This is a genomic window from Isoptericola dokdonensis DS-3, assembly GCF_001636295.1.
Classification (GTDB): Bacteria; Actinomycetota; Actinomycetes; order Actinomycetales; family Cellulomonadaceae; genus Isoptericola; species Isoptericola dokdonensis.
The window spans coordinates 2911844-2968795 of sequence record NZ_CP014209.1; the positions used below are offsets into that span (position 1 = coordinate 2911844).

The following is a 56952-nucleotide window of genomic DNA, read 5'->3' on the forward strand; positions in this document are numbered from 1 at the left end:
CCCCGACGCCGTCCGCACGGCCAAGGACGTCGTCACCGCGGGCATCGAGGCGCGGGTCGCGGCCCGCACCCCCTTCGACACGGTCTGGCAGGGTGCGTACCGCCCCTGACCCCGCCACGGGAGGGTCAGGTGACCGCACACCGGACGCAAACTTCGCCTCAAGCCCGGTTCGGCTTACCCTCGGGTGCGTGACCGACAACAACGGACAGCACAGCCCGAGCACGGGCGCCATCGAGCGTGTGGTCGCCCGTCACGAGATGCCCGACCCGCTGCGCGAGGACATCCGCCTGCTCGGCGGCCTTCTCGGCAGCGTGCTGCGGGAGTCCGGCGGCCAGGAGCTGCTCGACGACGTCGAGCACCTGCGCGAGCTGACGATCCGCGCGTACGGCGTGGTGGACGACGGCGTCGCGCTGGCCGAGGCCGCGGACGTCGTCGCGGGGTTCTCGCAGGAGCGTGCCGAGCAGGTCGCCCGCGCGTTCACCTGCTACTTCCACCTGGCGAACCTCGCCGAGGAGTACCACCGGGTGCGGGTGCTCCGGCAGCGTGAGCTCGAGGCCGGCGCGGCCATCGAGGAGTCCCTGCCGGCGGCGTTCACGCAGCTCGCGGAAGAGGTCGGGCGGGACGAGGCGCTGCGTCGCCTCGGCGAGCTCGAGTTCCGGCCCGTCCTGACGGCCCACCCCACCGAGGCGCGCCGCCGGGCGGTGTCCGGCGCCGTGCGCCGCATCTCCACGCTGCTCGCCGAGCGCGACACCATGCACCTCGGCGGGACGTCCCGCACCGAGAACGAGCGCCGGCTCCTCGCCGAGATCGACACCATGTGGCGCACGTCCCCCATCCGCGCCAGCAAGCCGACCGTCCTCGACGAGGTCAAGACGGCGATGGGCGTGTTCGACGCCACCATGTTCGACACGTTCCCCGAGGTGTACCGCCGCCTGGACGACTGGCTGCTCGACGGCGAGGCCGGGCGCACGCTGCCCCTGGCGAAGCCGTTCGTGTTCCTCGGCACGTGGATCGGCGGGGACCGCGACGGCAACCCCAACGTCACCGCGGAGGTCACCCGCCAGGCCGCGACGCTGGCCGCCGAGCACGCGCTGACCGCCCTGGAGAACGCCACCCGGGCCACCGGCCGCAAGCTCACCCTCGAGGAGGCGAGCACGCCCGCGTCGGCGGGGCTCAAGGCGCTCTGGCAGAAGATGCGCCAGCTGTCCGACGAGCTCGTCGTGCAGGCCGCCGCCGAGTCGCCGAACGAGCCGCACCGCGCCGCCGTCCTCGCGATCGCCGGCCGGATCCGGGCGACCCGCACCCGCGACGCCGACCTCGCCTACGGAGCCCCCGAGGAGCTGGAGGCCGACCTGCAGGTCGTGCAGTCCTCGCTCGTCGAGGCCGGCGCCCACCGCGCCGCGTACGGCGACCTGCAGCGCCTCGTCTGGCAGGTGCAGACCTTCGGGTTCCACCTGGCCGAGATCGAGGTCCGCCAGCACTCGCAGGTGCACGCCGCCGCGCTCGAGGAGATCGCGGAGAAGGGCGTCCACGGCGACCTCTCCGACCGCACCCGCGAGGTGCTCGACACGTACCGTGCGCTCGGCGCCGTGCAGAAGCGGTTCGGCGTGCGCGCCGCCCGCCGCTACATCGTGTCGTTCACGCAGGCGCCCGAGCACCTGGCCGCCGTCTACCAGCTCGCCGAGCTCGCGTTCGAGGGCAGCGACGACGTGCCCGTCATCGACGCGATCCCGCTGTTCGAGACCTTCGCGGACCTCGAGAACTCCGTCGACATCCTCGAAGCCATGCTGGAGATGCCGCAGGTGCAGCGCCGCCTCGCGGAGAACGGCCGCCGCGTCGAGGTCATGCTCGGCTACTCCGACTCCTCCAAGGACGTCGGCCCCGTCGCCGCGACCCTCGCCCTGCACTCCGCCCAGTCGCGGATCGCCCAGTGGGCGGCCCGCCACGGCATCACGCTCACCCAGTTCCACGGCCGTGGTGGCGCCCTCGGTCGCGGGGGCGGCCCCGCCAACCGGGCCGTGCTGGCGCAGCCGCCGCACTCCGTCGACGGTCGGTTCAAGCTCACCGAGCAGGGCGAGGTCATCCTCGCCCGCTACGGCGACCCGACCATCGCGGCCCGGCACATCGAGCAGGTCGCCGCGGCCACCCTGCTCGCGTCCGCGCCGTCCACCGAGGAGCGCAACGCGACGACGGCGGAGCGGTTCGCCCCGGTCGCCACGTCCCTCGACGCGACGTCCCGCGCCCGGTTCCACGAGCTCGTCAAGTCCGAGGGCTTCCCCCAGTGGTTCGCCCAGGTGACGCCGCTGGAGGAGGTCGGCCTGCTGCCGATCGGCTCCCGTCCCGCGAAGCGCGGCCTGTCCGTCAACTCGCTCGACGACCTGCGCGCCATCCCGTGGGTGTTCTCCTGGTCGCAGGCCCGCATCAACCTCGCCGGCTGGTACGGGCTGGGCACCGCCCTGCGGGAGTTCGGCGACCTCGACGTGCTGCGCGCCGCGTACACCGAGTGGCCGCTGTTCGGCACGCTCCTCGACAACATCGAGATGTCGCTCGCCAAGACCGACGAGCGCATCGCCGAGCAGTACCTCGCCCTCGGCGACCGCGACGACCTCGCGCAGATGGTGCTCGACGAGCTGCGCCTCACCCGCGAGTGGGTCCTCAAGATCACCGGCAACGACTGGCCGCTGGCCAGCCGCCGCGTGCTCGGGCGCGCCGTCCAGCTCCGGTCGCCCTACGTGGACGCCCTGTCGCTGCTCCAGGTGCGCGCGCTGCGCGCCCTGCGCACCCAGGGTGCCAGCGAGGGTCTCACGGTGGACGACGGCGAGTGGGTCGACGGCGGGTACAAGGACCGCTGGCAGCACCTGCTGCTCCTCACCGTCAACGGCGTGTCCGCCGGCCTGCAGAACACGGGCTGATGGACCAGGACGTGACGCCCGTCGGTGCCGCGGCACCGACGGGCTCCGCCGTGCCCGGTGACGCCGTCCCTGCCGGCACCGCGCGGCCGGAGGCCTGGCGTACCGGGACGGTGCCCGTGCTCGAGCTCGCCGTGCAGGACGTCGCCGGGGTCGACGTCGCGGCCCGTGTCGGGGCACGACGCGTCGAGCTGTGCGCGGCCCTCGGCGCCACCGGCGGCATGACGCCCGGCCCCGGACTGCTCGCCGCCGCCGTCGAACGCGCTGCCGCGCCCACCGCCGGAGCACCCGTCGAGGTGCACGTGCTCGTGCGCCCCCGCACCGGCGGCTTCGTGCTCGTCGACGGCGAGCTCGACGTCCAGGTCCGCGAGGTGACGGCCGCCGTCGCCGCCGGGGCGCACGGCGTCGTCGTCGGAGCCCTCACCCCGGCCGGCACGGTCGACACGGCGGCCGTCCGCGCCCTCGCCGCCGCCGCGGCCGGGGCCGAGGTCACCTTCCACCGGGCCTTCGACCAGGTCGCCGACCCGATCGCCGCCCTGGACAGCCTCGCCGCCGCCGGCGTGACCCGGGTCCTCACCTCCGGTGGCGCCGCCCGCTGCCTCGACGGCCTCGACCGGCTGCGGACCTGCGCCCACCACGCCCACGGCCGGCTCGGCGGTGCCGTGCAGGTCATGGCCGGCGGCGGCGTCCGCGTCGACGACGTCCCCGCACTGCGCGCCGTCGGCGTCGACGCCGTCCACCTGTCCGCCAAGCGTGTCGTGTCCGACGACGGTGGGCCCGGCGGGGGAGGGGACTCCGGCTACGAGGTCACCGACCCCGACGTCGCCGCGGCCGCCGCCGCGGCGCTGGGGCTGCTCGGCTGAGCTTCGTTCGGGCTGTTCGGGCTGTTCGGGCTGTTCGGGCTGTTCGGGCTGTTCGGGTCGGCCGGGGCGCCGGGGTGGCGCGCCGTCGCGTTCACGGGCCCCCAGGGGGGCCCTCCACTCCGGGTCTGACGACGGCGCGCGACCCCGGCGACCCCGGCCGGGTCAGCGCCGTTCGATGCGAGTCAGCGCAGGTTCCACCGAGTCAGCGTACGGACGGCCGAGTCAGCGCTCGGCGTGGCGAGTCAGCGTACGGATCGCCGAGTCAGCGTACGGACGGCCGAGTCAGCGCTCGGCGTGGCGAGTCAGCGTACGGACGGCCGAGTCAGCGCTCGGCGTGGCGAGTCAGCATCAGGACCGCCGAGTCGGCGCGACCTGCGCTGACTCGCGTCGGACCGCGCTGACTCGCGTCGGACCGCGCTGACTCGCGTCGGCCCGTGCTGACTCGCGCAGGTCAGGCGTCGACCGCGATGAGCTGGAAGCGAGCGCCCGTCGGGTCGGTGACGCCGACCTGTCGGCCGTACGGGGTGTCCACGGGCTCGCCGTCGACGACGGCACCCAGCTCGCGGGCGCGCTGCGCGGCGGCATCGACGTCGGACGCGCCGAGGTACACCAGCCAGCGGCTCGGGCCCTCGTCCTCGGGGGCTCCGTAGATGCCGGCGGTCGCGGACTCCTCCGGGCCGTTGGTGGCGTAGCGCCAGCCGCCGTCGTTCGGCATCTCCTCCGTCGCCCAACCGACGGCGGCACGGTAGAACGCGAGCGTCGCGTCGTAGTCCGTCGTCCACACCTCGAACCAGCAGGGGGCACCGGCCTCCATGACGCGCGTGAAGCCGCGGTGCTGCCCCGGCTCCCAGAACGCGAGCCCGATGCCGGTGGCATCCGTCGTCATCGCCCAGCGACCCTGGCCGGGTACGTCGTCGGGTCCCATCACCACCGTCCCGCCGTTCTCGACGACGGCCGTGACCGCGGCGTCCACGTCCGACGTCGCCAGGTACACGCCCCACTCGCTCGGCTGGTCCGTCACCTGGTGCGGGCCCACGCCGGCGACCGGTTCACCCTCGTGGAGGAACTGCCCGTAGTGGCCGAACTCCTCCCCGAAGTCGACGTGCTCCCAGCCGAACAGTGCCGAGTAGAAGGCGACGGCGGCCGGCAGGTCGCTCGTCCCCAGGTCGATCCAGATCGGTGCGCCGTCCTCCACGTCGCCGCGTGCGGGCATGACTCCTCCTGAGGCTCCGGTGTCCTGGTGGTGCGGACCAGTCCAGCACGGGCCTGCGACGGTCGCTCCTCGAGCGCGGGCCGCATCCCGGGGGAGAGGCGTCAGGGAGGCGACGCTCAGCGGCCTGCCAGCGCCGTCGTCACCCGCTGGACGCTGGAGCCGATCCCCCACCGATCGACGAGACCGGCCAGCGCGTCCGGGTCGCGGGGTGCGCGGGGAAGGGCGTCGTCGACGTCGCCCACCGGGGCGTCGGCCGCCACCTGCACGACGCCCGGCGCGACGGCGAGGTAGTCGGCCGCCGCCGCGATCTTCGTGCGCTGCGACGGCGTCACACCGGGCTCCCCGGCTGCTGCGGCGGCGAGCACCCGGTCCAGAGTGCCGAAGGTGGCGAGCAGCTTCGCCGCCGTCTTCTCCCCGATGCCGGCCACGCCCGGCAGACCGTCCGACGGGTCGCCGCGCAGCACCGCCATCTCCGCGTACGCCGTCCCGGTGGGGACGCCGTACTTCTCGGCCAGCCGCGCCTGGTCGACGACGTCCGGGTCCCGGATGCCCCGCGCCGGGTACAGCACGCCGACGCCCGCGGCGTCGTCGACGAGCTGGAAGAGGTCCCGGTCACCCGTGACGACGGCGACCTGCAGGTGGGCGGCTCCACCGGCGGGCGACGGGGGTGTGCCCGTCGCGGCCCCCGGCAGGGAGCCGCTGCCGGTGCGCGCGGCGAGCTCGCGCGCCACGAGCGTGCCGATGACGTCGTCGGCCTCGTGACCCGGTGCGCCGACCCGGGCGATGCCGAGGGCCGACAGCACCTCCACGACGACCGGTACCTGCGCGCGCAGGTCGTCGGGCATCTCCTCGACGTCGGGGCCGTCGGCACGCTCCTCCAGCACCCGGTGCTGCTTGTAGGAGGGGATGGCCGCGACCCGGAACGCGGGCCGCCAGTCGTCGTCCCAGCACGCGACCAGGCGGTCCGGACGGTGCTCGGTGACGAGGAACGCGATCATGTCGAGCAGGCCCCGGACCGCGTTCACCGGTTCTCCCGCGGGGGAGCGCAACGAGTCCGGCAGGCCGAAGTAGGCGCGGAAGTACAGCGAGGCCGTGTCCAGCAGCATCAGGCGCATGGGGTCAGCCTCCCATCCGGACGGGTTCGGTCGCCTGTCACCGGTTCGGTCGTCACAGCGACCGAACCGGTGACAGGCGACCGAACTGATCCCTGGGGTGCGCGTCAGCCGCCCACGACCGCGCCGGCGAGCAGCAGCCCGACGGTCACGGCGGCGACGGACGCTCCGAGCGTGCCCAGCGCGTGCCGGACGGCGGCGCGGGCGCGGCCACCACGCAGGATGGTCACCGTCTCGACGACCGACGTCGAGAACGTCGTGAAGCCGCCGCAGAACCCGACGACGAGGAACAGGTGCCAGGCCTCGGCCGCGCCGGTCAGGGCGATCCAGCCGGACACGACCCCGATGACCAGGGAGCCGGCCGTGTTGACCACCCAGGTGCCCCAGGGGAAGCCGGACGGCCGGCGCGCCTTCACGGTGTCCGCCACCCAGAACCGTGCGGCCGCACCGAGGCCGCCACCGACGGCGACGACGACGAACGCGAGCAGCCCGCTCACGACGGGTCCTCCGCACGCAGCAGGCGGCCGAACGTGCTCGGCGGTGTCCGCGACCCGAGCAGCACCCCCAGCAGCGCCGCCGTCGCCCCGAGGACGAGGGTCGCGGCGGCATAGGCGACCGCCGTTCCCCAGACCCCGTCCTGCGCGAGACGGGTGAGCTCGAGGCCGAGCGCCGAGTAGGTCGTGAACCCGCCGAGGACGCCGGTCCCCGCGAACAGGCGCACGGCACGCAGCCGCCGCGACTCCGGCCCGCGCCGCGCCAGGGCCTCCAGGAGCCAGCCCAGGAGGAACGCGCCGACGACGTTCACCGTGAAGGTCGGCCAGGGCCACCCGTCGGTCGGGTGGGGGAGCGCGAGCCCGACGGCGTAGCGCAGGCAGGAGCCGACGGCGCCTCCCGCGGCCACGAGGGCGAGGAGCCGCAGGTCGCGGTGCGGGGGGCGGGCTTCGGGCACGGTCACCATCCTGGCGGGTCGCCGCCGACCGGTGCCACCGGAGCCTGCGCTGACTCGCGCCGGCTCGCGCTGACTCGCGCCGCTGTGCGCTGACTCGCGCCGGCTCGCGCTGACTCGCGCCGGCTCGCGGTCAGGCGCGCTGCGCCACAGGGGCGGCGTCGTACGCGTGCTCGGCGGGCAGGTGGTCGGGCAGGCCGAAGCGGGGGAACCAGGTGGCGGTGTCGAGGAACGTGGTGATGCCGGTGACGTGTCCGGCGCCGTCGTCCTCCAGGACGACGAGTCCCCAGGGCCGCCAGCCGCCGTCGGGGGCGCAGCGGTACTGGCCGAAGGCGATCGAGCCGTTGGCGCGCACGGGCAGGCAGCGGGAGCCGCGGCAGCCGGCGCCCGGGCCGAGCATCCAGCGGGCGATCTCCGACGGGCCGGTCACCCACAGCGTGTACGGCGGCATGTTGAGCACGGCGTCCTGGTGCAGGAGCCGCACGAGGGCGTCCATGTCGTACCGCTCGAACGCGTCGAGGTAGCGGCCGAGCAGCTCGTCGTCGACGGTGCCCCAGCGTTCCTCGTCCCGGTCGAGGGCCTTCGCGCCGAGGGTGGCGCGCGCCCGCTGGAGCGCGCTGTTGACGGACGCGACGGTCGTGTCGAGCAGGGTGGCGGTCTCCGCGGCGGACCAGCGCAGGACCTCGCGCAGCACGAGCACCGCCCGCTGGCGGGGTGGCAGGTGCTGCAGGGCCGCGACGAACGCGAGCCGGACCGACTCCCGTCCCACGGCCATGTCCGCGGGGTCGCCCTCGCGCGGCAGCACGGCGTCGTCCGCGACGGGCTCGACCCAGCGCTCCTCGGGCAGGGTCTCGCCGAAGTTCTCGATCTCGGCGGGCTGCGGGCCGCCCAGGCCCATCGGCCGCTCACGCCGCTTCGACGACCCGAGATGGTCGAAGCACACGTTGGTCGCGATGCGGTACAGCCACGACCGCAGCGACGACCGGCCCTCGAACCGGTCGTAGGCGCGCCAGGCGCGCAGCATCGTCTCCTGCACCGCGTCGTCGGCGTCGGCCGCCCCGCCGAGCAGGCGGTAGCAGTACCCGGTGAGCTCGCGGCGATGCCGCTCGAGGAGCGCGCCGACGTCCGGCGCGTCCACCGTCTGTGTCATACACCACACCGTACGACCGGCCACCGACAGACGCGAGGGGCGTCAGGTGCGTCGTCGGCGCGCCTCGTCACGGGTCCACGGCAGCACCCGCTCGACCAGCGGGATCGACGCCGTCGCCGCCGACGACGACCGGCGCGCCACCGGGACCGCGCCCGTCATCGGCGCCGACCCCAGGTCGATCTCGAACCAGACGGTCTTCCCGTCGCCGCCGGACGCGTGCCGGCCCACGGTGCCGTCGCCCTCGTGCTGCTCCACGCCCCACCGGGACGCGAGCCGGTCCAGGAACTGCACGCCCCGACCCGACAGGTCGCGGGGCTCCGGGTCGCGCAGCACCGGCTCCTTCGTGCAGCCGTCCCGCACCCCCACGCGCAGCCGCCGCCCGTCCACCTCGACGGTCGCCGTGATCGGGCCCCGGCCGTGCTCCAGCGCGTTCGTCAGCACCTCGCTGCTGAGCAGCATCGCGGTGCGCCGCACCTCGACGCCCACGTCGCACGACTCCAGGACGTCGTCCACCCACCGCCGCGCCGGCCCGAGGTCGGACAGGTCGTCGGCCACCTTGCGCTCCGCCCGGGCGGGCCCTTCCGCGGACGGCGGCCCCGTCGTCGCCGGGACACGGGCGCGGACCGCCAGCACCGCGACGTCGTCCCGCTGCGCGCGTCCCACGAGCCGCCGCACGAGCGCCCGCGGCAGGCCCGCCGTCGCCTCGCCGTGGAGGTCGGCCAGCACCTGCACGAGGTCCTCGGTGCGTTCGGTGATCGCCACCCCGCGCTGCTCCACCAGGCCGTCGGTGTACAGCACGAGCGTGTCGCCCGGCAGCAGCCGGGCCGTGCGGTCGCGGCGCTCCGCCGCCGGGTCGATGCCCAGCAGCATGTCCGGCCGCGCCGACAGCGTCTCCACGGTGCCGTCGCGCCGCAGCACCAGGGGCAGCGGGTGCCCGGCGTCCGACCACGTGAGGGTGTAGCCCCGCTCCGGGGCGCCGTCCGGCCCGGTGTCGCCCCGCGGGCAGTCGTCGTGGTCGAGACGCACGACGACGGCGGTCGCCAGCGCACCCGGCCCCAGCTCGGCGTTGGCACGGTCCAGGCGGGTGAGCATCTGTGCCGGGGACTCGTCGTGGCTCCAGGCCAGGGCCCGCAGCATCGAGCGCAGCTGGCCCATCTGCGCGGCCGCGCTCACGTCGTGGCCGGCGACGTCGCCGATGGTGAGGATCGCCGTGCCGTCGTCGCGAACCACCGCGTCGTACCAGTCGCCGCCCACCTGGTCGGTGCGCGCGGCCGGGGCGTAGGTCGTGGCGATGTCGAGGTGCGCCACCGCCGGCGTGTCGCTGAGCAGCGACTCCTGCAGCGTCGTCGCCACCCGGCGCCGGGCCTCCAGGAGCGCGACCCGCTCCAGCGCCATCGCGACGTACCGCGAGACGGTCGTCTCCAGGGCCGCGGTGCCGGTGTCGTGGTCCCGCTTCTCGGCCCAGACGCAGATCACGACGCCGATGACGTCGTCCTCGACGACGACCGGCAGGAACGACCGCGCCCCCGTCGACATCAGCCCGATGCCCGCCATCGCGGGGTAGGCCTCGATCATCTCGTCCTGGTCGCGGTAGAACAGGGTGCGCCGGTCCCGGACCACCGCGGTGTCCGGGCGGGGGGCGTCCAGGCGGATGCTGCGCATCCCGTCGGGGAAGCCCGGCTCCTGGTGCCCCACCGTCACGTAGCGCAGGTGCCGTCGGTCGGCGTCCACCAGCGCGAGCGAGCACCAGCGCGCCCCCATGCCGGTCCCGACGACCTCCGCGATCGTCTCCTCGACCTCCTCGATCGTGGTGACGCCCGCGAACCGCTCCGACAGACCCAGCAGGAACTGGGCCCGCTGGTGCGCGCGGAACGCGACCTGCTCGGCGCGACGCGCACGCTCCCGCTCGGCCCGCAGCCGCAGCTCGCTCGCGCACGCCGCCGCGAGGTCCGCCAGGGTGTCGAGCTCCTCGTCGGACCAGGGGCGCGGGACCCTGTCGATGGCCCACAGTGCGCCGACCACCTCGCCCCGGCCGTCCGCCACCGGGTAGCCCGCCAGCGCGCGGGCGCCCACCTGCTCGACCACCCACCGGTCGAGCAGCCGCGGGTCGTCCGCGGTGTCCTCGATGATGAACGGGGCGCGCTCGCCCACCACGATCGCGGTCGCCGGGTTGTCGAACCGGACGCGGCGTGACGCCTGCACCTCAGCAGGCAGGCCGAACGCGCCCGGCAGGAGCTGGCCCCCCTGGTCGAGCACGACGAACACGGCGGCGGGCACGCCGAGGTTGCGGTGCACGAGCCGCACGATGCGGTCGAACACCTCGTCCGCGGAGAACTCCGCCGTCGGGCCGGGGGTCGACGGACCCAGGACCTGCGTCTCGGGCACGACCCCAGTATGCCGTCCCGCGTCCGAGATGCCGGACAAGAGGTGCCGATCGGCCCGCGCGCGCCACCTCGCACCGCCCAGCCGTTGCGACCTGGGTCACACCGCGCGCACACTGGAGCAAGGACCGAGACGGGGGTGGCACCGTGGTAGGAACCGCAGGAACGTTCGACGCCCTGCCCATGCTGGGGCGCGGCAAGCATCGCAACCCGAAGAAGGGCGCCTGCTTCATGGAGCTGGCGTCGTTCCTCGCGGGCGAACGCTGGAGCGATCATCCGCAGTGCACGCACCCGCTGTTGGCGATGCTGGCGCGCGCGGTCAACGACCTGACCTCCGACGCCGCCCGGCCGAGGCTCGCCCCGCTGATCCCGTCCGTCATCGGGCTGAACAGCGACGACCCCCGCTGGGACGTCCACATCGCGCTCCGCGCCGCACGCACGGCGCTGCCCGTCGCCCCGGCCGACCGCCAGCAGACCCTGGCCGTCGCGATCTACGGCGGCGAGCGGATGCTCGACGTCCTCGACGGCCGCCCCGACGGCACGCTGGCGCCGGAGAGCGTCGACGCCCTCGCCACGACGCCGCAGACCGCCGAGTGGGCCCGCCGGTTCTGCGCGGGCACGCACGTCCGCCCGAAGCGGTTCGTGCGTGACGCCGCGCCGTCCGTCGTGTCGACCGCCGTCCAGGGCATCAGCGAGGCGTACGTGCCGGACTCCGACGCGCGCCTGCGCGACCTGCTGGTGGAGACCATCGCGGACGCCCGTCGCTGGGCCGGCCACGACGCCCCGGCGGGCGACCTGCGCGAGGAGCAGTGGGTGGACGTCGTCCGGCCGGCCGGAGCCCGCGCCTGAAGGAGTGGACGGCGTCTGGTAGACACGCTCGGGTGACCGACGCGATCCCCTGCCCGCTCGACCAGCTCACCCTCGACGACCTCCGCCGCAGGACGTCCGTCAAGTGGCGCGCCTACCCCGACGACGTGCTGCCGCTGTTCGTCGCGGAGATGGACGTGCCGCAGGCGCCCGTCGTCGTCGACGCCGTCACGCGCGCACTGGAGGTCGGGGACACCGGCTACGACGTCGGCACCACGTACGCCGCCGCGCTCGCCGGGTTCGCGCAGCGCCGCTGGGGGTGGACCCCCGACGAGCGGACCAGCCGCACGATGCCCGACGTCATGGTCGCGATCGTCGAGGTGCTGCGCGTGCTCACCGCCCCGGGTGACGCCGTCGTCGTCACCCCGCCCGTCTACCCGCCGTTCTACGACTACGTGCGCACCGAGGGGCGGCAGGTCGTGGAGGCGCCCCTCGACGCGGACGGCCGCCTCGACCCCGCCACCCTCGAGGCGGCGTTCGCCGAGGCGACCGGCGCGGCCGCCTACGGCAGCGGGCCCGGCTCGGGTCGCCGCGCCGTCCTGCTGCTGTGCAACCCGCACAACCCCACGGGCACCGTCCACACGCGCGAGGAGCTGGAGTCCGCCCTCGCCCTCGCCCGCCGGTACGGCGTCCGGGTGGTCGCCGACGAGATCCACGCCCCCTTCGCGTTCCCCGACCTCGTCCCCGGTGCCGAGCCCTTCACCCCGCTGCTGTCCGTCGCGGGCAGCGAGGACGCGATCGCCGTGCACTCCGCCTCCAAGGCGTTCAACCTGGCGGGGCTGCGCGCCGCCACCGCGGTCGGCGGGCCCGACGCCGCCGCGGACCTGCGCCGCATCCCCGAGGTCGCCGGGCACGCCGTCAACCACCTCGCGGTCCTCGCGCACGCCGCCGCGTACACGCACGGCGACGCGTGGCTGGACTCGCTGCGCGCCGGCATCGTGCGCAACCGGGACCTCATGACCCGGCACCTCGCCGACGTCGCCCCCGCCGTCCGCGTCCACCCCGGCCGGGGCACGTACCTCGCCTGGCTCGACGTCCGCGACGCCGTCCCCGCCGGTGCCGACCCGCACCGGCACGTCCTCGACACCGCGAAGGTCGCGCTCGGCGACGGCTCCCACTTCGGCGCCGGCGGTCGGGGGTGGCTGCGGCTCAACCTCGCGACGTCGGCGGAGATCCTCACCGAGGCCGTGGTCCGGCTGGGGCGCGCGCTGGCCTGACCCGCGGGACCGGGCGACGGCGTCAGCCGGTCGCCCCCACCGCCTCCTCGAGGGTGAGGCCGGTGCGGTGCAGCCAGGCGGCGAGGTCGCGGCCGACGTACCGCAGGTGCCAGGGCTCGGGCCGGTAGCCGGTGACGTCCTCGGCGCCGGGGGTGTAGCGCACCACCCAGCCGTGCCGCCACGCGTTCGCGGCGACCCAGTCCGACGACGCCGTCCCCCCGAAGCCCGTGAACCCGGTGCCGGCCTGCGTGACGTCGGCGGCCCAGCCGGTCTGGTGCTCGGACTCGCCGGGGCGGGCGGAGAACCGCTCGGCGGCGGCCCGGCCGTGCTGCTCGGCGTACCGGTCGAAGAGCCTGCCCTGGTAGGCGGCGGAACGGTGTCCCGACACCATGACGAGCCGCTTCCCGGTGGCCTTGCGCGCGGCGGCGGCGAGCTCGTCCAGGGCGGCCGCCGCCTCGGGACGCAGGCCGACGCGCTCGCGGGCCGCGGCCGAGCGGGGGACGACGAGGTCGTCGGGGCGCCACCGGGCGGGCTCCACGGGGTGGGACTTGTTGACCAGGACGGTGGGGTCGGCGGGGTCGGAGCGCAGCGGCCAGCGGGCGTCGACCCGCTGCTCGCGACTGGTCGCGGACGCGGCGGTCGCGGTGGCGGGCAGGTGCAGGCGCCACACGGTGGTGCGCTCGGCGGCCCAGTGCTCGGGGAGGGTGATCTCGGCGAGGTCGACGGGGTCGTCGTCGACGGTGGTCGTGTCGCGGGTGACCCAGGCCCCGTCGACCTGCTGCTGCAGGTGCACGACGCGCCCCTCGGCGGGCACCACGACGACCTTGTCGACGAGGGTCTCGCCCACGACCCCCTGCCGGACGGGGTCCCAGCCGACGACGGCGGTGGGCGTCGAGGGGTCGGCGGGCGTCGGCGCGGGCGTCGGCGCGGGAGCCGGCGTGGGGGCGGGAGCGCGGGTGGCCACCGGCGGGGGATCGGTGCCGGGGGTGCTGGGCAGGTCCGCCAGCGGGGCGACGAGGAGCGTCGCGACCAGCACGGAGGTGCCGGTGGCGCGCGACCTCGACACGACACGACGGTGGAGCGGCACCCTTCCAGCGTGCCAGAGAAAGCGCTAGCCTCGCCAGGTGCGCCGACGGACAGCCCTGACCGTGACCGCCCTCCTCGCGCCCGTGGTGCTGCTCGTCGCGGCCTGCACGGGACCCGACGGACCGACGGCGCAGGACGCCGCGGACGACCTGGCGGCGGGCCTCGCGTCGGGTGACCTGTCCGGCGTAGTACTCGTGACGGACACGGGCGCCGACCCGCAGGCCCACCTGACGGAGACCACCGAGCCGCTGCGCGAGGCCGCGGAGCAGGCCGGAGTCGCGCCCACGGTCACCGTGGCGCAGGTGACGGTCGACGAGGAGGCCGAGCCCCGCACGGCGCAGGCGACGCTGGCGTGGACGTGGCCCGTCACGGCGCAGGACGCGTGGGAGTACACGACGACGACGTCCCTGGAGCAGGTGGAGCCGCCCGACGGGTCGGACGAGCCGCCGTCGTGGCAGGTCCGGTGGGACACGGACCTCGTCGCGCCCGAGCTGCGGGCGGGCGAACGGTTCGACGTGAGCACGGCCGCCCCAGACCGCGGCGCGATCCTGGACCTGCACGACGAGCCGCTCGTCACCGAGCGGGACGTGTGGCGCATCGGGATCGACAAGACGTTCGGGACGGCGTCGCAGTGGCGCGGCCAGGCGGAGGACCTGGCCCTGGTCGTGGGGCTCGACCGGCAGGAGTACGCCGACCGCGTCGAGGCGGCGGGAGAGAAGGCCTTCGTCGAGGCGATCACGATCCGCGACGTGAACCCGGGCGTGAACTTCTCCCTCGACCAGGTACGGGGCATGGACGGCGTGAACGTCGTCGCCGACACGATGGAGCTCGCGCCGACGTCGACGTTCGCCCGCGAGGTCCTGGGCCGCTCCGGCCCGGCGACGGCGGAGGTCATCGCGGAGTCCGACGGCGCGATCGCCGAGGGTGACGTCGTGGGGCTGTCGGGCCTGCAGGCCGACTACGACGAGGCGCTGCGCGGCCTGCCCGGCGTGGTCGTGGAGCGGCTGCCGGCGGAGCAGGACGCCGAGGCGGGCGAGGATCCCGTCGAGGTGTTCCGGGTGGAGCCGGTGGACGGCGCCGACGTCGCGACGTCGTTCGACCCGGCGCTGCAGGAGCGGGCGGAGGAGGTGCTGGCCGACGTCGGCCCGGCGAGCGCGATCGTCGCGATCCGGCCCTCGACGGGCGACGTGGTCGCCGCCGCGAGCGGGCCGGGCAGCGAGGGCTGGTCGACGGCGACGCTGGGCCAGTACCCGCCGGGTTCGACGTTCAAGGTGGTGGACGCCCTGGCGCTGCTGCGCTCCGGCGTGACGCCGCAGGACACCGTGTCCTGCCCGGAGACCCTGACGGTGGACGGGCGCACGTACGAGAACGTGCCGGGCTACCCGGCGTCCGCGACGGGGAAGGTGCCGCTGGCGACCGCGTTCGCGCACTCCTGCAACACCGCGTTCATCGGGGCGATGGCGGACGTCGACCCGGCGGACACCGCGGCGGCGGCGGCGGACCTGGGTCTGGTGCCGGACCTCGGTGCCGGGGCCGCGTCGTTCGGCGGCGACGTCCCGACGGACCTCGAGGGGCAGACGGCGCGCGCGGAGGCCGCGATCGGTCAGGGCACCGTGCTGGCGTCCCCGCTGGGCATGGCGACGGTCGCGGCGAGCGTCGCGGCCGGCGAGAAGGTCGAGCCGCGGCTGGTGCGGGAGGTCGTGGGCGGTGCGGAGGACGCCGCCGCGGCGCCGTCCCCGAGCCCGTCGGGCAGCCCGTCCGCGCCGGCCGAGGAGGAGTCCGAGGACGCGGCGCCGCAGGGCACGCCCGCGGGCCTGACCGCCGACGAGGCGGACGCCCTGCTGAAGCTCATGGGTGGCGTGGTGTCCGAGGGCAGCGCGTCGGCGCTGGCGGACGTCCCCGGCGTGGTCGGCGCGAAGACGGGCACGGCTCAGTACGGGGACGGCTCGCGCCAGCACGTGTGGATGCTGGCGGTCGCGGACGACCTCGCCGTCACGGTCTTCGTCGAGGACGGCGAGTACGGGTCGACGACGGCGGGCCCGCTCATGGGGGAGTTCCTCTCCCGCCGCTGACCCGCTGGTGACACGCAGACGGCCTGGCCGGTGGGTTCCACCGGCCAGGCCGTCTCGTCACCGGCGCGAGGCCGGAGGGGGATCACTCGGGAACGGAGTACCCGGTCTCCCCGCAGAGCGCCGCCAGCGCGGCCGCGGCGTTCTCCACGTCGGTGGGGTCGGCCGACCCGCCCTCGATCGCGGTGGTGAACGGTGCCTGGACCGTCTGCAGGATCGCTGCAGGCTGGACGTCGGCGTAGCGGAGCTGGGCATCGATCCGGTCGCGGATGATGAGGAGCTCCGAGGCGTTCTCCTCGGTCGCCGGTTCGGCGACCGCAGGGGCCCACTCGGTCACGCGGGCGTGGATCGACAGGTCCCCGCCGTCGTAGTAGCCGCGGCACGTGGTCAGCGCGTCGACGGTGCCCTCGCTCTGCGTGGAGGCCTCCGGGGTGGCGGAGGTCTCCGCTGCCGGCTCGACGGTGTCCGGTCCGGCACAGGCGGCGAGCAGGAGGGCAGCAGAGAGCGCCGCGGTAGCGGCGACGAGGGTACGCATGGAACGATTCGACAACGCGTTGCCCGGGGCAGGCAAACCCGGACGGGCGTTTGTGCGCGGTCTCACATCGTGGTCAGGCGAACCGCGCGGAACGCTCCACGACGCGGCCCGCGCCCCGCCCGCCGTCGGCCTCGGCGTCCCAGGTGTAGACCTCGGTGCCGGTGACGAACACCCGCTCCGCGCGCGAGGTGACGTCCAGCGGGTCGCCCGACCACACGACGACGTCGCCGTCGCGGCCCGGCTCCAGCGCCCCCACCCGGTCGCCGAGGCCGAGGAAGTCCGCCGGGTTCACCGTGAGCGCCTCCAGCGCGACCTGCGGGTCGAGGCCCTCCTTCACCGCGAGCGACGCCTGGTGCACGAGGAAGTTGATCGGCACCACCGGGTGGTCCGTGGTGATCGCGACCCGCACCCCGGCGTCGGCCAGCCGTCCCAGCGCGGCGATCGACCGGTTCCGCAGCTCCACCTTCGAGCGGGTGGTGAACATCGGGCCGAAGATGACCGGCACGTCCCGCTCGGCGAGGACGTCGGCGACGGCCGCGCCGTCCGTACCGTGGTTGATGACCAGCCGGTAGCCGAACTCGTCGGCCAGCCGCAGGGCCGTGGCGATGTCGTCGGCGCGGTGCGTGTGCTGGTCCCACACGAGCTCGCCGTCGAGCACGCGGGCGAGGGTCTCCTTGGCCAGGTCGCGCGTGAACGGCTTGCCCTCGGACTCGGCGTGCGCCCGGGCCGCCGCGTAGTCCTGCGCGGCGACGAACGCCTCCCGGATCACCTTCGCCACGCCGAGGCGCGTCGACGGCGTCTGCTCTTGTCCCCGTACACCCGCTTCGGGTTCTCCCCGAGCGCGGACTTCACCGAGACGGCCTCCGCGATCACCTGCTCGTCGACGGTGCGCCCGCCCCACGTCTTGATCGCGACCGTCTGCCCGCCGATCGGGTTGCCCGAACCGGGCTTCACGACGACCGACGTCACGCCGCCCGACAGGGCGTCCCGGAACCCCTCGTCCTCGACGTTGATCGCGTCGAGCGCGCGCAGCGCCGCGCCGTTCGGGTTCGTCATCTCGTTGGTGTCGTTCCCGGCCCAGCCCTCGGCCTCCTCGTGGATGCCGACGTGCCCGTGCGACTCCACGAACCCGGGCAGCACCCACCGTCCGCCCGCGTCCACGACGCGCACGCCGGCGGGGATCTCGACGTCGGCTCCGACGGCGGTGACGACGCCGTCCACGACCAGCACGGTGCCGTGCTCGATCGGGTCGCCGACGACGGGGACGACGTAGCCGTTCGTGACGGCGACGGAGGACAGGGTGGTGCCCGGGGTGCGGGGCTGGGTGGAGGTCATGGCGTCCATCCTGCACCTCGGTGCTCGATGGATCGGTTCGGTCGACCGTCACCGGTTCGGTCGTCCGGACGACCGAACCGGTGACGACCGACCGAACCGATCAGGTTCAGGCCTCCGGGACGTTCGCCTCGATCTCGGCCAGCCAGGCGGCGGGCGAGGCGTCGGACGGCATCCGCCAGTCGCCGCGCGGGGACATCGTGCCGCCGGGGGACACCTTGGGGCCGTTCGGCAGCGCCGACCGCTTGAACTGCGAGGAGAAGAACCGCCGCACGAACACCACGAGCCAGCGGCGGATCTCGGGCAGGTCGTAGGCGGAGCGCTCGTCGTGCGGGTAGTTGGGCGGCCACTCGCCCGCGGCCGGGTCCCGCCAGGCGTGCCACGCGAGGAACGCGATCTTCGAGGGCCGCAGCCCGTGCCGCAGCGTCCAGAAGAGCGTGAAGTCCTGCAGCGCGTACGGCCCGACGACGGCCTGGGTGGACTGCGGCGTCTCGCCCGCCCCCACGGGCACGAGCTCCGGCGAGATCTCCGCGGTGACGACCTCCCGCAGCACCTCGCCCACCTCGGCCGGGAAGTCGCCGGAGTCCGCCACCCAGCGGATGAGGTGCTGGATCAGGGTCTTCGGCACGCCGGTGTTCACCGCGTAGTGCGACATCTGGTCGCCGACGCCGTAGGTGCACCACCCGAGGGCCAGCTCGGACAGGTCGCCCGTGCCGAGCACGATGCCGCCGCGGTGGTTCGCGATCCGGAACAGGTAGTCGGTGCGCAGCCCGGCCTGCACGTTCTCGAAGGTGACGTCGTAGACGGGCTCGCCGTCGCCGAACGGGTGCCCGAGGTCGCGCAGCATCTGCGTGGCCGCGGGGCGGATGTCCAGCTCCTCGAACGTCACGCCGAGCGCGGTCGCGAGCCGCACGGCGCGGTCCTTCGTCTCCGCGGACGTCGCGAACCCCGGCATGGTGATCGCGTGGACGTCGCTGCGCGGACGACCGAGCCGGTCCATCGCGCGGGCGGCCACGAGGAGGGCGTGCGTCGAGTCAAGGCCCCCGGAGACGCCGATGACGACCTTCGGGCCGCCGATGGACGCGATCCGCCGCTCCAGGCCCGTCACCTGGATGTTGTAGGCCTCGTAGCAGTCGCGGGCGAGCCGCTCGGCGTCGTCGGGAACGAACGGGAACCGGTCCACCTTGCGGCGCAGGCCCACATCGCCCGACGGCGGCCGCACCTCCCACCCGACGGTGCGGAACCGGCTCGTACGGTCCGCCAGCGCGCGGCGGTTGTCGTCGAACGACCCCTGACGCAGCCGCTCCTGGCGCAGCCGGTCCAGGTCGACGTCGGCGACCGACCGCCGCGGTCCCTGCGGGAACCGTTCGGTGCGGGCCAGCTCGTCACCGGCCTCGTAGAGCATCGTCTGGCCGTCCCACGACAGGTCGGTGGACGACTCGCCCTGGGACGCGGCGGCGTACGCGTAGGCGGCGAGGCAGCGCGCCGACGACGAGCGCACGAGCAGGCGACGGTCCTCGGCGCGGGCGATCGTGATCGGGCTCGCGGAGGGGTTGAGCAGCACCGTCGCGCCCGCCAGTGCGGCCTCCGCGGACGGCGGCACCGGCACCCACATGTCCTCGCACACCTCGACGTGCACCACCAGGCCCGCGACGTCGGTCGCCCGGAACAGCAGGTCGGGGCCGAACGGGACCTCCTCGCCCGAGAACGGCAGCCGCACCGTGCCGCCCTGCGTCCCCGCGCCCGCCGCGAACCAGCGCTTCTCGTAGAACTCCCGGTAGTTCGGCAGGTAGGACTTCGGGGCGACGCCCAGCACCCGCCCGCCCTGGACGACGACGGCGCAGTTGTACACCCGTCCGTCGACCTCCAGCGGGGCGCCCACGACGAGCAGGGGGCGCAGGTCGGCGCTCGCCGCGACGATCGTGGCGAGCGCGTCGCCGACCGCCTCCAGCAGGGTGTCCGCGAGGTGCAGGTCGTCCAGGGCGTACCCGGACACCGACAGCTCGGGGAACACGGCCACGGCCACGCCGTCGTCGTGGCAGGCGCGCGCCTCGGCGACGATCGTCGCGGCGTTCGTCGCGGGGTCGGCGGTCGCCACGGGCACCGTGCAGGCGGCGATCCGGGCGAACCCGTGGGCGTAGGCGTTGGCGAAGTCCACACCCCGAGTCTGCCCGACGACGGCCCTGCCGCGTTCGCCGGACGTCGTACCCCGGCGCTAGGGTCGCCTGCGTGGCGCAGAAACCCGCGGGTCCCGACCCCCGCTCCCAGCAGCCCTCCCGTCCCGCGGACGAGGAGTGGACGCCCGTCGTCCGCACCGGTCGGCGGCGTGCGGTGGCGCTGGTCGTCGTGCTGTCGATGGTGCTCGCGCTCGTCGGCGGGACGGTCGTGTCGATCCTCTCGGCCGGGTCCGCCAGCGCCCACGACCAGCTCGTCGGCTCCGACCCGAAGGACGGCGCCGAGCTCGAGGAGCCGGTGACGTCGGTCACCCTGGAGTACAGCGCCGAGATCATCGCGGACGGCACGCAGGTGCGCGCCACGACGCCGGACGGCGAGGTGGACGCCGACGTCACGGTGGACGGCACCGACGTCGTGGTCGACCTCGGCGAGCAGACGTCGGGCGGCGAGTACGACCTCGCCTGGCGGGTCGTGTCCTCCGACGGGCACCCGATCGAGGGCGAGCTCTCCTGGACCGTCGCCGACCAGCCCGAGCCCACGCCCTCCGACGAGGCCACGCCCTCCGACGAGCCGTCCGAGACCGCTGAGAGCCCCGAGGCCGCCGCGTCGGACGCCGCGGCCGAGCCGGCGCCGTCGTCGAGCCCGGCGCAGTCCACGGACGACGACGGGTCGATCCCGCTGCTCTACGGCGCCGCCCTCGTGGCGATCATCGGCGTCGCGCTCGCCCTGCTCGTGCGCTCGCGCCGCCGCCTGCACGACCAGGCCGGACCCGGCCCGGAGGGGGCTCCCGAAGACTGAACCGACGTCCGCGGGGCGCGCCGACGCGCCGAGAAGTCGCAGAAACCCGCGGATGTTCCATAGTGTGTTCCCGGTCCTCCGGTTCATCCGGTCCGACCGTGAACGTGACGGCGTGCGCGACCGCACGCCGTGATCCGGAGAAGGGATGCTCATGTCGCTCAACAAGTCCGAGCTCGCCTCGGCCATCGCCGCCAAGGCCGGTCTGACCAAGTCGGACTCCGAGGCTGCGCTCAACGCCCTGCAGGAGGTCCTCGTCGAGTCGCTGGGCAAGGGCGAGGCCGTGAAGATCACGGGTCTGCTCTCGGTGGAGCGCGTCGAGCGCGCCGCTCGCACCGGCCGCAACCCGCGCACCGGCGAGGAGATCCAGATCCCGGCCGGCTACGGCGTGAAGATCAGCGCCGGCTCGCTGCTGAAGAAGGCCGTCTCGGCCTGACGCCTCGCGCGAACCCACGAGGGCCCGTCGTCCACCCCGGTGGACGGCGGGCCCTCGCGTCGTCCTGGCGGCCTACAGGTCGCCCTTGCGCTCCAGGTAGCGCATCGCCGCCCAGCCGAAGGGGACGCGCCCCCAGTAGGTGACGAGGCGGAACAGGATGGTCGTCGACAGGGCGATGGAGGCCGGCATGCCCGCGGCGGTGAGGCCGGCGGTGAGGGCGGCCTCGACGCCGCCGAGGCCGCCGGGGGTGGGGACGAGCGCGCCGAGCGCGTTGCCGACGAGATAGACGACGGCGACGTCGATGAGGTTGAGCGACTGCCCGAACGCGGCGAGCGCGGCGTCGAACGCCAGCACGTAGCCGAGCGACATGACGACGTTGCCGCCCAGGCCGAGGGCGAGGCGGGCGGGCTGTCCGAGCATCTGGGAGAGGCGCGGCCACACCTGCTCCAGGGTGGGGCGGGCCTTCTCCCACACCCAGCGCCGGATGGCGGGGACGAGGAGGGTCGCGACGACGGCGACGGCGACGCCCGCGATGGTGAGCAGCACGGTGATGGACGGCAGCTCGATGAGGCCGCCGGAGCCGGTGAAGATCGACAGGACGACGAGCAGCAGGACGGTGACGGCGAACTGGGACACCTGGACGAGGGCGACGGTGGCGACGGCCATGGGGGTGGCGACGCCGCGCCGGGTGAGCATCCGCAGGTTGAGGGCGGCGGGCCCGATGCCGGCGGGGGCGGCCAGGGACACGAAGGAGCCGGCCATCTGGGTGAGGGTGGCGCGGACCAGGGGGAGGCGTTCGGGGGAGAACGCGACGAACGTCAGGGCGGCGCCGAACCAGGTGACCGCGCCGAGGAGGAACGACGCCACGACCCACCACGGGTTCGCGGCCTGGAGCGCCGCGGTGATCTCGTCGAGGTTCATCGTCGTGACGAGCGCCGTGACGACGACGATCGACAGGGCGAGCATGACGACGGTGCGGGCGCCGAACCGGGTGATGCGCTGCGGCTGGACGTCGACCTCGGGCATGCGGGCGACGAGGGCCTCGCGCAGCGCGTCGATGAGTCCCTTGTGCTCGCGGACGGCGACGCGGGTGGTGGTCGGCAGGGCGATGGACTGCAGGAGGGGTCCGACGCCGACGACGTCCTCGTCGGGCAGGGCGCGCACGGCGGACGCGACGGACCGTTCGGCGCCGACGCGCAGGGCGAGCAGGGCGAGCATCTGGGTGAGGTCGAGGCGGCGGCCGAGCGCGGCGGAGGCGATCTCGCCCTGGTCCCAGCCGGTGAGCAGGACGGACGGGGCGGGGCCGTCGGCGTTCTCGACGAGGAGGACGTCGGGGGTGAGGGCGTGGTGGGTGAGCCCGGCGGCGTGGGCGCGACGCAGCTGCTCCCAGGCGGCGGCGAGGATCCGGTCGCCGCGGTCGCCGGTGAGCGCGTCGTCGGGCAGGTCGCGCCAGGAGACGGCGGCCGACACGTGCTCGGTGACCAGCACGATGGAGTCGGCGGCCTCGCCGACACCGAGGAGCCGGGGGGTGCGCACCCCGGCGGCGCTGGCGGCGTAGGTGAGCAGCGCGTTGCGCTCCGCGACGGCCTTGAGCGACACCTGGGTGCGGCCCTCGAGGCCGCGCAGCCGCAGGGAGCGCCACAGGCGGGTGACCATGCCGACGACGTGCCGGTCACCGTCGAGGACGACGACGTCGCGGCGGGTGCCGTCGCCGGTGAACATGGCGTAGACGCGGGTGTCGCCGGCGCGGGTGAGGGCGACGGTCGCGGGGTCGGCGAGGGTCTCGGGCGCCGGCAGGTCGCGGTCGCGGCCGCCGAGGCGGGCGCGCTGGCGCAGCAGGGCGCGCAGGGTGGTGCGTCCGGTGACCTCGCCGGCGGCGTCGACGTGGGTGACGATCTCGTCGTCGAGGGCGTGCCCGTTGCTGCCGTGGGAGGCGTCCGCCGTCGTGCCGTCGTCCGCGGTGGCGGTCGTCGCGTCGTCCGGCGCGCCCGGGTCGGGTGCGGGGTCGTCCGCGCCGACGTCGGCGGCGGCGGACACGCCGCGCACCCGCACGAGCGCGGTGGGCCGGAACCCGGCGCGGCGGACGGCGGTGACGAGCTCGCCGCCGTAGGCGCGCTCGGAGCGGACCCCGGACACGTACTGGACGGTCTGCCCGGCGAGGCGGCCGAGCAGCAGCGCGACGAGCACGCCCGGCAGGGAGGCCTGCCCGGTGATGAGGGCGATGACGAGCGCGAGGTAGAGGACGTTCCACGACCAGCGGACGCTGCGGCGCCGGGTGCGGGGCCCGGCGGTGATGAGCAGCCCGGCGATCGCGGCGACGTACCCGGGCACGGTGATGGTCCACACGCCGTCGCGCAGCACGGACAGGGTCCGCACGAGGTCCTCGCTGCCGAGCCAGTCGAGCAGCAGCACGGCGACGACGGCGAGGACGAGGCCGAGCGTGGCGGCCAGGATGGACTCGACGACCTGGCGTCCGAGCCGCCGGACCCCGAGCTCGACGAGCACGACGACGGGCACGAACAGGGTGACGAGGCCTTCGAGCAGCGCCACCGGGATGAACAGGAGCTGCCCGACGAGGGTGTTGAACTCGCGGACGTCGGCGGTGACGCCCTCGGTGGTGCCGTGCGCGACGACGGACAGGGCGAGCACCAGGGCGATGCCCAGGACGCTGACGACGATGCCGAGCAGCGCGGACGGCTTGCGCAGCCGCTGCTCGGGGGTGTCGACGACGCGGACGAGCCCGGCGTCGTCGTCGCTGGCGGTGCTGCCGAGGAACAGGGCGCGCAGCGCGCCGGTCGGGGGGCGGGGCCCGTCGCCGGCGAAGGATCCGACCTCGTGCACGGTGCCCGTCGCGCCGTCGCCGGCGGCGGCCTCTCCGGTCGGTCGGGACATGCACGCGAGTCTAGGTCGCGGTGCCCGGTCGAGCCCGGGAAAAACGCCACGCCATGGCGGGGATCACCGGGACAAGACGCACGAATGTGACCTGCCGGACACAGTTGCCTAGTATAACGATCGCGACTGTGACCTGGCCCACGGTGATCCCGGGGCCGCATCGAGGAGGGGGACACCCATGAGGACGATCCGAGGCGCGCGACGATCCGTCGCGACGGCGGCGGGGGCGGCGGCGCTGGTGCTGGTGCTCACGGCCTGCGGCGCGGGCGGCGACGACACCGGCGAGTCCGGCGAGGCGTCGGGCGAGGGTGGTGCGGCCACGTCGCTGACCATCGGCACGACCGACAAGATCACCACGATCGACCCCGCGGGCTCCTACGACAACGGCTCGTTCGCCGTGATGAACCAGGTCTACCCGTTCCTCATGAACACGCCGTACGGCAGCCCCGACGTCGAGCCGGACATCGCCGAGTCCGCCGAGTTCACCGCGCCGACCGAGTACACGGTCACGCTCAAGCCGGGCCTGAAGTGGGCCAACGGCAACGACCTCACGGCGTCCGACGTCAAGTTCTCCTTCGACCGGCAGCTCGCCATCGCGGACCCGAACGGCCCGTCGTCGCTGCTGTACAACCTGGACTCCACCGAGGTCGTGGACGACACCACCGTCGTGTTCCACCTCAAGCAGCCGGACGACCAGGTGTTCCCGCAGATCCTGTCGTCGCCCGTCGGGCCGATCGTCGACGAGGACGTCTTCGCCGCCGACGCGCTGACCCCGGACACCGAGATCGTCGACGGCCAGGCGTTCGCCGGCCAGTACACGATCACGAGCTACACGCTCAACGAGCTGGTCACCTACGAGGCGTACGAGGGCTACCAGGGCCTGCTCGGTGCCGCGAAGACCCCCGAGGTCAACGTCTCCTACTTCGCCGACGCCTCCAACCTCAAGCTCGAGGTGCAGCAGGGCTCCGTCGACGTCGCGTTCCGCTCGCTGTCCGCGACCGACGTCGAGGACCTCCAGGGCGACGAGAACGTCAAGGTCGTCGAGGGCCCCGGCGGCGAGATCCGCTACGTCGTCTTCAACTTCGACACCCAGCCGTACGGCGCCGCGCAGCCCGACGCCGACGAGGCCAAGGCGCTCGCCGTCCGCCAGGCGGTCGCGCACCTCATCGACCGCGAGGCGATCTCCGAGCAGGTCTACAAGGGCACGTACACGCCGCTGTACTCCTACGTCCCGGCGGGCCTGACCGGCGCCACCGAGTCCCTCAAGGAGATGTACGGCGACGGCGCGGGCGGCCCCGACGCCGCGGCCGCCGAGCAGGCGCTCGCGGACGCGGGCGTCGAGACGCCGGTGCAGCTCGGCCTGCAGTACTCGAACGACCACTACGGCCCCTCCTCGGGCGACGAGTACGCGCTCATCAAGGACCAGCTCGAGTCGTCGGGCCTGTTCACCGTGGACCTGCAGACCACCGAGTGGGTGCAGTACAGCGAGGACCGCACCGCCGACGTCTACCCGGCCTACCAGCTCGGCTGGTTCCCGGACTACTCGGACGCCGACAACTACCTGACGCCGTTCTTCCTCACGGAGAACTTCCTCGGCAACCACTACTCGAACCCGGCTGTGGACGAGCTCATCACCACCCAGGGCGTCACGGCCGACCCGGCCGAGCGCACCGCCGTCATCGAGGAGATCCAGGACACCGTCGCGGCCGACCTGTCGACCGTGCCGTACCTCCAGGGCGCCCAGGTCGCCGTGGTCGGGTCCACCGTCGAGGGCGCCGAGGACACGCTCGACGCGTCGTTCAAGTTCCGCTACGCGGCGCTGACCAAGGGCTGATCGGAGCCTCTCGCAGTGTCTGCCGCACCGGCAGCAGGGAGCGCACTGGGACGGTACGTCCTGGTGCGCTTCCTGCTGATCGTCCCCACCGTGCTCATCCTGGTCACCACCGTGTTCGTGCTCATGCGCGCCACCGGTGACCCCATCACGGCCGCCCTCGGCGGTCGTCTCACGCCCGACCAGCTCGCCGAGCGCATCCATGCGGCCGGGTACGACCGACCGATCCTGGAGCAGTACCTCGAGTACCTCGGCGGCATCCTCACCGGCGACTTCGGCACCACCATCAGCGACAACCGCCCCGTCACCGAGGTGCTGACCACCTACGGCGCGGCGACGCTCGAGCTCAGCCTGTACGCCGTCCTCGTCGCCGTCGTGCTGGGCGTCCCGTTCGGCATGATCGCCGCGTACCGACGCGACCGCTGGCCCGACGCCGTGCTGCGGCTCACCGCGATCCTCGCGTACGCGACACCCGTGTTCTTCGCGGGCCTGCTGCTCAAGCTCGTGTTCTCCGTGTGGCTCGGCTGGTTCCCCGTCGCGGGCCGCGTGTCCACCGCCGGGGAGATCGAGATGCGCAAGGCCGGCGCCGACTCCGGGTTCATGCTCGTCGACGCGTTCGCCACCGGCGACCCCGCCGTCGTGCTGGACGTGCTGTCGCACGCGTTCCTGCCGGCGATGGCGCTGGGCCTGCTCACGGCAGGGGTGTTCCTGCGGCTCGTGCGCACCAACATGATCGGCACGCTCGGCACCGAGTACGTCGACGCCGCCCGCTCCCGCGGGGTGCGCGAACGACGCCTCGTCACCGCGCACGCCTGGCGGCCCGCCCTCATCCCGATCGTCACCGTCGCCGGCATGCAGATCGCCATGCTGCTCGTCGGTGCGGTCCTCACCGAGACCACGTTCGAGTGGCGCGGCCTCGGTTTCCAGCTGTCCGAGTACCTGCAGGCGCGCGACTTCGTCGCCGTGCAGGGCATCGTCGTGGTGATGGCCGTCGTGGTCGCGGTGACGAACTTCCTCGTCGACGTGTTCGCCGCGCTCGTCGACCCGAGGGTGAGGTACTGATGAGCGCCCCCGAGATCGTCCCCGTCGGCACCGCCGGCGCCCGGCCCGAGCACCTGCGCGGCCGCGGCGCCCGGTTCCGGCGGCTGCCCGTCGTCCGCCAGGTCCGCCAGAGCGTCGGCCTCCAGCGCGGCATGCTGGTCGCCGGCCTCGTGCTGTGCGCCGTGTTCGTGCTGGTCGCCGCCGGCGCGGACCTCCTCGCGCCCTACGGCTGGTCCCAGCTGCGCGACTCCGAGGCCGCGTTCGGCGCCCAGCAGCCGCCGTCGGCCGAGCACTGGTTCGGCACCACCGTCGGCGGCTACGACGTCCTGTCCCGCGTGATCTGGGGTGCCCGGACCGCGCTGCTCGTCGTCGTCGTCGCGGTCGCCGCGTCCCTCGTGGTGGGCGTGCTGCTCGGGCTCGTGTCCGGCTACTTCGGCGGCTGGCTCGACCGCGTGCTCGTGCTCGTCGCCGACGCGATCTACGCGTTCCCGTCGCTGCTGCTCGCCATCCTGCTCGCCATCGTCATCTCCGGCGGGCAGTCCAGCATGTGGGGCGGCATCCTCGCCGCCGCGCTGTCCATCACCGTGGTGTTCGTGCCGCAGTACTTCCGGGTGGTACGCGCCGAGGTGGTGCGCGTCAAGGCGGAGGCGTTCGTCGACGCCGCGCGCGTCCTCGGCACCCCCCACCGCCGCATCATGACCCGCCACGTGCTGCGCAACTCCGTGCGCACGCTGCCGCTCATCGTGACGCTCAACGCCTCGGAGGCGATCCTCACGCTCGCCGGGCTCGGGTTCCTCGGGTTCGGCATCGAGCCGACGGCGGCCGCCGAGTGGGGCTACGACCTCCAGCGCGCCGTCGCGGACGTCACCAGCGGCATCTGGTGGACCGCCCTGTTCCCCGGCCTCGCCATCGTGCTCGCCGCGATCGGCATGACCCTCGTCGGGGAGTCGCTCAACGACCTGGCCGACCCGCGCCTGCGCACCCGCGCACGGTCCGGCACCGTCACCGGCGCCGTGGCCGCCACCTCCGTGGTGTCCGCGCAGTCCGACGCCCGCAAGGAGGACGCATGACCACCCGACCCGTGGTGCGGATCGAGGACCTCGCGGTCTCGTTCGCCACCGACGCCGGTCCCGTGCGCGCCGTCGACGGCGTCAGCCTCGACGTCGCCCCCGGGGAGGTCCTCGCGATCGTCGGGGAGTCCGGCTCCGGCAAGACCGTCACCGCCAAGACGATCCTCGGGCTGCTGCCCGAGACCGCCACGGCGGAGGGTGCCGTCGTCCTGGCCGGCAGCGACGGCGGCAGCACCGACGTCGTCCACGTCAGCGGCCGGCGCCTGCGGGAGGTCCGCGGCCGGGACGTCGCCATGGTGTTCCAGGAGCCGTCGACCGCCCTCAACCCCGTCCAGACCGTCGGCTGGCAGATCGCCGAGGGCCTGCGCGCCCACGGCAAGGTGTCGGCCAAGGAGGCGCGGCGGCGGGCCGTCGAGGTGCTCGGCACTGTCGGCATCCCCGACCCCGCGCAGCGCGTCGACCACTACCCGCACCAGTTCTCCGGCGGGCAGAAGCAACGCATCGTCATCGCGATGGCGCTCGTGCTCGGCCCCGGGCTGATCGTCGCCGACGAGCCCACCACCGCGCTCGACGTCACCGTGCAGGCCGAGATCCTCGACCTGCTGCGGCGGCTGCGCGACGACACCGGTACCGCCGTCGTCCTCATCACCCACAACATGGGCGTCGTCGCCGACCTCGCGGACCGCGTCGCCGTCATGTACCAGGGCGAGGTCGTCGAGTCCGCACCCGTCGGCGAGCTGTTCGCCAACCCGCAGGCCGAGTACACCAAGGCGCTGCTGGGCGCCGTGCCGCGGCTCGGCGAGGGCACCGCCCGCGCGCGGGAACGGGCCGCCGCCCGCCCCGAGGGGTGGACGTCCGCCGCGCCCGTCGTGCGCGCCGAGCACCTCACCATCACCTACCCCGGCCGGTTCCGGAAGCCCGGATTCACCGCCGTCGACGACGTCACCCTCGCCATCCGCCCCGGCGAGGTGCTCGGCCTCGTCGGGGAGTCCGGTTCCGGCAAGACCACCATCGCGCGCGCCGTCGCCGGGCTCGTCCCCGTCACCGACGGCACCCTCGACGTGCTCGGCACGTCGATGCGCGGCGCCCGCGAGCGCGACCTCGCCGGCATCCGGCCCCGGCTCGGGTTCGTGTTCCAGGACCCGGCGACGTCGTTCAACCCGCTGCTCACCGTCGCCGAGTGCGTCGCCGAACCCCTCGTGGTGCACGGGCGGGCCCGCGACCCTCAGGCGGCGCGCGGGCGCGTCGACGAGCTCCTGGAAGCCGTCCAGCTCCCGCGCTCCTACGGCGACCGCTACCCCCACGAGCTGTCCGGCGGGCAGCGTCAGCGCGCCTCCCTCGCCCGGGCGCTCGCCCTCGACCCGGAGCTGCTCGTCGCCGACGAACCCACCTCCGCGCTCGACGTGTCCGTCCAGGCGCGCGTGCTGGAGCTGTTCGCCCAGCTCCAGGCCGACCTCGGCTTCGCCTGCCTGTTCGTGTCCCACGACCTCGCCGTCGTCGACCTCGTCGCCGACCGCATCGCCGTGCTCTACCGCGGACGCCTCGTCGAGGAGGGCACCGGCGAGGAGGTGCTCGGGTCGCCGCGCGAGGACTACACCCGTCGGCTGCTCGCGTCGCTGCCCGTGCCGGACCCGGTCGAGCAGGCGAAGCGTCGGGCCGCGCTGGTGTGAGCCGGGTGCGGGTGTGGGGTGCGGGGTGGCCGGGCACGGTCGCGCTCACGGTCGCTGCGCGACCTCCGCTTCCGGTCTGACGACCGTGCCCGGCCACCCCGCACCCCACCCCTCGTCGCCGGGTGGCTCCCGGTCAGCGGGTCACAGGACCCCGAGGGCGCGGAGCCAGGCGTCGGGGACGGAGGCGTACCCGACGAACGCGACGACGTCGAGGACCGTGTGCGCCACGACGAGCGGCATGACCCGGTGCCGGCCCCAGCGGGACGTGTAGAACCAGGAGAAGACGACGCCCATGACGACGTTGCCGAGGAACGGGCCGAACCCCTGGTACAGGTGGTACGAGCCGCGCAGCAGGGAGCTCGCCAGGATGAACTTCCAGCGGCCCCAGCCGAGGTCGGCCGTGCGTTCCTGGAGGTAGGCGACGGCGATCACCTCCTCCAGGAGGCCGTTCTTCAGCGCTGACAGGATCAGCACCGGGACGGTCCACCAGTACGGGTCGAGCGCGCTCGCCTCGACCGTCACCGTGATGCCGAGCGCGCGGCCGAGCGCGTAGAACGCCAGGCCGGGGACGCCGATGGCTGCGGCCAGCGCGAACCCCCACGCGGTGTCCCGGCCCGGCCGGGCGGCGTCGAACCCGATGCGGCGCAGCGTGCCCGGCCCGCGGGCGCTCAGCAGGTACAGCGCCAGCACCACGGGCACGAGCGCGAAGCCGATCGCGAGCACCTGGTAGACGAGGTCCAGGTACGGACGCTCCGAGCGGGACGCGTTGAGCGTCGCCGTCTGGGAGTCCAGGCCCGTCGACGCCGCGATCGCGTCGTACAGCCGCACCCCGAGCGCGACCAGCGCGTACACCGCGCTCTGCCCGAGGCTCAGGCCCAGGACGATCCAGATCTCCGCGCCCGTGCGACGGCGCTCGCGGCGCGTCGTCGCCGGCGCGGCCGCCGGGGGCGGCGTCCAGTCGGGCGCAGGGGCGGGGACGGCACGCGGTGCCTCGGTCGACTCGGCCACGGGCCCAGCGTAGGGCGACGGGTGGCGTCAGGTGCCCGACGGCGGACGCCCCGGACGGCGTGGCGGGCGGACGTCGCGGGGGAGGCGGCCCGCGTCGCGCAAGGCCTCGCGCAGCAGCATGTCGATCTGTGCGTTGACGCTGCGCAGGTCGTCGGCCGCCCAGCGGGCGAGCGCGTCGTGGATCGCGGGGTCGAGCCGGAGCAGCACCTGCTTGCGGGCGGGACGCTTCCTGGCCGGTGCCACGTCGGCGTCCGGTGGAGCCTCGTCCGCGGGCACGCCGGAGCCCGGCGACGAGGGGTCCTCGTCGCCGGGCTGCGGGTGCTTCACGTCGGTCATCGGTCGGTCACTGGTAGAGCGAGCCCGCGTTGACGACGGGGGTGGCGCGGCTCTCGCCGCACAGGACGACGAGCAGGTTGGACACCATGGCGGCGCGTCGTTCCTCGTCGAGGGTGACGACGTCGTCGGCCTCCAGCCGCGACAGGGCGGACTCCACCATGGTGACGGCGCCCTCGACGATGAGGGAGCGGGCGGCGATGATCGCGCCGGCCTGCTGGCGCTGGAGCATGGCCTGGGCGATCTCGGGGGCGTAGGCGAGGTGCGAGATGCGGGTCTCGACCACCTCGACGCCGGCGACGGCGACCCGCTCGGCGACCTCGGCGGCGATCTCCTCGGAGACGAGCTCGGTGGCGCCGCGCAGCGACTCGACGTCGTCGCCGCCGTCGTACGGGTGGGACATGGCGACGTGCCGCAGCGCGGACTCGGCCTGGACGACCACGAAGTCGTCGTAGTCCTCGACGGCGAAGCTGGCCTTGGCGGTGTCGGCGACCTGCCAGACGACGATGGCGGCGATGTTGATCGGGTTGCCGTCGGCGTCGTTGACCTTGAGCTCGCTGGTCTCGAAGTTGCGGACCCGCACGGACGTCTTGTGGCGGGTGGTGAGCGGCACGGTGAGGACGAGGCCGGTGCGGCGCACGGTGCCGACGTAGCGGCCGAAGAGCTGGACGACGAGCGTCTGGCCCGGGCTGACGACGGAGATCCCGGTGAGCGGCAGCACGGCGAGGAGCAGCAGCACGGCCCCGGCGACGTAGGCACCGGGGGTGTCAGCGGCGATGAGGGCGACGGCGGCGCCGGCGAGGCCCAGCGCGACGACGATGCCGAGGACCGCGCCACCGGCGCCGAGCGACCAGGCGCGCTGCTCGGCGATCTCGACGCGGGTGCCGGCGTGGCCGACGGGGCGGCCGGCGGGCGGGCCGCCGACGGAGTCCTGGGTGGTGGTCGTCTCGGTCATGCTGCTCTCCCGGTGCCTCGGTTCGATAGCAAAGTGATATCACATTAGTGGGCCACCGGTCGAACCGATCGGGTGAAAGGGGTTGTGCGGCGAGAGCGAGGATGCCATGCTGCAAAGTAGTTTGCGGTACAAACCTCAGCACGGAGGAGCACATGAGCACCCCGACCGACCCGCACGCCGACGACGCCGGCCTCGACGCCGCCGAGTCGATGCGGCTCATCGCCGAGTCCCAGCGCCGCGCCCGCCGCGGCACCCTGCCCGACGGCCGCCTGCTCTACCTCGTGTGGGGCATCGCCTGGGGGGTCGGGTACACCGTGCTGTGGACGAGCTCGCGCGCCACCGGCAGCTCGCCGAGCGGCACCGCGTTCGCGATCTTCTTCGTCGGCATCGCCGCGGCCGTCGCGGTGACCATCGTCCACAGCGTCGCCCGCGCGTCCGGGACGCGCGGCCCGAGCGCGCGGGTGGGCGCCATGTACGGCTGGGGATGGACCCTCGGGTTCGTGTCGTACCCGCTGATCGTCGGGGGCATCGCCGACGCCGGCGCGTCCGACGAGGTCATCGCCCTGCTGGCCAACGCCCTGGCCTGCGTCGTCGTCGGCATGATGTACCTCGCCGGGGGCGCCTGCTTCGGTGACCTGCGGCTCTACCTGCTGGGCGTGTGGATCCTGCTCGTGGGCGGCGCGGGCACGGTCGCCGGCATGCCCGGCACCTACCTCGTCCTCGCCACCGCGGGCGGCGGCGGGTTCCTCCTCATGGCGCTCGTGGAGGCGCTGCTGCGCGCCCGCCGCCGGTCCACGGGCGGTCGTCGTGGATGACCTCGACCCCGTCATCCACGCCCCGGCGCGGCTGCGCCTGGTCGCCACCCTCGCCGCCCTGCGGCGCGGCGAGGAGATCTCCTTCCCCAAGGTGCAGCAGCTCCTGGGGATGACGGCGGGCAACCTGTCCACCCACGTGCGCAAGCTCGAGGACGCCGGATATGTGGACGTCGTCAAGACCCACTCGGGCCGCAAGCCCGTCACCTACCTGTCGCTGACCGTCGTCGGACGCCGCGCGTTCGAGGACTACACGGCGGCTCTGGACGACCTGCTGAGAGGAGCGGGAGCATGACTGTGATCCGTGTCGACGGCGTCACCCGGAGGTTCGGGGACGTTTTCGCGCTCGACGACGTCTCGCTCGACGTCGGACCCGGCGAGCTCGTGGGCCTGCTCGGCCCGAACGGCGCCGGGAAGTCCACCCTGCTGTCGCTGCTCAGCGGCCAGCGCCGCCCGGACACCGGCACGGTCCGGCTGCTCGGCGGCGACCCGCGGGACCCTGTCTCCCGGCTCGGCCTCGGCGTCACGCCGCAGGAGACCGGGCTGCCCGCGACCCTGCGGGTCGGTGAGGTCGTCGACTTCGTGGGTGGGCACTTCCCCGACCCCGTGCCGACGGGCGAGCTGCTCGAGCAGTTCGGGCTCACCGAGCAGGTGCGCAAGCAGACCGGGGCCCTGTCCGGCGGGCAGAAGCGACGGCTCGCCGTGGCGCTCGCGCTCGTCGGCCGCCCCCGCGTCCTGCTCCTCGACGAGCCGACCACCGGCCTCGACGTCACCGCCCGGCAGACGCTGTGGGAGGCCGTGCGCGGCTACCACGCGGCGGGCGGCACGGTGCTGCTCACCAGCCACTACCTGGAGGAGGTGCAGGCGCTGGCGCAGCGTGTCGTCGTCATCGACCACGGCGTGGTGCGCGCCGACGACTCGCTCGACGCGATCCTGCGCCGGGTCGGCCTGCGGCAGGTCGAGGTGCGCTCCGCCGTCGACCTCACCGGCTGGGACGGCGTCGTGCGCGGGACGCGTCGCGACGACGGAGTCCAGGAGCTGTACACGCCCGACGCCGACGCCCTCGTCCGCACGCTCGTCACCTCCGGCGTCGACTTCCACGACCTGCGGATCCGCGGAGCGGGTCTGGAGGAGGCCTTCGCCGAGATGGTCGCCGCGCCGATCCCCGAAGGAGCCGTGTCATGACGCTCGAAGCGCACCCCGCCCCCGTGTCCGCCCGGCCGGTCGCCCCGCTGCGGCTGGTGTGGCTGCACCTGAAGTTCCAGCTCCTGGAGACCGTGCGGATCCCGATCGCCGTCGTCGGGAACATGGTGTTCCCGGCGCTCGCCCTCGCGTTCTTCGTCGTGCCCCAGTCCGCCGTCGCCCAGGACCCGTTCCTCTCCACGACCGCGGTCGCCTCGCTGGCCGTGTTCGCGGTGATGTCGGCGAGCCTCTTCTCCCACGGGCTGGGGGTCTCGGAGGACCGCCAGCTCCCGTTCGACCCGTTCGTGCGCACCCTGCCCGCGGGGCCGTGGCCGCGGATGGCCGGACGGGTCGGCACCGGGACCGTCATGTCGCTGCTGGCCCTCGTGCCGCTGGTCGTCGTGGGCTGGGTCTTCACGGCGGTGTCCGTCACGGTGGGCCAGCTGCTGGGCGGGCTCGGCATGGTGCTGCTCGTCGGCGTCCCGTTCGTGCTGCTGGGGCTGGCCGTCGGGTACTCGCTGCCCGCCAAGGCCGCGATCGCCGTCGTGCAGGTGCTCGTCTTCCCCCTGGCGTTCGCCGGTGGACTGTTCCTGCCGCCGGTCATGTTCCCGGCCTGGCTCGACGCGGTGTCCCGGTTCACCCCCTCCCGCGCGGGGCGGGACCTGGTGGTCGAGACCGTGACGGGCGTGAGCGCCTACGACGGCGCCTGGTTCGTGCTGCTCGGCTGGACGGTGGTGTTCGCCGTCCTGGCGGCCTGGGCCTACCGCCGCGACGAGGGCCGCCGCTTCAGCTGAGCCCCGTGCACGCACCTCCCGGTGCCGACCATGCGATGGCGGCCCGTCCGGTCCACCGGACGGGCCGCCATCGCATGCTCGACCGTCGGAGTCGCAAGGTCGGCGGCAGCGGGCGCCAGGGTCAGCCCGCGCGGCGCAGCCGCAGGGAGTTCGCGACGACGATGACGGACGACGCGGCCATGGCGGCGCCCGCGATCATCGGGTTGAGCAGGCCGGCCGCCGCGAGCGGGATCGCGGCGACGTTGTAGGCGAACGCCCAGAACAGGTTCTGCTTGATGATCCGCAACGTGCGCCGCGAGATCCGCACCGCCGTGGCGGCGGCCCGCAGGTCGCCCCGCACGAGGGTGAGGTCGCTCGCCTCGATGGCCACGTCGGTGCCGGTGCCCATCGCGAGCCCGAGGTCCGCCGTCGCGAGGGCTGCCGCGTCGTTGACGCCGTCGCCGACCATCGCCACGACGCGCCCCTCGGCCTGGAGCCGCTCGATCGTGGCGGCCTTGTCCTGCGGGAGCACCCGGGCGACCACCTGCTCGATGCCGACCTCGGCGGCCGCCGCACGGGCGGCGCCCTCGGAGTCGCCGGTGAGGAGCACCGGCTCGAGGCCGAGCTCGCGCAGCTCGCGCACGGCCTGGGCGGACGTCGGCTTCACCGGGTCGCGCAGCACGAGCGCGGCCCGGGCGCTGCCGTCCCAGGCGACGACGACGGCGGTCGCGCCGTCGGTCTCGGCATGCCCGACGGCGTCGCGCACCTCGTCCGGGACGCGCACGCCGACCTCGTCGATCCAGGTCAGCCGCCCGACCGTCACGCGCCGGGTGCCGAGACCGGCGCCCGTGCCGAGGCCGTCGCCCAGCCCGGCGTGCGCGGTGCGCACCACCGCCTCGACGCCGCCGCCCGCGGTGGAGCGGAAGTCGAAGACCTGGAGCGCACCGATCGTCACGCCGTCGGCGCCGGTGGCGCCCGACGTGCCGGGACCGGTGGCCGCGTCGACCACGGCCCGCGCGACCGGGTGCTCGCTGCGTGCCTCGACGGCCGCGGCGTACCGCAGCGCCTCGTCGGCGTCGACGCCGGGGGCGGGCTCGACCGTCTCCAGCGCCATCGCGCCCTGGGTGACGGTGCCCGTCTTGTCGAGCACGACCGTGTCGACGCGGCGCGTGGACTCCAGGATCTCCGGCCCCTTGACGACGATCCCGAGCTGCGCGGCGCGGCCGGTGCCGACGAGCAGCGCCGTCGGGGTGGCCAGGCCGAGCGCGCACGGGCAGGCGATGATGAGGACCGCCACGGCGGCGGTGAACGCGAACTGCAGGCCGGCGCCCGCGACGAGCCAGCCGGCGAAGGTCGCCACGGCCAGGACGAGCACCACCGGCACGAACACGGCCGAGATGCGGTCCGCGAGCCGCGCCACCGGGGCCTTGCCCGTCTGCGCCTGCGACACGAGTCGCCCGATCTGCGCCAGCGTCGTCTCCTCGCCGACGCGCGTGGCCCGCACCAGCAGGTGCCCCGACGTGTTCACCGTCGCGCCGGTCACGGCGTCGCCGGCCGAGACGTCCACGGGCACCGGCTCACCGGTGAGCAGCGACGTGTCCAGGGCGGAGGTGCCCTCGACGACCTCGCCGTCCGTGGCGACCTTCTCGCCCGGCCGCACCGTGAACAGGTCGCCGACGCGCAGCGCGGAGATCGCGACCCGCTCGGTGACGTGCTGCCCGTGGTGGGTGACGGGGCTGCCGTCCGGCCCGACCGTCACCCGGTCGGCGTCCTTGGCGCCGAGCTCCAGCAGGGAGCGCAGGGCGTCTCCGGCCCGCCGCTTGGAGCGGTGCTCGGCGTACCGGCCCGCGAGGAGGAACGTCGTCACGACGGCCGCGACCTCGAAGTACAGCTCGGGCGGCCCGTCGTGCTCCCGCGAGGGCAGCAGCGAGACGTCCATCGTCATGCCGACCTCGCCGGCGCCGCCGAGCAGCAGGGCCCACAGGGACCACAGGGTGGCGGCGACGACACCGATCGACACGAGCGTGTCCATCGTCGAGGCGCCGTGCCGGGCGGCCTTCGCCGCCGCGGTGTGGAACGGCCACGCACCCCACGTCACGACCGGCAGCGCGAGGGCCGCGACGACCCACTGCCAGCCGGTGAACTGCCAGGCCGGGACCATCGACAGCGCCACCACGGGCACGGTGAGGACCGCGGAGGCCCGGAGGCGCCGGCGCAGGTCCGCGCCGCGGTACTCCGTGTGGACGTGGCCCCCGCCGTGACCGGCGTGCTCGTCGGCCGCCATGTCGTGGCCGTCGTGCCCGTCGGCGGGGCCGCCGGGGGCCGGGGCGTGCTCGTCGTCGGGGGCCGGGCCGTGCGGCCCCTCGTCGTGCCCGACGGCGTCGGGGGCGGGTGCCTGCGGTGCGGCGGAGCGGCTGCGGGTGACGGTCGCGCTGTACCCGGCGGCCGAGACCGCGGCGAGGAGCGCGTCGTCGTCGTGGTCCTCGGACAGCACGACGTGCGCCGACTCCAGGGGGAGGTTGACGGTCGCCTCGACGCCGGGCAGGCGGGCGAGGCGCTTCTCGACGCGGGCGACGCACGAGGCGCACGTCATGCCCTGCACGGCGAGGTCGACCTCGCGCACGGGCCGCGGGTCGGTGCTGCGGGGGGAGCTGGGGGTGTTCATGAGGTGACTCCAGGGTCGAACGTGCGGAGGTCACCGGCGACGGTCCGGGGTGTCGGACGTCGGAGGTCGGGTGCCGGTCGGCACGGGCGGAAGGCCTGCGCGGCCCGACGCCGGGGCGTCGGGCCGCGGGACGGGCAGGCGGTCCGCGGGCGGGTGGGTGACGACGTCACCCGGGGTCGGCCGACGGCGGGTCGGCCGGTCGTGCTCGGAAGGATCAGCCGGCGTCGCCGTCGCGGGCGGCGTGGTCGTGGGCGGCCTGGCGGGCGGGTGCCTGCTCGGCCTGCTGGGCGGCCAACGCGTCGGGCTGGATCTCGACGGACGCGACCGCGTAGTCGTCGCCGGCCTCGGCGACGGCGGCGCGCAGCGCGTCCTCGTCGAGCGGCTCGTCGGAGAAGACGGTGACCTCGGACTCGCCGCCTTCCTCCAGGACGGTCATGACCTGCTCCACGCCGTCGATCTTCTCCAGCTCCTCGGTGACGTGCGCGACGCAGTTCGCGCAGGTCATGCCGGTGACGCCCAGGGTGGTGACGGTGCTCATGGGTTCTCCTTCGTCGGGTTTCAGCGGACGAGCCGGCCGATGGCGGCCGTGGCTTCCTTGACCTTGGCCGCCGCGGCCTCGTCGGAGGCGCGGGCGGCGTCGACGACGCAGTGGCCCAGGTGGTCCTCGACGAGGGCGAGGCTCACCGACTGCAGGGCCTTCGTCACGGCGGACACCTGCGTGAGGATGTCGATGCAGTAGACGTCCTCGTCGATCATGCGGGCGATGCCGCGTACCTGGCCCTCGATGCGGCGCATGCGCTTGAGGTACGCGACCTTGTCGGAGGCGTACCCGTGCGGTGCGTCGTGGTCGTGGACCTCGGGCTCGACGGCAGCAGCGGTCTCGGTCATGCCGTCGACTATACCCCCAGGGGGTATGAAGTCAAGGGGTGTCCCCGTCGCATCGCGGCCGAGCGGTCGTGCTCGGCCCTCGCTGCCGACCGCCGTCTACTTCTTCTTGCCCTTCTTGGTGGACTTCTTGCCTCCCGACGACCCGGACTTCTTCGACGCCTTCGCCGCCGACGTCGACTTCTTCTTCGTCGGCTCAGGAGCGGCGGACGCTTTCGCCTTCTTCGCCGACGACGCGGCGGCCTTGGTCGGCTTCGACGGCTTCGCGGCCGGCGCGGCCTTCTTCTTCGACGGCTTCAGCGCCTCGGCGGCGGCAGGCGTGGCGGCCTTCGCCTTCTTCGCGCTGGGCTTCGCGCCCTGGCGCGGGCCGGGGTCGGCGTCGGCGGTGCCGGTCACGACGGGGATCGTCGAGCCGTCGGCCACCCGCGCCTTGAACCCTGCGCCGACGCGGAACCGCGGGACCACGGCGGCCGGGACCGCGATCGCGGCGCCCGTGCGGGGGTTGCGTGCGGTCCGGGCGGCGCGGGTCGCGCTGTCGAACGTGCCGAAGCCGAGCAGGGACACCCGCTCACCGGCCGCGACGGCTGTCGCGATCGAGTCCAGCACCGCGTCCACCTGCTTGCGGGCCTCGGCGGGGCCTGCCCCGGTCCGTTCCGCGACCGCTGTCGCGAGCTGGGTCTTGTTCATGTCTGCCGCCTTCCGTGGTGCCGGACGTGCTGCGTCGAGTGACTCCCGAACGTAGCGACATCGCGGTGGCAGACCACGGATGACGCGGCCGTGCGACGCCGATCGGCGCCGCACGGCCGGTCTCATGCCGTCGCGGCGGCCGCCGCTCGTGCGCCCGCGGGGAGCGCGTCGAGGATGCGGCCGACGGCGTCGTCGTCGTGCGCGGCGGAGCAGAACCAGGCCTCGAAGACCGACGGCGGCAGGTTGACGCCGGCGTCGAGCATCGCGTGGAAGAAGGGCTTGTGCCGGAACACGTCCTGCGCCTGGGCGTCGGCGTACGAGCGCACGCCGTCGCGGGCGGCGGCCTCGCCGAAGAACACGGAGAACAGCGAGCCGACGCGCTGCACGCGGTGCGGCACGCCCTCGGCGTCCAGGGCGTCGCCCAGGGCGGCGGACACGGCACCCGCGACCTCGGTGACCCGTGTGTAGACGGCGTCGTCGGCCAGGCGCAGCGTCGCCAGACCGGCGGCGACGGCCACCGGGTTCCCGGACAGCGTGCCCGCCTGGTAGACGGGGCCGAGCGGGGCGAGCTGGTCCATGATCGCGGCGGGACCGCCGAGCGCGGCCACGGGCATGCCGCCGCCGATGACCTTGCCGAACGTGAACAGGTCCGGCGTCCAGTCCTCGCCGTTCGCCCGGGCGAGACCCCAGTAGCCCGCCTCGCTCAGGCGGAACCCGGTGAGCACCTCGTCGAGGATCAGCAGCGCGCCGTGCGCGGCGGTGACGCGGCGCAGCCCGGCGTTGAAGCCGTCGGCGGGCGGCACGACGCCCATGTTGGCGGGCGCGGCCTCCGTGATGACGGCCGCGATGCGCGGCCCGTGCTCGGCGAAGGCGGCCTCGACGGCGCCCAGGTCGTTGTACGGCAGCACGAGGGTCTCGGCGGCGGATGCCTCCGTCACCCCGGCGGTGCCCGGCATGGCGAGCGTCGCGACGCCGGAGCCCGCCTCCGCGAGCAGCGCGTCGACGTGCCCGTGGTAGCAGCCGGCGAACTTGATGATGAGCGGCCGCCCGGTGACCCCGCGGGCGAGACGGATGGCCGTCATCGTCGCCTCGGTTCCTGTGGACACGAGCCGCACGCGCTCCGCGGCGGGCACGCGACGGCGCACCTCCTCGGCCAGCTCGACCTCGGCCACCGTGGGGGCGCCGAACGACAGGCCCCGCGCCGCGGCCTCCTGCACGGCCGCCACGACCTCCGGGTGCGCGTGCCCCAGCAGCGCCGGACCCCACGAGCCCACCAGATCCACGTACTCGCGGCCCGCGACGTCGGTGACGTACGCGCCGCGCGCCGAGGCGAGGAACCGCGGGTCGCCGCCCACCGAGCCGTACGCCCGCACCGGCGAGTTCACGCCGCCCGGGATCGCCGCCTGCGCGCGCATGAACGCCGCGTGGTTGTCCGCCGGGGGCGTGGTGTCCACGAGCGCCGCCTCGACCTGGCCGAAGCCTGCCGTGTCCGTCATCGTCGTCCTTCCGTCGCGTCCGGCCGGGGGCCGGGCGTCCGTCGTTGCCGTCGTTCGCCCCGCGGGGCCGTCAGTCCAGCCAGCCGGCGATCTCGACCGCCCAGTAGGTGAGGATCAGGTCCGCGCCGGCGCGCTTGATCGCGAGCACCGACTCCAGGATCGCGCCGCGACGGTCGATCCAGCCGTTCGCGGCGGCCGCCTCGATCATCGCGTACTCGCCCGACACCTGGTACGCCGCCACCGGCACGTCCGTGCGGTCCGCGACGCCGCGCAGCACGTCCAACGACGTCCCCGCGGGCTTCACCATGACCATGTCGGCGCCCTCGGCGAGGTCCAGGTCGGCCTCGCGCAGACCCTCGCGGGCGTTCGCGGCGTCCATCTGGTAGGTCCGGCGGTCGCCCTGCAGCGCCGAGTCGACCGCCTCGCGGAAGGGCCCGTAGAACGCGCTGGCGTACTTCGCGCTGTACGCGAGGATGCCGACGTGCTCGAACCCGGCGTCGTCCAGCGCGTCCCGGATGACCGCCACCTGGCCGTCCATCATCCCGGACGGCGCGACGACCTCCGTGCCCGCCTTGGCCTGGGCGACCGCCATCGACGCGTACCGCTCGAGCGTCGCGTCGTTGTCGACGGTGCCGTCGGCGGCGAGCACGCCGCAGTGCCCGTGGTCGGTGAACTCGTCCAGGCAGGTGTCCGCCATGACGACCGGCCCCGGACGCCCCGACTCCGCCTCGACGGCCGCCACGGCCTGGCGGGCGACGCGGATGCCGCGCTGCAGGATGCCGTCCGCGTCGTCGCCCGCGGACCCGCGCGCGTCCCGCACCGCCGGGATGCCGAACAGCATGATCCCGCCGACCCCCGCCCGAGTGGCCTGCGCCACCGCGTCCGCCAGTGACTCCTCGGTGTGCTGCACCTGCCCCGGCATCGACGAGATCGGCGCGGGCTCCGTGAGCCCTTCCTTGACGAACAGCGGCAGCACGAGGTCGGCCGCGTGGAGGCGGTGCTCCGCGACGAGCCGGCGCATGCGCGGCGTCGTCCGCAGGCGTCGCGGACGGTAGACGATGCCGGAGGTGCTCATGGGTTCCTCTCCAGGACGGTGATGACCGCCGCGGCCAGCGCCGCGTCGGTGGGACGGTCGGCGACGGCGGCGACCGTGAGACCGACCTCGCCCGCGACCTGCGCGGACGGACGGCCGATCGCGACGACGGGGGTGCCGGTGCCGAGCTGGGTGGCGACCTCGCGCGCCACCGAGCCGGACGTCACGACGACCACGTCGTACGGCCGCGCGACGACGTCGGGCGGCAGGTCGGAGCGGACCGTGCGGTACGCGGTGACGACCTGCGGCGTCCAGCCGAGCTGCGCGAGCCCGTCGTGCAGCGTCGAGGTGGCGAGGTCGCCGAGGGGGAGGAGCACGTCGGTGGCGGTGCCGGTGCCGGTCGAGGGTGGGGTGTCCCGCGCGACGTCGCGTTCACGGTCGCTGCGCGACCTCCACTCCGGGTCTGACGACGCCGCGCGGGACACCCCACCCTCGACCACCGCCGCCTCGTCCCCGTCCCGTGCGGGGGGCGGGAACGCGGCGACGAGGCCCGCGGCGGAGGCGTCGTCGGGCACGAGCTCGGGCTCGACGCCGATCGCCCGCAGCGTGCGGAGCGTGGCGGGGCCGACGGCGGCCCAGCGGGTCGGGGCGTCGGCGAGCGTCAGGTCGAGGTCGGCCGCCGCCGTGGCGAGGGCGTCGACGGAGTTCACGCTGGTGATGACCGTCCAGGCATGGCGACCGTCGCAGAGCTCGCGGACGGCGTCGGCCAGGGCGTCGGCGTCGAGCGCGGCGGCGCGCTCGATCACGGGGGCGACGGCGACGTGGGCGCCCGCGTCGCGCAGGAGGGCCGCGAGGGCCGCACCGCGCTGCGGGCTGCGCGGCAGCAGGACGGCCCGTCCGGCCAGGGGGCCGCTCACGCGCCCGCCGGGTCGTCCGTCCCGGTCGGCGTGCGGCCGGGCTCGGTGGGGGCGGGCGCCGCGGCGGTGAGCGGCGCCAGGCGGGCGGCGCCGTCGGCGAGCAGCGCCTCCGCGACGCGCACGCCCAGCGCGCGGGCGACGTCGTCGGCCTCGACCTCGGTGGACAGGTGCGGGACGTCGACGCGCGTCGAGTGGGTGATCTGCTCCGACCCGTCCACCCGCGACACGACGGCGGACAGGGCGAGGACGTCGTCCTCGAGGCGGGCGTAGGCGCCGATCGGGGCGGCGCAGCCGGCCTCGAGGCGGGCGAGCACGGCCCGCTCGGCGACGACGGCGAGACGGGTCGGGCGGTGGTCGAGCGCGGTGAACGCCTCGGCGAGGTCCGTCTCGACGAGGTCGGCGGTGCGGGCCTCGACGGCCAGCGCGCCCTGCCCGGGTGCCGGTGACACGACGACGGGGTCGAGCACCTGCGACACCACCTCGGTGCGGCCCAGGCGGCTCAGCCCGGCGTACGCGAGGACGACGGCGTCGAGGTCGGCGTCGGGTCCGAGCGCCCGGGCGAGACGCGTCTCCACGTTCCCGCGGATGTCCACGACGTCCAGGTCGGGTCGCGCGGCCCGCAGCTGCGCCGCCCGGCGGGGCGAACCGGTACCGACGCGGCCGCCGCGCGGCAGGCCGTCCAACGTCAACCCGTCGCGCGCGCACAACGCGTCGCGCGGGTCCTCACGCTCGGGGGTGACGACGGTCAGGCCCTCGGGCTGCTGCGTCGGGAGGTCCTTGAGGGAGTGCACGGCGACGTCGCAGCGGCCGTCCACCAGCGCCTCGCGCAGCGCCGTGACGAACACGCCGGTGCCGCCGAGCGACGCCAGCGAGCCGGTCTTCACGTCGCCCTCGGTCTTGATCCGCACCAGCTCGACCGGCCGGCCGAGCAGCTCGCCGAGCCGGCGGGCCACCAGGCCGGACTGCGTGGTGGCCAGCGCGCTGCCACGGGTGCCGAGACGCAGGGGTGCGGTGGGGGTGCTCACTTGTCCAGTGTCTCGCGAACCCGCCGTCGCACCGCAACCCGGCGGTCTGCGCCGACCGACGTCACAGTCGTGCTGTCGCGTTGTCAGCACGTCGCGTCAGGCGAGCGCTGCGCGGAGGTCGGTGCGGACGAAGTCGTCACCGACGAACAACAGCTCGTCGCGGCGCTCGGTGGCGAGCGCGTACGCGAAGCAGTCGCCGAGGTTCAGCCGTGCTGGGTGCCCGCTGCCGCGGCCGTAGTCCCGGTAGGCGTCGCGGGCGATGCGGGCGTGCTCGGCGGTGAACGGCACCACCTCCACCTGCCACTCCGTGAGCAGGGCGTCGAGGCGTCGGGCCTGCTGCGGGGCGAGTCGTCCGACGACGATCCCCAGCTCGGTCAGGGTGGCTGCCGACATCGCGGCCTCCCGCCCGATCAGCAGGTCGACGATCCGGTCGGCCGGGGGCTCCCCGAGCAGCACGGCGACGACCGCGGAGGTGTCGACGATCACCGGGGCAGCCCCGACTCGTCGTAGAGGTCGGCGTCGGCGCGGCGCAGCAGCCGCCGCTCGGCGTCGGTGAGGTCGGCGCGGGCTGCGGCGAGGATCGCCTCGACGCGGGCGCGGCGTGCCGTGGGGTCCTCGGTGGCCGCGGCGCGCTCGGCGAGGACCTCGTCCAGGCGACGCTGCACGGCCTCCTCGACCGCGCTCGTCTGGCTGGAGCCGGTGAGGTCGGCGAGCCGGCGGACCAGGGCGTGCGTGTGCTCGTTCTTGATGTTCAGGCTCACGGTAGAAAGGCTACCCGTGCGTCTACCTTCTCCACCAGGTCAGAGCCGTTCCACCGCCGCCTGCGCGTGCGCGACGATCGCGGCGATCCCCGTCCCCGCGACCCAGCCGCCGGTGACGGCGAGCCCGGGCGTCCGGCCGACGGCGCCGCTGAGCGCCGTGACGGTCGCCCGGTAGGCGGGGGTCGGGGGCGGCAGGGCGCCGTCCCACCGCTGGACGAGGTGGTCCAGCACGCGGTCCTCCAGCGGCACCCCGAGCAGCACGGACGCGTCCCGGGCTGCCTCGGCGGCGTCGGGCGGCCGGGTCTCCTCGCCGAGCCGCCCGTAGGACAGGCGCACCACGTGCACGCCCGGGCCGGCGGCCCGGTGGACCCGCTCGGCGAGCCATGGCCACTTCGCCGTGGAATGGGTCAGGGCCTTCGCCCGCACCGGCCCACCGTCCGGCGCCACCAGCATCCCGGTGCCGCGCGGTGCGGCGTCCAGCTCGGGGGCGTCCAGCAGCAGGGTGACGAGGCGGACGTCCGCTCCGCGCTCGGGGTGCGGCACGACGCCGGTCCAGGGCTCCAGCAGCGGCGCGACGGCGGGCGTCGTGACGACCAGGCGGGGCGTGACCACGGTGTGCAGCGACCCGCGCCCGCCCCGCACCCCGGCGGACGTGGCCCGGGTGCGCACCACCCAGCCGCCGCCGTCGTGCTGCTCGACCGCCACGACCTCGTGGCCGAGCCGCAGGGCGGTGTGGATGGGCCCGGTGGCATCCGTCAGGGGGGAGTCGGTCCAGTCCTCGGCGCTCGCGGCGATCCGCCCGGCGAGGGCTTCGACGACGGCGTGCATCCCGCCCGCGACGCCCCGCACGGCGGACCCGGCGGGGGCGCTCGCGCGCAGGGACGCCACGGCGCGGGTGAGCGAGCCCTCGACGTCGAACCGGTCCCGCAGGCCCGGGGCGACGGCGGCGACCGCGAGCCGGTCGAGCGGCGCGGAGTGGACGCCCGCGGCGACCGGCGCGACGAGCCGGTCGGTGGCGCGCGCCCCGAGGCGGGTGCGGGCGAGGGAGCCCAGGTCCTCGCACCGGGCGCCGACGAACCGCGGCAGCACCCGGTCGAGCGACGCGCGCAGGACGCCCGGCCACCCGATGGCGCGGCGCACGTCGGCCGCCCACGGCACCGCCGGGATGCCGAGCACTCCGGCCGCGGGCAAGGGGAAGGCACGGCCCGCCGCCCAGCCCCACGCGGACAGCCCGGACGGCTCGACGACGTCCAGGTCGAGCCGTGCGGCGAGCTCGGCGACCGCGCCGCCGCGCGCGGCGAACGACTCCGCCCCCAGGTCGACGGGCACCCGCGGCAGCGACTCGAACGCCCCGCCGCGCACGGGACCGCCCAGGCGGGTCGACGACTCCAGCACGACGGTGCGCAGGCCGCGCTCCACGAGGGTCAGGGCCGCGACGAGCCCGCCGATCCCCCCGCCGACGACGACGGCGTCGACCTGCTGGCTCACAGCGAGTGGACGAGCTCGACGACGCGGGTCAGGACGGTCGGGTCGGTCTCCGGGGGCACGCCGTGGCCCAGGTTGACCACGTGCCCGGGGGCGGCCCCGCCGCGGGCGACGACGTCGCGCACGTGCGCCTCCAGGACCTCCCACGGGGCGCCGAGCAGCGCGGGGTCGATGTTCCCCTGCACGGCGACGTCGGGCCCGAGCAGCGCGGACGCCTCGTCCAGCGGCGTGCGGTAGTCGACGCCGACGGTGCGGTCCTGGACGCCGGAGGCGGAGAGGACGTCGCGCAGCGCCTCCAGGAGGTGCCCGGTGCCGGTGCCGAAGTGGATGCCGGGCACGCCCGCGCCGTCGGGGGTGCGCAGGTCGGCGACGTGCCCCAGCGCCCGGGTGGACGACGGCGCGACGTGCGTCGTGTAGTCGGACAGCGACAGGGAGCCGGCCCACGAGTCGAACAGCTGCACGGCGCTCGCGCCGGCGAGCACCTGCGCCCGCAGGAACCGGCCCGTGAGGTCGGCGGTCCACTCGGTGAGGCGGCGCCACGTCTCCGGGTCGGCGTGCATGAGGGTGCGGGCGGCGAGGTGGTCGCGCGACGGGCGACCCTCCACCAGGTAGGCGGCGAGCGTGAACGGTGCGCCGCCGAACCCGATGAGCGGGGTGTCCTGGCCGTGCGGCAGCTCCGCCAGGCCGGCGACGGTGCGTTGCACCGCCTCGGTGATCGGCGCGAGCGCCACGTCGTCCAGGTCGCGCCCGACGAGCTCGTCGACGTCGGCCGCCGTCCGGTAGGGGTGGTCCATGACCGGGCCGACCCCGGCCACGATGTCCACCCCGACCCCCGCGAGCCGCAGCGGCACCACGATGTCGGAGAAGAAGATCGCCGCGTCCACCTCGTGGCGCCGCACCGGCTGGAGGGTGATCTCCGCCGCGAGCTCCGGCATCAGGCAGGACTCGATCATCCCGGTGCCCTGGCGCGCCTCGCGGTACTCCGGCAGCGACCTCCCGGCCTGCCGCATGAACCAGACCGGCACCCGGCCCGTCCGTTCCCCGCGCAGCGCGCTGACCAGCGCGGACGTGCCGGTGCGGCCGTCGACCAGGGGATGGGTGCCGGGCAGGATGCTGACGTTCGCCGTGGGGGATGTCACGGTTGACGATTCTGCCTGCTGCACGCACGGAACTTAAAGTGGACCCACTGTGGTTCTGATCTCCCTCACCGCGTCCCACCGCGAGCTGGACCTGGACGCGCTCGAACGCCTCACGTCCGGTTCGACGTCCGTGGGTCGCACGGTCGTGCAGTCGTGCCGCCCCGTGCAGGGCGCCGTCGTCATCTCCACGTGCAACCGCTTCGAGCTCTACCTCGACGTCGAGGCCCCGCTCGACGGCGACTCCGTGCGGCACGCCACCCGGCACGTCGCCGAGCTCGTCGCGGAGTCCTCCGGCGTCACCCCGGAGGTCGCGGCCGCGTCGTTCACGGTGCGGACCGGCTCCCAGGTGCCCGGCCACCTGTTCTCCGTCGCGTCCGGCCTCGACTCGATGGTCGTGGGGGAGCGGGAGATCGCCGGCCAGGTGAAGCGCGCGCTCGCCGAGGCCCGCCAGGACGAGACGACGTCGAAGACGCTCGAGCTGCTCTTCCAGACGGCGTCGCGCACCTCCAAGCTCGTCGGCCACGGCACGGCGCTGGGCGGCACAGGACGTTCGCTCGTCGCGCTCGGCCTCGACCTCGCGGGCGAGGCCCTGCGGCCCTACCCGGCCGCCCGCGCCGTCATCATCGGCACCGGCGCCTACGCGGGAGCCTCCGTCGCGGCCCTGCGCGCCCGGGGTTGCACCGACGTCCGCGTCTACTCCGGGTCGGGCCGCGCCGCCGACTTCGCCGCCTCGCACGAGGTCGTGGCGATCGGCACCGGCCCCGAGGCGCTGGTCGAGGCGCTCGCCGACGCCGACCTCGTCGTGTCGTGCTCGGGCGCCCGCCAGCGTCGGCACGCGGAGGCCGGAGCCGAGGTCTCCATCGAGTACGTGCTGGACGCCGCCGCGGTGGCCCGTGCCCGCGAGCGTGCCGCCGCCCGCGTCGTGGACGAGCCGGAGCCCGACGCCCTGGTCATCCTCGACCTGGCCCTGCACCGGGACGTGGACCCGCAGGCCGCGGACGTCGAGGGTGTGCTGCTCTACGACCTGTCGACGCTCAAGGCGAACGCGCCGGCGACGGCCGTGGAGGTCGTCCACCAGGCGCGTGCCCTGGTGGACCGGGCCGCGGTCCGCTTCGAGGAGAACCGGCTCGGCCGCGCGGCGGACGCCGCCGTCGTCGCGCTGCTGGACGCCGCCGAGGAGGAGGTCGCCCGGCAGGTCGAGGAGGCCGCGGCCCGCCTGACGGTCGAGCTCGCGCCGGAAGGGCCCACCGAGGAGGACCTGGAGGCGGTGGCGCGCGGTGCCCGGCGTCGGGTGCACGCCGACCTGCACGACCGCATCGTCGAGGTGCGGGCGGCCGCGCTGGCTGCCGCACGGCGGGCGGAGGCGGCCGTCGTCGCCGGTGCCGAGGACACCCTGCGCACGGCCCGGGCCGACGCCGCACGGTCCTCCGCATAGCCCTCAGGGCAGGCATAGCCCTCTATGTCGGGCGAAGTCCGGCACCCGCGAGTAGCGTGACCGACGAGCGCCGGACCCCGCCGGACAGCTCCGCGTGCGTCGTGTACTCGTGAAAGGACCGTCTCATGGACAGCTTCTGGGACTACATCTGGTTCCTGCTGTGGATCTTCCTGTTCATGGCCTACCTCATCGTCCTCTTCCAGATCCTCACGGACCTGTTCCGTGACCACCAGCTCTCCGGCTGGTGGAAGGCGGTCTGGGTCGTCCTCCTCGTCTTCATCCCGATGCTCACGGCGCTGGTCTATCTCATCGCGCGCGGGCGCGGGATGGCGGAGCGCAACCTGTCCGCGGCGAAGGACGCCCGCGCGGCGACGGACGACTACATCAAGTCGGTCGCCACGACGGCCTCCCCGGCCGACCAGATCGCCTCGGCGAAGAAGCTCCTGGACGAGGGCGCCATCACCCCGGAGGAGTTCGCCTCCCTCAAGGCGAAGGCTCTCGCCTGAGTCCTGCCTGAGTCCTTCCTGAACGGTCCCGCCTGACCTGTCCTCCCCGCTCGGGGAGGGCGCACGACCGTCGCCTCGTCCGCGACGAGCAGGCAGAGGGGCCGACCTGGTTCCGCGCGGTCGTCAGACCGGAAGCGGAGGTCGCGCAGCGACCGTGAGCGCGACCGCGCGGAACCAGGTCGGCCCCTCCGCCGTCCCTCCACCTCCGGGCGGGCCGCCGAGCGAGTAGGTTGCGCCCATGCGACTTGGCGTCATCGACATCGGCTCGAACACCGTGCACCTGCTGGTGATGGACGCCCGGCCGGGCGCACGCCCCGTGCCGCAGGCGAGCCACAAGACGACGGTGCGGCTGATGCGGTACCTGCGGCCGGACGGCGCGATCTCGCCCGAGGGTGTGGCGGCGCTGTGCCAGGCGGTGGAGGACGCCGCGGCGGTGGGACGCGAGCACGGCGTGGACGGCACGATGGCGTTGGCGACGTCGGCGGTGCGCGAGGCCCGCAACGGTGCGGAGGTGCTCGCGGAGCTGGAGCGGCGCGCGGGGGTGCCGATCGAGGTGCTGGGCGGGTCGGAGGAGGCGGAGCTGACGTTCCTCGCGGCGCGGCGCTGGTACGGCTGGGGTGCCGGCCGGCTGCTGCTGCTGGACATCGGGGGCGGGTCGCTGGAGATCGCGACCGGGCTGGACGAGTCGCCGGACGTCGCGCTGTCGGTGCCGCTGGGCGCGGGCCGCATGACGAAGGAGTTCCTGCCGGACGACCCGCCGCGCACGCAGGACGTGGAGCGTCTGCGGAAGCACGTGCGCACGGTGCTGGCCGACGCCGTCGGGCCCGTGCGGTCGGCTCCGACGCCCGATCACGTGGTGGCGACGTCGAAGACGTTCCGGTCGTTGGCGCGGCTCGCGGGGCTGCCGCGTCAGGTGCTGGGCACGGGGGAGCGGTGGCGGATGCGTCAGGACCACCTGGCGGACTGGCAGCCGCGGCTGGCCCGTCTCGCGTCGTCGGACCGCACGGTGCTGCCCGGTATCGGCGTGAACCGTGCGTTGCAGATCGTGGCGGGCGCCGTGGTGGCGCAGGAGGCGATGCGGGCGCTCGGCGTCGAGGAGGTCGAGATCTGCCCGTGGGCGCTGCGCGAGGGCGCGATCCTGCAGCGCCTCGACCGGCTCTGAGGCGCGGGGCTACCAGGCGGCAGGGTCCGTACCCCAGGAGTGTGCGGGGGCGGGGTAGTCGTCCACCGGGAGTGCGGGGCGGGCGCTCGTGACGGCGCCGTGCGTGCGGGTCTGTAGTGACGGCGGGTGGGGCAGCGGCGTGGGCGCCGGGTGGTCGGGGTCGCGGCCGGGCGCGTCGAGCAGCCAGGCTGCGGTGCGCGCGAGCGAGGCCGTGACGTCCCGGCCGGTCCCGTCGTGCGTGCGCCGGGTCCAGGCGTCGGTGACGGCGGCGGCCAGCAGGTAGCCCGTGCCGTGGTCGAGGGCCTGCACGGGCAGCGCGCCGGGCGTGGTGCCGTCGGGGGACTCGACGAGCGCGATCCCGCAGGCGGCCTGCACGACGGAGTCGAACCCGCGCCGTCCCGCCCACGGGCCGGTCGTGCCCCAGGCGGTGACGCGGGCGTGGACGGCACCGCGGGGCGGCCGCAGCCCGAACGCCTCGACGGCGCCCGGTCGGTAGCCGGTGACGAGCACGTCGGCCGCGTCGAGGAGCTCCTGGGCGCGGGCCCGGTCGTGGGCGTCGCGCAGGTCGAGCAGTGCGGTGCGCTTGCCCTGGCCGGTGTCGAGGTGCTGCGCGGGGATCTCGGCAGGGTCCGGCGGGTCGAGGCGCAGCACGTCCGCGCCGAGCAGGGCCAGCGTGCGCGTGGCCACGGGGCCCGCGATGACGCGCGTGAGGTCGAGGACGCGCACCCCGGCCAGGGGGAGGGGCCCGCCGGGCAGGTCACGGCGGTCGGCCGCGCGGTCGCTGCGCTCCGTCGTCCCGACGAGCGGCCCGGCGCCCGTGGCCAGGCCGGGATCGCTCGCGCGCCACTGCGCCTCGGTGCGGACCCGGACGGCGATCGCCCCGGCGGCCGCGGCGGCCTCCTCCACCTGCCGGGCCGGGGCCGCCGCGAGGGCGTCCGCGAGCGCGTCGCGCCCGGCGTCGTCGGGCAGGCCGAGGACGGACAGCAGGCGGGCCCGGTGGTGCGGGTAGTTGGCGTGGGTGCGGACCCAGCCGTCCGCGGCGGCGAAGAATCCCGAGTGCGGCGCGAACGGTGCCCAGGGCGCGCCGTCGACCCGCAGCAGCCGGTCGGAGCCGAACGCGGCCGCCACCCGCTCGGGGTCGAGCGGGGCGTCCACGAGGGGCCCGCGCGCCCCGGCCCGGCGGGCGGCGGCGCGCAGCGCGTCGAGGGCGGTGCGGGCGAGGTCGGCGACGGGCAGGGTGGCGGCGAGCTGGTCCACCCCACCGACCGTACGCTTCCGCGGACCCGTCACGCTTTTCACCCGGCCGTTCCGCCGGGGCGGGAGGATGCTGAGGGGAGGCGGCCCCCTCATTGCACGGACGGACCCGCCCCCGGGGACCGCCGTGGCACGAAGGAGCACGCCATGGTCTCCGTCCGGCGAGGATTCGCCAGCTTCTCGGTCGACGACGTCGACGCCGCCCGCAGCTTCTACTCCGACGTCCTCGGGCTGCGGGTCACCGCCGCGCCCGACGCGCTGATCCTCCACCTGGAGGGCGGCACCGCCGTCTTCGTCTACCCGAAGGACGACCACGCCCCGGCGACGTTCACGGTCGTGCACCTCGCGGTGGACGACGTCGACGCGGTCGTCGACGAGCTCGCGGCGAAGGGCGTGGAGCCGTTGCGGTACGACACGTTCGAGCACGACGCCAACGGCGTGGTCCGCGGCTTCATGGAGGGCGGTGACGGGGTGTGGTTCGCCGACCCGGCGGGCAACGTCGTCGGCTTCATGGACGGCGAGGGGGCCCGGCTGTTCGAGGAGGCGACGTCGGCCTAGCCGGCGGGGGTCGCCACCTCGCGGACCCAGCGGTCGCCGTCGGGCCGGAACCCGACGCGCTCGAGGTACTCGTGCTGCCGGGCGGCGGCCCCCACGACGACGACGCGGCGGAACCCGCGCCCGGCGAACAGGTCGTGGCTGCGGTGCACGAACTCGCCCGGCGTGAAGTCGCGGAACCGGGGCGTCACCCAGTCGAGCTCGACGCGCGCCTCGCTGTCGCCGCCGTCGCGGACGATCACGACGCCCACCGTCTCGTCGCCCCGCGCCACGAGGAAAGCAGTGCGGCCGGTGGGGTCGTCGTCGGCGCGGAACCCCGGGAAGGAGCGGCCGACGTCCTCGGCGTGCACGCGCAGCAGGTGCCGCAGCCAGGCATCGTCCGGGGCGACCTCCACGACCTGGTAGACCGCGTCGTCGTGGGCCTCCCGGTAGAGCCGCAGGAGCCAGTAGACGTCGATGACGGCGATCGCGCCGTTCATCGCGGCGAACGGCCACACCCCCACGACGGCGTTGTACACCGTCGCGACCACCGCGCCCGCGAGGTTCATCCATCGGAACCGCAGCACGCGCGCCTGGGTGAGCGACCAGACCACGAGGATCGAGCCGACCCAGCCGAAGACCTCCAGCCACACCGCCATGCGCCGAGCCTAGGGCCGCGACGGTGAGGACCGGGCGCGCGCACGGTGGCCGCTAGGATCGAGCCCATGGCCAAGTCCCCTGAGTTCGTGCTGCGTCCGTTCGAGGGTCTGCCCGGGGAGGCCGACTGGGTCTCGCTGCGGGAGATCGTCCCGTCCGCGACGGCGACCGCCCGGACCGTCAAGGCGCACGGGGGCCGTGACGTCGTCGTCGCGACCGTCCTGCCGGGCGGCTGGGCCGCGCTGCACCGCGAGGACGGCACCGTGCTGCTGGGCGTGCAGGGCGTGCTGTCGTCGGACGACCTGAGCCGTGACCTCGCGGCGGCGCTGCTCGCCGCGATCGACGCGGAGCCCGGCACGGGGATCTTCCCGGAGCAGCTCGAGATCGCCGCCGACGCGCCGCGCCTCCAGGACGTCCTGGACCTCAGGGTGTCGTTCGACGTGACGGTCCACGAGGGCTACGACTTCTGGATGGACTCCGGCGCCGAGATCACCGAGGACGTGCGCGCGGGCCTGGAGGAGGCTGCCGCGGCCGCGGTCCCGACGGTGAAGATCGACGGCGTCGAGGCCGCGTACTGGTGCCGCATGAGCCGCGAGTTCGTGCGCTGGGCGCGCACCGAGGACGAGGACCGCGTGGTCGACGGGATCGCGCGTCTGCAGGCGCGACGCGAGTCCGGGCTGGCCGGCGGCAAGTTCCTCGGCATGTTCCGGGCGTGCGGGCTGGTCGTGCCGGTGTGGGAGCTGCCGCGCGGCACCGAGGCCGACGAGCTGGCGGAGCCGGTCCGTGACCTGGGCGTCCGGCTGGACGAGGCGATCGCGGTGACCGAGCCGCTGGACGCCACGCAGCGACGCGCCCGGGCGGGCATCGTGTCCCGTCAGGTGACGCTGCGCTGATCGCCGCCACTTCTTCACGGGCTCACCGCGGGTGGTTCGCGTCGTCGTGCCACGATCGTCCGTACCGGGGGAGTAGGCTTTACAGGGAAGTTCTTTGCACTTCCGATCCCCACTTCCGATCCGGTGTGGGACCGAGGACATTCGACGACCGCTGAGGCAGGGAGCTGTGAACGCGCACCAGGGTGCCGCTCGTACCGGTGAGGACGTGACGGTGGAGGACACCGGCCAGACCGCTCGACGCAACAGCCTGCCCAAGGCTCGCACGCCGCGTCCGCCGTCGGGGCGCGACGGCCGCAGCCTCCAGCGCGTCGCCGTCGTCATCCCCGCCAAGGACGAGTCGGAGCGCATCGCCGCGACCGTCCGCTCGGCCCGGGCGATCCCGCACGTCGACCTCGTGCTCGTCGTCGACGACGGTTCCGAGGACGACACCCAGCACGTCGCCCGGGACGCGGGCGCCGTGGTCGTGCGGCACTCCCACAACCGGGGCAAGGCCGCCGCCATGGAGACCGGCGCCGCCGTCGTCGCGATGCGGGACGCCGACGGGCGCCCGCCCCGCCTGCTGCTGTTCATCGACGGCGACCTCGGCGACACCGCCGTCAACACCGCACCCCTCGTCGGCCCGGTCCGCGAGGGCCTGGCCGACGTCGCCATCGCCCTGCTCCCCGCCCAGAAGGGTGCGGGCGGACGCGGGATCGTCGTCGGCGCCGCCCGGCGGGCGATCCACAACCTCACCGGCTGGAGCCCCACCCAGCCGCTGTCCGGCATGCGCTGCCTCACCCGGGAGGCGTTCGAGGCGGCGACGCCCCTCGCCCGCGGCTGGGGTGTGGAGACCGGCATGACGATCGACCTGCTGCGGGCCGGCTACACCGCCGTCGAGGTCCCCTGCGACCTGCGGCACCGGCCGTCCGCCAACGACCTCAAGGGGCAGATCCACCGGGCGTCGCAGTACCGCGACGTCATGGTGGCGGTCAACGCGCGCCGCGTCCGTCGTGCCGTGGACGCCGTCGGCCGGGCCGCGCGCCCCGGCAGCCGACGCTGACTCGCGCCGACGTGCGCTGACTCGCGCCGACGTGCGCTGACTCGCGCCGACGTGCGCTGACTCGCGCCGACGTGCGCTGACTCGCGCCGCGCAGCGCTGACTCGCGAGTCAGCGCACGTCGGCGCGAGTCAGCGCTCCGGCGTCGTCAGGGGGTGACGATGGCGAAGTCCGGGTCGCCGGGGTCGAGCACGGCGACGAGCCGGGCCAGGGCGGTCAGGTCACCGTCGGCCTGGATGCCCGCGTCGGAGAGCTCCGCAGGGTCGACGCCGCCGAGCGCGAGCGCGGGCAGGGACCCCGTCGTGGTCGTCAGCGTGAGGTCGGCGTCGCCCTGCTGCGCGGAGGCGCTGTAGGTGAGGACGCCGTTCGCGAGCCGCAGCCGGTAGCGGTCGCCGGAGTCGGTGAGCACCACGTCGATGGTGAGCTTCTCGTCCCAGGCCTCCGGGCCGTTGACCTGGATCGCGATGGCGTCGAACAGCATCGTGGGGCTCAGGTTGGCCACGATGTCCGCCGACGCCGTCGCCGTCGGGGTGCCGAAGCCGCCGTCCCGCAGCTCGGTGGCGCCGGACAGGTACACCGAGCGCCAGGTGCCGTTCTCGGAGCCGTACCCGAGCTGTTCGAACGTGTCGGCGAGCAGCTCGCGGGCCGCGGCGTGGTCCGGCTCGGCGAAGACGACGTGGCTGACCACCTCGGCCACCCAGCGGAAGTCGCCGGCGTCGAACGACGCCCGTGCCTTCTCCACGACGGCGTCCGCGCCGCCCATGAACTCGACGTACCGCTTGCCCTGCTCGACCGGCGGGTGCTGCCACAGGTGAGCGGGGTTGCCGTCGTACCAGCCCATGTACCGCTGGTAGATCGCCTTGATGTTGTGGCTGACGGAGCCGTAGTAGCCGCGGGCGTGCCAGCTGTTCTCCAGGGCGGGCGGGAGCTGGAGGTGCTCGGCGATCTCGCTGCCCGTCCAGCCCTTGTTGAGCAGGCGCAGGGTCTGGTCGTGCAGGTAGGCGTAGAGGTCGCGCTGCAGGCCCAGGTACTCCACGGCCCGCTCGCGGCCCCAGGTGGGCCAGTGGTGGGAGGCGAAGACGACGTCGAGGTCGGCGCCGAACAGGTCGATGGTCTCGGTGAGGTAGTACGCCCAGATGTGCGGGTCCCGCACGACCGCGCCGCGCAGCGTCAGCAGGTTGTGCAGCGTGTGGGTGGCATCCTCGGCGGTGCACAGCGCGTGGTGGTCCGGGAAGTAGATGAGCATCTCCGACGGAGCCTCGGTGCCGGGCGCCATCTGGAAGGTCATCCGGACCCCGTCGACGGTCTCGGTCTGCCCCGTGGTGGACACGGAGATCGTGGGGCCGATGAGCGTGACGGCGCCGCCGGTCGACGTCGTCTGGCCGAGCCCCGCACCGACCTGGCCCTGCGGGCCCCGGGCGAGCGCGGCGCCGTACATGTAGCCGGCGCGGCGCGCCATCGCGGTGCCCGCGTAGACGTTCTCGGCGACGGCGTGCTCGGTGAACGCCTCGGGCGCGATGACGGGGACCCGGCCGGAGGCGACGTCCTCGGCGGTGGTGACGCCCTTGACGCCACCGAAGTGGTCGACGTGGGAGTGGGTGTAGATGATGCCCGTGACGGGCCGGTCGCCCCGGTGCTCGCGGTAGAGCTCCAGCGCGGCGGCGGCGGTCTCGGCGGTGATCAGCGGGTCGAGCACGATGACGCCCGTGTCGCCCTCGATGAACGTCACGTTCGAGAGGTCGAACCCGCGCACCTGGTAGATGCCCTCGACGACCTCGAACAGGCCCTGCTCGGCGACGAGCTGCGACTGGCGCCACAGGCTCGGGTTCACCGAGTCGGGCGCGTCACCGGTGAGGAACGCGTAGGTGTCGTTGTCCCACACGGTCGCGCCGTCGGCCGTGGTGATCCGGTTGGGTTCACGGCGCCCGAGGAGCCCGCGACGGGCGTCCTCGAAGTCCTGGGTGTCGTGGAACGGCAAGGACTCGCGCAGGGCTTGCTGCTGGGCGGCGATCGTGGGCGTGGCGGGCTTGGGCTGCGTCGGCATGCAGTCATCGTGGCAGCGTGCGACGGAGGGCGCCCGTCGAGCAGACGGCCCTGCTGATGCCGGTGGGCGCCTGCGCCGATAGCGTGCTGACCAGGTCGCCGACACCGAGGAGAGGCCATGGGGCAGGTCCGACGCGTCCGAGGCGCGGTGCCCGGATGACCCGTGAGCGCTTCCCCCGCTGGGTGTACGAGCGGGGAGACGAGCCGGACCCGCGGTTCTCCCTGGCGAACGAGCGCACGATCCTGGCGTGGCTGCGCACGTCACTGGGGCTCATCGCGGGCGGCACCGCGCTGGAGGCGCTGGAGCTCCCCATGGAGCCGCACCTGCGGCTCGCGGCGGCCGTGGTGCTGCTGGTGGCGGGCGCCGCCGTGCCCGTCGTGGCGTGGATCGAGTGGGCGCGCACCGAGCGGGCGATGCGCGAGGACGGGCCGCTGCCGGGTGCGATGACCGGGTTCGTGCTGGTCCTGACGGTGTCGGCGGTCGGCGTGCTAGCGCTGCTCGCCCTGCTCCTGCACGACGGGGGCTGACCGTGGCCGACGTGCCGGACCGCCGCCACCCGCCCGTCGTCGGGCCCGAACGGGACCCGGGGCTCCAGGCGGAACGCACCGCGCTGGCGTGGCGGCGCACCCTGCTGTCGTTCACGGCGGCCTGCGGCGTCGCCTGGCAGACCCTGCCCGGCGTGGAC

At 74.7% G+C, this 56952-nt stretch carries 52 protein-coding genes and 1 pseudogene (2 of these 53 only partly in view); 24 read left to right on the plus strand and 29 right to left on the minus strand.

The window, feature by feature from the left end:
* The 3 genes from I598_RS13440 to I598_RS13450 form a co-directional block, all read left to right on the plus strand.
* A protein-coding gene (locus tag I598_RS13440) for a hydroxymethylpyrimidine/phosphomethylpyrimidine kinase (RefSeq protein ID WP_068203394.1) crosses the window boundary here: on the plus strand, nt 1-109 show its 3' end. Its footprint begins 716 nt before the window's first position; the window shows 109 of its 825 coding nt (coding positions 717-825); its start codon lies off the left edge, out of view; it ends in the stop codon at nt 107-109.
* A gap of 148 nt (nt 110-257) precedes the next feature.
* Complete coding sequence (locus I598_RS13445) at nt 258-2912, plus strand: phosphoenolpyruvate carboxylase (RefSeq protein WP_083973614.1); 2655 nt, start codon at nt 258-260, stop codon at nt 2910-2912.
* Nucleotides 2912-3772, plus strand: a complete 861-nt coding sequence (locus I598_RS13450; protein ID WP_083973292.1) for a copper homeostasis protein CutC — start codon at nt 2912-2914, stop codon at nt 3770-3772. The genes I598_RS13445 and I598_RS13450 overlap by 1 nt, the downstream gene beginning before the upstream one ends.
* Nucleotides 3773-4223: 451 nt before the next feature.
* Here I598_RS13450 and I598_RS13455 read toward each other — a convergent pair whose 3' ends face one another.
* From I598_RS13455 to I598_RS13480, 6 genes are all read right to left on the minus strand, one after another.
* Nucleotides 4224-4985, minus strand: coding sequence for a VOC family protein (locus I598_RS13455; protein ID WP_068203396.1), 762 nt, complete (start codon nt 4983-4985; stop codon nt 4224-4226).
* A gap of 116 nt (nt 4986-5101) precedes the next feature.
* The gene (locus tag I598_RS13460; protein ID WP_068203397.1) at nt 5102-6100 is read right to left on the minus strand and encodes a 5'-3' exonuclease; all 999 of its coding nucleotides are present in this window, start codon (nt 6098-6100) and stop codon (nt 5102-5104) included.
* A 104-nt stretch (nt 6101-6204) separates the two neighbouring features.
* Nucleotides 6205-6594 (minus strand): fluoride efflux transporter CrcB, encoded by a 390-nt coding sequence (gene crcB, locus I598_RS13465; protein ID WP_068203398.1) that lies wholly within the window; start codon nt 6592-6594, stop codon nt 6205-6207.
* The gene (locus I598_RS13470) at nt 6591-7055 is read right to left on the minus strand and encodes a fluoride efflux transporter FluC (RefSeq protein WP_068203399.1); all 465 of its coding nucleotides are present in this window, start codon (nt 7053-7055) and stop codon (nt 6591-6593) included. Before I598_RS13470 ends, crcB begins: the two co-directional genes overlap by 4 nt.
* Nucleotides 7056-7176: 121 nt before the next feature.
* Nucleotides 7177-8193, minus strand: coding sequence for a sigma-70 family RNA polymerase sigma factor (locus tag I598_RS13475; RefSeq protein ID WP_068203400.1), 1017 nt, complete (start codon nt 8191-8193; stop codon nt 7177-7179).
* A gap of 42 nt (nt 8194-8235) precedes the next feature.
* Nucleotides 8236-10578 carry a SpoIIE family protein phosphatase gene (locus tag I598_RS13480; RefSeq protein WP_068203401.1) on the minus strand — a complete coding sequence of 781 codons (2343 nt, stop codon included), beginning with the start codon at nt 10576-10578 and terminating at the stop codon, nt 8236-8238.
* 143 nt (nt 10579-10721) lie between these two features.
* Here I598_RS13480 and I598_RS13485 point away from each other — a divergent pair, with 143 nt between their 5' ends.
* Nucleotides 10722-11423 carry a hypothetical protein gene (locus tag I598_RS13485; protein ID WP_232314164.1) on the plus strand — a complete coding sequence of 234 codons (702 nt, stop codon included), beginning with the start codon at nt 10722-10724 and terminating at the stop codon, nt 11421-11423.
* Between the two features lie 32 nt (nt 11424-11455).
* Complete coding sequence (locus I598_RS13490) at nt 11456-12658, plus strand: MalY/PatB family protein (protein ID WP_068203403.1); 1203 nt, start codon at nt 11456-11458, stop codon at nt 12656-12658.
* A gap of 22 nt (nt 12659-12680) precedes the next feature.
* On the opposite strand, the gene I598_RS17465 is transcribed toward I598_RS13490, so the two are convergent.
* Nucleotides 12681-13724, minus strand: a complete 1044-nt coding sequence (locus I598_RS17465) for a M15 family metallopeptidase (RefSeq protein ID WP_157557244.1) — start codon at nt 13722-13724, stop codon at nt 12681-12683.
* Between the two features lie 58 nt (nt 13725-13782).
* Here I598_RS17465 and I598_RS13500 point away from each other — a divergent pair, with 58 nt between their 5' ends.
* Nucleotides 13783-15816, plus strand: a complete 2034-nt coding sequence (locus I598_RS13500; RefSeq protein ID WP_068203404.1) for a penicillin-binding transpeptidase domain-containing protein — start codon at nt 13783-13785, stop codon at nt 15814-15816.
* Nucleotides 15817-15898: 82 nt separating this feature from the next.
* Here I598_RS13500 and I598_RS13505 read toward each other — a convergent pair whose 3' ends face one another.
* The 3 genes and pseudogenes from I598_RS13505 to I598_RS13515 all read right to left on the minus strand — a co-directional run bounded on the left by I598_RS13505 (nt 15899) and on the right by I598_RS13515 (nt 19838).
* The gene (locus I598_RS13505) at nt 15899-16348 is read right to left on the minus strand and encodes a hypothetical protein (protein WP_068203405.1); all 450 of its coding nucleotides are present in this window, start codon (nt 16346-16348) and stop codon (nt 15899-15901) included.
* A gap of 73 nt (nt 16349-16421) precedes the next feature.
* Nucleotides 16422-17692 (minus strand): annotated as a pseudogene (locus I598_RS13510) (amidohydrolase).
* Nucleotides 17693-17789: 97 nt separating this feature from the next.
* Complete coding sequence (locus tag I598_RS13515) at nt 17790-19838, minus strand: NAD(+) synthase (protein ID WP_068203406.1); 2049 nt, start codon at nt 19836-19838, stop codon at nt 17790-17792.
* A gap of 71 nt (nt 19839-19909) precedes the next feature.
* Here I598_RS13515 and I598_RS13520 point away from each other — a divergent pair, with 71 nt between their 5' ends.
* Together I598_RS13520 and I598_RS13525 are read left to right on the plus strand one after the other, a co-directional pair.
* Entirely contained in the window at nt 19910-20653 is a 744-nt protein-coding gene (locus tag I598_RS13520) for a copper resistance CopC family protein (RefSeq protein ID WP_083973298.1), read from the plus strand.
* A gap of 151 nt (nt 20654-20804) precedes the next feature.
* On the plus strand, nt 20805-21086 hold the full coding sequence (locus tag I598_RS13525; protein ID WP_068205295.1) for an HU family DNA-binding protein: 282 nt from the start codon (nt 20805-20807) through the stop codon (nt 21084-21086).
* A gap of 72 nt (nt 21087-21158) precedes the next feature.
* On the opposite strand, the gene I598_RS13530 is transcribed toward I598_RS13525, so the two are convergent.
* A complete protein-coding gene (locus I598_RS13530; protein WP_083973300.1) occupies nt 21159-23978 on the minus strand; it encodes a lysylphosphatidylglycerol synthase transmembrane domain-containing protein in 2820 nt (939 codons plus the stop codon).
* A 178-nt stretch (nt 23979-24156) separates the two neighbouring features.
* Between I598_RS13530 and I598_RS13535 the strand changes: the two genes are divergently transcribed.
* From I598_RS13535 to I598_RS13550, 4 genes are read left to right on the plus strand one after another with little or no spacing between them, the layout of a single operon-like run.
* Nucleotides 24157-25812 (plus strand): ABC transporter substrate-binding protein, encoded by a 1656-nt coding sequence (locus I598_RS13535; protein WP_068203407.1) that lies wholly within the window; start codon nt 24157-24159, stop codon nt 25810-25812.
* 15 nt (nt 25813-25827) lie between these two features.
* Complete coding sequence (locus tag I598_RS13540; RefSeq protein ID WP_068203408.1) at nt 25828-26871, plus strand: ABC transporter permease; 1044 nt, start codon at nt 25828-25830, stop codon at nt 26869-26871.
* Nucleotides 26871-27920, plus strand: a complete 1050-nt coding sequence (locus I598_RS13545; protein WP_083973302.1) for an ABC transporter permease — start codon at nt 26871-26873, stop codon at nt 27918-27920. The genes I598_RS13540 and I598_RS13545 overlap by 1 nt, the downstream gene beginning before the upstream one ends.
* On the plus strand, nt 27917-29590 hold the full coding sequence (locus I598_RS13550) for a dipeptide ABC transporter ATP-binding protein (protein ID WP_068203409.1): 1674 nt from the start codon (nt 27917-27919) through the stop codon (nt 29588-29590). Before I598_RS13545 ends, I598_RS13550 begins: the two co-directional genes overlap by 4 nt.
* A 141-nt stretch (nt 29591-29731) precedes the next feature.
* Here I598_RS13550 and I598_RS13555 read toward each other — a convergent pair whose 3' ends face one another.
* Genes I598_RS13555 through I598_RS13565 form a run of 3 tightly spaced genes read right to left on the minus strand, consistent with a single transcriptional unit; the run spans nt 29732 to nt 31886 of the window.
* Complete coding sequence (locus I598_RS13555; protein ID WP_083973304.1) at nt 29732-30598, minus strand: CPBP family intramembrane glutamic endopeptidase; 867 nt, start codon at nt 30596-30598, stop codon at nt 29732-29734.
* A 27-nt stretch (nt 30599-30625) separates the two neighbouring features.
* Nucleotides 30626-30934 (minus strand): type II toxin-antitoxin system antitoxin, encoded by a 309-nt coding sequence (locus I598_RS13560; protein WP_232314165.1) that lies wholly within the window; start codon nt 30932-30934, stop codon nt 30626-30628.
* A 7-nt stretch (nt 30935-30941) separates the two neighbouring features.
* Complete coding sequence (locus I598_RS13565; RefSeq protein WP_068203410.1) at nt 30942-31886, minus strand: SPFH domain-containing protein; 945 nt, start codon at nt 31884-31886, stop codon at nt 30942-30944.
* A gap of 152 nt (nt 31887-32038) precedes the next feature.
* Here I598_RS13565 and I598_RS13570 point away from each other — a divergent pair, with 152 nt between their 5' ends.
* From I598_RS13570 to I598_RS13585, 4 genes are read left to right on the plus strand one after another with little or no spacing between them, the layout of a single operon-like run.
* Nucleotides 32039-32701: a hypothetical protein gene (locus I598_RS13570; protein ID WP_083973306.1), complete on the plus strand. Its 663-nt coding sequence runs from the start codon at nt 32039-32041 to the stop codon at nt 32699-32701.
* Entirely contained in the window at nt 32694-32993 is a 300-nt protein-coding gene (locus I598_RS13575; RefSeq protein WP_068203412.1) for a transcriptional regulator, read from the plus strand. Before I598_RS13570 ends, I598_RS13575 begins: the two co-directional genes overlap by 8 nt.
* The gene (locus I598_RS13580; RefSeq protein ID WP_068203413.1) at nt 32990-33883 is read left to right on the plus strand and encodes an ABC transporter ATP-binding protein; all 894 of its coding nucleotides are present in this window, start codon (nt 32990-32992) and stop codon (nt 33881-33883) included. The genes I598_RS13575 and I598_RS13580 overlap by 4 nt, the downstream gene beginning before the upstream one ends.
* Complete coding sequence (locus tag I598_RS13585) at nt 33880-34674, plus strand: ABC transporter permease (RefSeq protein ID WP_068203414.1); 795 nt, start codon at nt 33880-33882, stop codon at nt 34672-34674. Before I598_RS13580 ends, I598_RS13585 begins: the two co-directional genes overlap by 4 nt.
* A 121-nt stretch (nt 34675-34795) precedes the next feature.
* On the opposite strand, the gene I598_RS13590 is transcribed toward I598_RS13585, so the two are convergent.
* The 12 genes from I598_RS13590 to hemE form a co-directional block, all read right to left on the minus strand.
* Nucleotides 34796-37318: a heavy metal translocating P-type ATPase gene (locus I598_RS13590; RefSeq protein WP_068203415.1), complete on the minus strand. Its 2523-nt coding sequence runs from the start codon at nt 37316-37318 to the stop codon at nt 34796-34798.
* 214 nt (nt 37319-37532) lie between these two features.
* Nucleotides 37533-37856, minus strand: a complete 324-nt coding sequence (locus I598_RS13595) for a heavy-metal-associated domain-containing protein (protein ID WP_068203416.1) — start codon at nt 37854-37856, stop codon at nt 37533-37535.
* 20 nt (nt 37857-37876) lie between these two features.
* Nucleotides 37877-38206 (minus strand): metal-sensitive transcriptional regulator, encoded by a 330-nt coding sequence (locus I598_RS13600; protein ID WP_068203417.1) that lies wholly within the window; start codon nt 38204-38206, stop codon nt 37877-37879.
* A 96-nt stretch (nt 38207-38302) separates the two neighbouring features.
* Nucleotides 38303-38890, minus strand: coding sequence for an HU family DNA-binding protein (locus tag I598_RS13605; RefSeq protein ID WP_068203418.1), 588 nt, complete (start codon nt 38888-38890; stop codon nt 38303-38305).
* 122 nt (nt 38891-39012) lie between these two features.
* A complete protein-coding gene (hemL, locus tag I598_RS13610; RefSeq protein WP_083973310.1) occupies nt 39013-40386 on the minus strand; it encodes a glutamate-1-semialdehyde 2,1-aminomutase in 1374 nt (457 codons plus the stop codon).
* A 70-nt stretch (nt 40387-40456) separates the two neighbouring features.
* Complete coding sequence (gene hemB / locus I598_RS13615; protein ID WP_068203419.1) at nt 40457-41461, minus strand: porphobilinogen synthase; 1005 nt, start codon at nt 41459-41461, stop codon at nt 40457-40459.
* On the minus strand, nt 41458-42336 hold the full coding sequence (locus tag I598_RS13620) for a uroporphyrinogen-III synthase (protein WP_068203420.1): 879 nt from the start codon (nt 42334-42336) through the stop codon (nt 41458-41460). Before I598_RS13620 ends, hemB begins: the two co-directional genes overlap by 4 nt.
* Entirely contained in the window at nt 42333-43361 is a 1029-nt protein-coding gene (hemC, locus tag I598_RS13625) for a hydroxymethylbilane synthase (protein WP_068203421.1), read from the minus strand. Before hemC ends, I598_RS13620 begins: the two co-directional genes overlap by 4 nt.
* A 96-nt stretch (nt 43362-43457) precedes the next feature.
* The gene (locus tag I598_RS13630) at nt 43458-43847 is read right to left on the minus strand and encodes a type II toxin-antitoxin system VapC family toxin (RefSeq protein WP_068203422.1); all 390 of its coding nucleotides are present in this window, start codon (nt 43845-43847) and stop codon (nt 43458-43460) included.
* Nucleotides 43844-44122: a type II toxin-antitoxin system VapB family antitoxin gene (locus I598_RS13635; protein ID WP_068203423.1), complete on the minus strand. Its 279-nt coding sequence runs from the start codon at nt 44120-44122 to the stop codon at nt 43844-43846. The genes I598_RS13630 and I598_RS13635 overlap by 4 nt, the downstream gene beginning before the upstream one ends.
* A gap of 39 nt (nt 44123-44161) precedes the next feature.
* A complete protein-coding gene (locus I598_RS13640; RefSeq protein ID WP_068203424.1) occupies nt 44162-45610 on the minus strand; it encodes a protoporphyrinogen/coproporphyrinogen oxidase in 1449 nt (482 codons plus the stop codon).
* Nucleotides 45607-46746, minus strand: a complete 1140-nt coding sequence (gene hemE / locus I598_RS13645; protein WP_068203425.1) for a uroporphyrinogen decarboxylase — start codon at nt 46744-46746, stop codon at nt 45607-45609. Before hemE ends, I598_RS13640 begins: the two co-directional genes overlap by 4 nt.
* Nucleotides 46747-46795: 49 nt before the next feature.
* Between hemE and I598_RS13650 the strand changes: the two genes are divergently transcribed.
* From I598_RS13650 to I598_RS13660, 3 genes are all read left to right on the plus strand, one after another.
* A complete protein-coding gene (locus tag I598_RS13650; RefSeq protein ID WP_068203426.1) occupies nt 46796-48181 on the plus strand; it encodes a glutamyl-tRNA reductase in 1386 nt (461 codons plus the stop codon).
* Nucleotides 48182-48306: 125 nt separating this feature from the next.
* Entirely contained in the window at nt 48307-48687 is a 381-nt protein-coding gene (locus I598_RS13655; protein ID WP_068203427.1) for an SHOCT domain-containing protein, read from the plus strand.
* Nucleotides 48688-48925: 238 nt separating this feature from the next.
* Nucleotides 48926-49849, plus strand: coding sequence for a Ppx/GppA phosphatase family protein (locus I598_RS13660; protein ID WP_068203428.1), 924 nt, complete (start codon nt 48926-48928; stop codon nt 49847-49849).
* A gap of 9 nt (nt 49850-49858) precedes the next feature.
* On the opposite strand, the gene I598_RS13665 is transcribed toward I598_RS13660, so the two are convergent.
* Complete coding sequence (locus I598_RS13665) at nt 49859-51106, minus strand: CoA transferase (protein ID WP_068203429.1); 1248 nt, start codon at nt 51104-51106, stop codon at nt 49859-49861.
* Between the two features lie 144 nt (nt 51107-51250).
* Here I598_RS13665 and I598_RS13670 point away from each other — a divergent pair, with 144 nt between their 5' ends.
* Entirely contained in the window at nt 51251-51661 is a 411-nt protein-coding gene (locus tag I598_RS13670; protein WP_068203430.1) for a VOC family protein, read from the plus strand.
* Here I598_RS13670 and I598_RS13675 read toward each other — a convergent pair.
* On the minus strand, nt 51658-52296 hold the full coding sequence (locus I598_RS13675) for a YgjV family protein (protein ID WP_068203431.1): 639 nt from the start codon (nt 52294-52296) through the stop codon (nt 51658-51660). The genes I598_RS13670 and I598_RS13675 overlap by 4 nt on opposite strands.
* Before the next feature lie 66 nt (nt 52297-52362).
* On the opposite strand from I598_RS13675, the gene I598_RS13680 reads away from it, so the two are divergent.
* On the plus strand, nt 52363-53187 hold the full coding sequence (locus tag I598_RS13680; RefSeq protein WP_068203432.1) for a DUF5926 family protein: 825 nt from the start codon (nt 52363-52365) through the stop codon (nt 53185-53187).
* Between the two features lie 247 nt (nt 53188-53434).
* A complete protein-coding gene (locus tag I598_RS13685) occupies nt 53435-54226 on the plus strand; it encodes a glycosyltransferase family 2 protein (RefSeq protein WP_068205301.1) in 792 nt (263 codons plus the stop codon).
* Nucleotides 54227-54371: 145 nt separating this feature from the next.
* Here the strand turns inward: I598_RS13685 and I598_RS13690 are convergent, their stop codons facing one another.
* Nucleotides 54372-56267, minus strand: coding sequence for an alkyl/aryl-sulfatase (locus I598_RS13690; protein ID WP_068203433.1), 1896 nt, complete (start codon nt 56265-56267; stop codon nt 54372-54374).
* A gap of 155 nt (nt 56268-56422) precedes the next feature.
* Between I598_RS13690 and I598_RS13695 the strand changes: the two genes are divergently transcribed.
* A complete protein-coding gene (locus I598_RS13695; protein WP_068203434.1) occupies nt 56423-56794 on the plus strand; it encodes a YidH family protein in 372 nt (123 codons plus the stop codon).
* Nucleotides 56795-56796: 2 nt separating this feature from the next.
* A protein-coding gene (locus I598_RS13700) for a DUF202 domain-containing protein (protein WP_068203435.1) crosses the window boundary here: on the plus strand, nt 56797-56952 show its 5' portion. It continues 207 nt past the right edge of the window; only the first 156 of its 363 coding nucleotides appear in the window; the start codon lies at nt 56797-56799; its stop codon lies beyond the right edge, outside the window.

Excerpts from the sequence above, each read along its gene's own strand:
- I598_RS13560 (WP_232314165.1), bottom strand. The coding sequence starts at position 30,934 with ATGACCGACGTGAAGCACCCGCAGCCCGGCGACGAGGACCCCTCGTCG.
- I598_RS13545 (WP_083973302.1), top strand. The coding sequence starts at position 26,871 with ATGAGCGCCCCCGAGATCGTCCCCGTCGGCACCGCCGGCGCCCGGCCC.
- I598_RS13525 (WP_068205295.1), top strand. The coding sequence starts at position 20,805 with ATGTCGCTCAACAAGTCCGAGCTCGCCTCGGCCATCGCCGCCAAGGCC.
- I598_RS13565 (WP_068203410.1), bottom strand. The coding sequence starts at position 31,886 with ATGACCGAGACGACCACCACCCAGGACTCCGTCGGCGGCCCGCCCGCC.
- I598_RS13590 (WP_068203415.1), bottom strand. The coding sequence starts at position 37,318 with ATGAACACCCCCAGCTCCCCCCGCAGCACCGACCCGCGGCCCGTGCGC.
- I598_RS13475 (WP_068203400.1), bottom strand. The coding sequence starts at position 8,193 with ATGACACAGACGGTGGACGCGCCGGACGTCGGCGCGCTCCTCGAGCGG.
- hemB (WP_068203419.1), bottom strand. The coding sequence starts at position 41,461 with ATGAGCACCTCCGGCATCGTCTACCGTCCGCGACGCCTGCGGACGACG.
- I598_RS13680 (WP_068203432.1), top strand. The coding sequence starts at position 52,363 with ATGGCCAAGTCCCCTGAGTTCGTGCTGCGTCCGTTCGAGGGTCTGCCC.
- I598_RS13595 (WP_068203416.1), bottom strand. The coding sequence starts at position 37,856 with ATGAGCACCGTCACCACCCTGGGCGTCACCGGCATGACCTGCGCGAAC.
- I598_RS13530 (WP_083973300.1), bottom strand. The coding sequence starts at position 23,978 with ATGTCCCGACCGACCGGAGAGGCCGCCGCCGGCGACGGCGCGACGGGC.
- I598_RS13585 (WP_068203414.1), top strand. The coding sequence starts at position 33,880 with ATGACGCTCGAAGCGCACCCCGCCCCCGTGTCCGCCCGGCCGGTCGCC.
- I598_RS13655 (WP_068203427.1), top strand. The coding sequence starts at position 48,307 with ATGGACAGCTTCTGGGACTACATCTGGTTCCTGCTGTGGATCTTCCTG.
- hemL (WP_083973310.1), bottom strand. The coding sequence starts at position 40,386 with ATGACGGACACGGCAGGCTTCGGCCAGGTCGAGGCGGCGCTCGTGGAC.
- I598_RS13660 (WP_068203428.1), top strand. The coding sequence starts at position 48,926 with ATGCGACTTGGCGTCATCGACATCGGCTCGAACACCGTGCACCTGCTG.
- I598_RS13605 (WP_068203418.1), bottom strand. The coding sequence starts at position 38,890 with ATGAACAAGACCCAGCTCGCGACAGCGGTCGCGGAACGGACCGGGGCA.
- I598_RS13445 (WP_083973614.1), top strand. The coding sequence starts at position 258 with ATGCCCGACCCGCTGCGCGAGGACATCCGCCTGCTCGGCGGCCTTCTC.
- I598_RS13570 (WP_083973306.1), top strand. The coding sequence starts at position 32,039 with ATGAGCACCCCGACCGACCCGCACGCCGACGACGCCGGCCTCGACGCC.
- I598_RS13505 (WP_068203405.1), bottom strand. The coding sequence starts at position 16,348 with ATGCGTACCCTCGTCGCCGCTACCGCGGCGCTCTCTGCTGCCCTCCTG.
- I598_RS13550 (WP_068203409.1), top strand. The coding sequence starts at position 27,917 with ATGACCACCCGACCCGTGGTGCGGATCGAGGACCTCGCGGTCTCGTTC.
- I598_RS13460 (WP_068203397.1), bottom strand. The coding sequence starts at position 6,100 with ATGCGCCTGATGCTGCTGGACACGGCCTCGCTGTACTTCCGCGCCTAC.
- I598_RS13535 (WP_068203407.1), top strand. The coding sequence starts at position 24,157 with ATGAGGACGATCCGAGGCGCGCGACGATCCGTCGCGACGGCGGCGGGG.
- I598_RS13695 (WP_068203434.1), top strand. The coding sequence starts at position 56,423 with ATGACCCGTGAGCGCTTCCCCCGCTGGGTGTACGAGCGGGGAGACGAG.
- I598_RS13600 (WP_068203417.1), bottom strand. The coding sequence starts at position 38,206 with ATGACCGAGACCGCTGCTGCCGTCGAGCCCGAGGTCCACGACCACGAC.
- I598_RS13675 (WP_068203431.1), bottom strand. The coding sequence starts at position 52,296 with ATGGCGGTGTGGCTGGAGGTCTTCGGCTGGGTCGGCTCGATCCTCGTG.
- I598_RS13470 (WP_068203399.1), bottom strand. The coding sequence starts at position 7,055 with ATGGTGACCGTGCCCGAAGCCCGCCCCCCGCACCGCGACCTGCGGCTC.
- I598_RS13580 (WP_068203413.1), top strand. The coding sequence starts at position 32,990 with ATGACTGTGATCCGTGTCGACGGCGTCACCCGGAGGTTCGGGGACGTT.
- I598_RS13450 (WP_083973292.1), top strand. The coding sequence starts at position 2,912 with ATGGACCAGGACGTGACGCCCGTCGGTGCCGCGGCACCGACGGGCTCC.
- I598_RS13670 (WP_068203430.1), top strand. The coding sequence starts at position 51,251 with ATGGTCTCCGTCCGGCGAGGATTCGCCAGCTTCTCGGTCGACGACGTC.
- I598_RS13455 (WP_068203396.1), bottom strand. The coding sequence starts at position 4,985 with ATGCCCGCACGCGGCGACGTGGAGGACGGCGCACCGATCTGGATCGAC.
- I598_RS13690 (WP_068203433.1), bottom strand. The coding sequence starts at position 56,267 with ATGCCGACGCAGCCCAAGCCCGCCACGCCCACGATCGCCGCCCAGCAG.